Annotated in this window: 49 protein-coding genes, 1 pseudogene and 1 riboswitch (1 of these 51 only partly in view); of the genes and pseudogenes, 35 read left to right on the top strand and 15 right to left on the bottom strand. The window is 37.8% G+C overall.

The window, feature by feature from the left end; genetic code table 11:
- Positions 1 to 109: the beginning of a DoxX family protein gene (locus tag ACQKII_RS01375; RefSeq protein WP_427455605.1), read on the bottom strand. Its footprint begins 284 nt before the window's first position; only the first 109 of its 393 coding nucleotides appear in the window; the start codon lies at positions 107 to 109; its stop codon lies off the left edge, out of view.
- 155 nt (positions 110 to 264) lie between these two features.
- On the opposite strand from ACQKII_RS01375, the gene ACQKII_RS01370 reads away from it, so the two are divergent.
- From ACQKII_RS01370 to ACQKII_RS01345, 6 genes are all read left to right on the top strand, one after another.
- Positions 265 to 582, top strand: a complete 318-nt coding sequence (locus ACQKII_RS01370) for a winged helix-turn-helix transcriptional regulator (RefSeq protein ID WP_427455603.1) — start codon at positions 265 to 267, stop codon at positions 580 to 582.
- Between the two features lie 349 nt (positions 583 to 931).
- Positions 932 to 2,254, top strand: coding sequence for an MFS transporter (locus ACQKII_RS01365; protein ID WP_427455601.1), 1,323 nt, complete (start codon positions 932 to 934; stop codon positions 2,252 to 2,254).
- 68 nt (positions 2,255 to 2,322) lie between these two features.
- Entirely contained in the window at positions 2,323 to 3,225 is a 903-nt protein-coding gene (locus ACQKII_RS01360; RefSeq protein WP_427455599.1) for a chemotaxis protein, read from the top strand.
- A 172-nt stretch (positions 3,226 to 3,397) separates the two neighbouring features.
- The gene (locus ACQKII_RS01355; protein ID WP_427455597.1) at positions 3,398 to 4,999 is read left to right on the top strand and encodes a Ppx/GppA family phosphatase; all 1,602 of its coding nucleotides are present in this window, start codon (positions 3,398 to 3,400) and stop codon (positions 4,997 to 4,999) included.
- Positions 4,941 to 7,097, top strand: coding sequence for an RNA degradosome polyphosphate kinase (locus ACQKII_RS01350; RefSeq protein WP_427455595.1), 2,157 nt, complete (start codon positions 4,941 to 4,943; stop codon positions 7,095 to 7,097). The genes ACQKII_RS01355 and ACQKII_RS01350 overlap by 59 nt, the downstream gene beginning before the upstream one ends.
- Positions 7,098 to 7,149: 52 nt before the next feature.
- The gene (locus tag ACQKII_RS01345; protein ID WP_427455593.1) at positions 7,150 to 9,156 is read left to right on the top strand and encodes an EAL domain-containing protein; all 2,007 of its coding nucleotides are present in this window, start codon (positions 7,150 to 7,152) and stop codon (positions 9,154 to 9,156) included.
- 105 nt (positions 9,157 to 9,261) lie between these two features.
- On the opposite strand, the gene ACQKII_RS01340 is transcribed toward ACQKII_RS01345, so the two are convergent.
- Positions 9,262 to 9,879, bottom strand: a complete 618-nt coding sequence (locus ACQKII_RS01340) for a TetR/AcrR family transcriptional regulator (protein ID WP_427455591.1) — start codon at positions 9,877 to 9,879, stop codon at positions 9,262 to 9,264.
- A gap of 350 nt (positions 9,880 to 10,229) precedes the next feature.
- Here ACQKII_RS01340 and ACQKII_RS01335 point away from each other — a divergent pair, with 350 nt between their 5' ends.
- The 17 genes from ACQKII_RS01335 to ACQKII_RS01255 all read left to right on the top strand — a co-directional run bounded on the left by ACQKII_RS01335 (position 10,230) and on the right by ACQKII_RS01255 (position 29,410).
- Positions 10,230 to 10,352, top strand: a complete 123-nt coding sequence (locus ACQKII_RS01335) for a hypothetical protein (RefSeq protein WP_427455589.1) — start codon at positions 10,230 to 10,232, stop codon at positions 10,350 to 10,352.
- On the top strand, positions 10,330 to 10,590 hold the full coding sequence (locus ACQKII_RS01330; RefSeq protein ID WP_427455588.1) for an NAD-binding protein: 261 nt from the start codon (positions 10,330 to 10,332) through the stop codon (positions 10,588 to 10,590). The genes ACQKII_RS01335 and ACQKII_RS01330 overlap by 23 nt, the downstream gene beginning before the upstream one ends.
- A 14-nt stretch (positions 10,591 to 10,604) precedes the next feature.
- Complete coding sequence (locus tag ACQKII_RS01325; protein ID WP_427455586.1) at positions 10,605 to 12,125, top strand: CoA-acylating methylmalonate-semialdehyde dehydrogenase; 1,521 nt, start codon at positions 10,605 to 10,607, stop codon at positions 12,123 to 12,125.
- 148 nt (positions 12,126 to 12,273) lie between these two features.
- A complete protein-coding gene (locus ACQKII_RS01320; RefSeq protein ID WP_427455584.1) occupies positions 12,274 to 13,035 on the top strand; it encodes a 3-hydroxybutyrate dehydrogenase in 762 nt (253 codons plus the stop codon).
- Between the two features lie 16 nt (positions 13,036 to 13,051).
- A complete protein-coding gene (locus ACQKII_RS01315; RefSeq protein ID WP_427455582.1) occupies positions 13,052 to 14,236 on the top strand; it encodes an iron-containing alcohol dehydrogenase in 1,185 nt (394 codons plus the stop codon).
- A 455-nt stretch (positions 14,237 to 14,691) separates the two neighbouring features.
- Entirely contained in the window at positions 14,692 to 15,459 is a 768-nt protein-coding gene (gene fadH / locus ACQKII_RS01310; RefSeq protein ID WP_427455580.1) for a 2,4-dienoyl-CoA reductase, read from the top strand.
- 70 nt (positions 15,460 to 15,529) lie between these two features.
- On the top strand, positions 15,530 to 15,769 hold the full coding sequence (locus tag ACQKII_RS01305) for a short-chain dehydrogenase (RefSeq protein ID WP_427455578.1): 240 nt from the start codon (positions 15,530 to 15,532) through the stop codon (positions 15,767 to 15,769).
- A gap of 200 nt (positions 15,770 to 15,969) precedes the next feature.
- Complete coding sequence (gene cbpB, locus ACQKII_RS01300) at positions 15,970 to 16,413, top strand: cyclic-di-AMP-binding protein CbpB (RefSeq protein ID WP_427455576.1); 444 nt, start codon at positions 15,970 to 15,972, stop codon at positions 16,411 to 16,413.
- Between the two features lie 66 nt (positions 16,414 to 16,479).
- A complete protein-coding gene (locus tag ACQKII_RS01295; protein ID WP_427455910.1) occupies positions 16,480 to 17,367 on the top strand; it encodes a LysR family transcriptional regulator in 888 nt (295 codons plus the stop codon).
- 191 nt (positions 17,368 to 17,558) lie between these two features.
- Entirely contained in the window at positions 17,559 to 19,952 is a 2,394-nt protein-coding gene (locus ACQKII_RS01290; RefSeq protein ID WP_427455574.1) for a hypothetical protein, read from the top strand.
- Positions 19,949 to 20,884 (top strand): ATP-binding cassette domain-containing protein, encoded by a 936-nt coding sequence (locus ACQKII_RS01285; protein ID WP_427455572.1) that lies wholly within the window; start codon positions 19,949 to 19,951, stop codon positions 20,882 to 20,884. The genes ACQKII_RS01290 and ACQKII_RS01285 overlap by 4 nt, the downstream gene beginning before the upstream one ends.
- Entirely contained in the window at positions 20,881 to 21,726 is an 846-nt protein-coding gene (locus tag ACQKII_RS01280; RefSeq protein ID WP_427455570.1) for an ABC transporter permease, read from the top strand. The genes ACQKII_RS01285 and ACQKII_RS01280 overlap by 4 nt, the downstream gene beginning before the upstream one ends.
- 12 nt (positions 21,727 to 21,738) lie before the next feature.
- On the top strand, positions 21,739 to 23,193 hold the full coding sequence (locus tag ACQKII_RS01275) for a hypothetical protein (RefSeq protein WP_427455568.1): 1,455 nt from the start codon (positions 21,739 to 21,741) through the stop codon (positions 23,191 to 23,193).
- 11 nt (positions 23,194 to 23,204) lie between these two features.
- Entirely contained in the window at positions 23,205 to 24,200 is a 996-nt protein-coding gene (locus ACQKII_RS01270; RefSeq protein ID WP_427455566.1) for an AAA family ATPase, read from the top strand.
- Positions 24,197 to 25,072 (top strand): DUF58 domain-containing protein, encoded by an 876-nt coding sequence (locus ACQKII_RS01265; protein ID WP_427455564.1) that lies wholly within the window; start codon positions 24,197 to 24,199, stop codon positions 25,070 to 25,072. The genes ACQKII_RS01270 and ACQKII_RS01265 overlap by 4 nt, the downstream gene beginning before the upstream one ends.
- A gap of 11 nt (positions 25,073 to 25,083) precedes the next feature.
- On the top strand, positions 25,084 to 26,829 hold the full coding sequence (locus ACQKII_RS01260) for a vWA domain-containing protein (RefSeq protein WP_427455562.1): 1,746 nt from the start codon (positions 25,084 to 25,086) through the stop codon (positions 26,827 to 26,829).
- Positions 26,813 to 29,410 carry a VWA domain-containing protein gene (locus ACQKII_RS01255; RefSeq protein WP_427455560.1) on the top strand — a complete coding sequence of 866 codons (2,598 nt, stop codon included), beginning with the start codon at positions 26,813 to 26,815 and terminating at the stop codon, positions 29,408 to 29,410. The genes ACQKII_RS01260 and ACQKII_RS01255 overlap by 17 nt, the downstream gene beginning before the upstream one ends.
- A gap of 92 nt (positions 29,411 to 29,502) precedes the next feature.
- On the opposite strand, the gene thiW is transcribed toward ACQKII_RS01255, so the two are convergent.
- The 7 genes from thiW to ACQKII_RS01220 all read right to left on the bottom strand — a co-directional run bounded on the left by thiW (position 29,503) and on the right by ACQKII_RS01220 (position 36,140).
- Complete coding sequence (thiW, locus tag ACQKII_RS01250; RefSeq protein WP_427455558.1) at positions 29,503 to 30,003, bottom strand: energy coupling factor transporter S component ThiW; 501 nt, start codon at positions 30,001 to 30,003, stop codon at positions 29,503 to 29,505.
- A 256-nt stretch (positions 30,004 to 30,259) separates the two neighbouring features.
- Positions 30,260 to 30,365, bottom strand: a riboswitch (TPP riboswitch).
- Positions 30,366 to 30,499: 134 nt separating this feature from the next.
- Complete coding sequence (locus ACQKII_RS01245) at positions 30,500 to 31,696, bottom strand: MFS transporter (RefSeq protein ID WP_427455556.1); 1,197 nt, start codon at positions 31,694 to 31,696, stop codon at positions 30,500 to 30,502.
- A 114-nt stretch (positions 31,697 to 31,810) separates the two neighbouring features.
- Complete coding sequence (locus ACQKII_RS01240) at positions 31,811 to 32,884, bottom strand: ABC transporter substrate-binding protein (RefSeq protein ID WP_427455554.1); 1,074 nt, start codon at positions 32,882 to 32,884, stop codon at positions 31,811 to 31,813.
- Positions 32,881 to 33,678 carry an ABC transporter permease gene (locus tag ACQKII_RS01235; RefSeq protein ID WP_427455552.1) on the bottom strand — a complete coding sequence of 266 codons (798 nt, stop codon included), beginning with the start codon at positions 33,676 to 33,678 and terminating at the stop codon, positions 32,881 to 32,883. Before ACQKII_RS01235 ends, ACQKII_RS01240 begins: the two co-directional genes overlap by 4 nt.
- A complete protein-coding gene (locus ACQKII_RS01230) occupies positions 33,675 to 34,484 on the bottom strand; it encodes an ABC transporter permease (RefSeq protein WP_427455550.1) in 810 nt (269 codons plus the stop codon). The genes ACQKII_RS01235 and ACQKII_RS01230 overlap by 4 nt, the downstream gene beginning before the upstream one ends.
- On the bottom strand, positions 34,474 to 35,580 hold the full coding sequence (locus tag ACQKII_RS01225; RefSeq protein WP_427455548.1) for an ABC transporter ATP-binding protein: 1,107 nt from the start codon (positions 35,578 to 35,580) through the stop codon (positions 34,474 to 34,476). The genes ACQKII_RS01230 and ACQKII_RS01225 overlap by 11 nt, the downstream gene beginning before the upstream one ends.
- A 17-nt stretch (positions 35,581 to 35,597) precedes the next feature.
- Entirely contained in the window at positions 35,598 to 36,140 is a 543-nt protein-coding gene (locus tag ACQKII_RS01220; RefSeq protein ID WP_427455546.1) for a helix-turn-helix domain-containing protein, read from the bottom strand.
- A 403-nt stretch (positions 36,141 to 36,543) separates the two neighbouring features.
- Here ACQKII_RS01220 and ACQKII_RS01215 point away from each other — a divergent pair, with 403 nt between their 5' ends.
- From ACQKII_RS01215 to ACQKII_RS01195, 5 genes are all read left to right on the top strand, one after another.
- Positions 36,544 to 37,086 carry a peroxiredoxin gene (locus tag ACQKII_RS01215; protein WP_427455544.1) on the top strand — a complete coding sequence of 181 codons (543 nt, stop codon included), beginning with the start codon at positions 36,544 to 36,546 and terminating at the stop codon, positions 37,084 to 37,086.
- A 250-nt stretch (positions 37,087 to 37,336) separates the two neighbouring features.
- The gene (locus ACQKII_RS01210; RefSeq protein ID WP_427455542.1) at positions 37,337 to 37,789 is read left to right on the top strand and encodes a TlpA family protein disulfide reductase; all 453 of its coding nucleotides are present in this window, start codon (positions 37,337 to 37,339) and stop codon (positions 37,787 to 37,789) included.
- 273 nt (positions 37,790 to 38,062) lie between these two features.
- Positions 38,063 to 38,725 carry a potassium channel family protein gene (locus ACQKII_RS01205; RefSeq protein ID WP_143999299.1) on the top strand — a complete coding sequence of 221 codons (663 nt, stop codon included), beginning with the start codon at positions 38,063 to 38,065 and terminating at the stop codon, positions 38,723 to 38,725.
- Positions 38,726 to 38,927: 202 nt separating this feature from the next.
- Positions 38,928 to 39,446: a GNAT family N-acetyltransferase gene (locus ACQKII_RS01200; RefSeq protein ID WP_427455540.1), complete on the top strand. Its 519-nt coding sequence runs from the start codon at positions 38,928 to 38,930 to the stop codon at positions 39,444 to 39,446.
- 2 nt (positions 39,447 to 39,448) lie between these two features.
- Positions 39,449 to 39,943 (top strand): N-acetyltransferase family protein, encoded by a 495-nt coding sequence (locus tag ACQKII_RS01195; RefSeq protein ID WP_427455538.1) that lies wholly within the window; start codon positions 39,449 to 39,451, stop codon positions 39,941 to 39,943.
- A gap of 107 nt (positions 39,944 to 40,050) precedes the next feature.
- Here ACQKII_RS01195 and ACQKII_RS01190 read toward each other — a convergent pair whose 3' ends face one another.
- Both ACQKII_RS01190 and ACQKII_RS01185 read right to left on the bottom strand, forming a co-directional pair.
- On the bottom strand, positions 40,051 to 40,251 hold the full coding sequence (locus ACQKII_RS01190) for a hypothetical protein (protein WP_427455536.1): 201 nt from the start codon (positions 40,249 to 40,251) through the stop codon (positions 40,051 to 40,053).
- Positions 40,252 to 40,340: 89 nt separating this feature from the next.
- Positions 40,341 to 41,565: pseudogene (locus ACQKII_RS01185) on the bottom strand (MFS transporter).
- A gap of 656 nt (positions 41,566 to 42,221) precedes the next feature.
- On the opposite strand from ACQKII_RS01185, the gene ACQKII_RS01180 reads away from it, so the two are divergent.
- Entirely contained in the window at positions 42,222 to 43,436 is a 1,215-nt protein-coding gene (locus ACQKII_RS01180) for an MFS transporter (RefSeq protein ID WP_427455534.1), read from the top strand.
- 102 nt (positions 43,437 to 43,538) lie between these two features.
- Here ACQKII_RS01180 and ACQKII_RS01175 read toward each other — a convergent pair whose 3' ends face one another.
- Entirely contained in the window at positions 43,539 to 46,628 is a 3,090-nt protein-coding gene (locus tag ACQKII_RS01175; protein WP_427455532.1) for an efflux RND transporter permease subunit, read from the bottom strand.
- 99 nt (positions 46,629 to 46,727) lie between these two features.
- Here ACQKII_RS01175 and ACQKII_RS01170 point away from each other — a divergent pair, with 99 nt between their 5' ends.
- Entirely contained in the window at positions 46,728 to 47,564 is an 837-nt protein-coding gene (locus ACQKII_RS01170; protein WP_427455530.1) for a TetR/AcrR family transcriptional regulator, read from the top strand.
- 332 nt (positions 47,565 to 47,896) lie between these two features.
- Here ACQKII_RS01170 and rnjA read toward each other — a convergent pair whose 3' ends face one another.
- Together rnjA and ACQKII_RS01160 are read right to left on the bottom strand one after the other, a co-directional pair.
- Entirely contained in the window at positions 47,897 to 49,564 is a 1,668-nt protein-coding gene (gene rnjA, locus ACQKII_RS01165) for a ribonuclease J1 (protein ID WP_427455528.1), read from the bottom strand.
- A gap of 5 nt (positions 49,565 to 49,569) precedes the next feature.
- On the bottom strand, positions 49,570 to 49,779 hold the full coding sequence (locus tag ACQKII_RS01160) for a DNA-dependent RNA polymerase subunit epsilon (RefSeq protein WP_427455526.1): 210 nt from the start codon (positions 49,777 to 49,779) through the stop codon (positions 49,570 to 49,572).
- A gap of 437 nt (positions 49,780 to 50,216) precedes the next feature.
- Between ACQKII_RS01160 and ACQKII_RS01155 the strand changes: the two genes are divergently transcribed.
- Positions 50,217 to 50,987, top strand: coding sequence for a Cof-type HAD-IIB family hydrolase (locus ACQKII_RS01155; protein WP_427455524.1), 771 nt, complete (start codon positions 50,217 to 50,219; stop codon positions 50,985 to 50,987).
- 587 nt (positions 50,988 to 51,574) lie between these two features.
- On the opposite strand, the gene def is transcribed toward ACQKII_RS01155, so the two are convergent.
- On the bottom strand, positions 51,575 to 52,132 hold the full coding sequence (gene def / locus ACQKII_RS01150; RefSeq protein ID WP_427455522.1) for a peptide deformylase: 558 nt from the start codon (positions 52,130 to 52,132) through the stop codon (positions 51,575 to 51,577).
- A 568-nt stretch (positions 52,133 to 52,700) separates the two neighbouring features.
- On the opposite strand from def, the gene pdhA reads away from it, so the two are divergent.
- Genes pdhA through lpdA form a run of 4 tightly spaced genes read left to right on the top strand, consistent with a single transcriptional unit; the run spans position 52,701 to position 57,600 of the window.
- Complete coding sequence (gene pdhA / locus ACQKII_RS01145; RefSeq protein WP_427455520.1) at positions 52,701 to 53,816, top strand: pyruvate dehydrogenase (acetyl-transferring) E1 component subunit alpha; 1,116 nt, start codon at positions 52,701 to 52,703, stop codon at positions 53,814 to 53,816.
- A gap of 3 nt (positions 53,817 to 53,819) precedes the next feature.
- Positions 53,820 to 54,797 (top strand): alpha-ketoacid dehydrogenase subunit beta, encoded by a 978-nt coding sequence (locus tag ACQKII_RS01140; RefSeq protein ID WP_143997496.1) that lies wholly within the window; start codon positions 53,820 to 53,822, stop codon positions 54,795 to 54,797.
- A 47-nt stretch (positions 54,798 to 54,844) separates the two neighbouring features.
- Entirely contained in the window at positions 54,845 to 56,179 is a 1,335-nt protein-coding gene (locus ACQKII_RS01135; RefSeq protein ID WP_427455518.1) for a dihydrolipoamide acetyltransferase family protein, read from the top strand.
- Positions 56,180 to 56,184: 5 nt separating this feature from the next.
- Entirely contained in the window at positions 56,185 to 57,600 is a 1,416-nt protein-coding gene (lpdA, locus tag ACQKII_RS01130) for a dihydrolipoyl dehydrogenase (protein WP_427455516.1), read from the top strand.
- Positions 57,601 to 57,671 lie beyond the last annotated feature (71 nt).

Raw genomic sequence — 57,671 nt, 5'->3', positions numbered from 1 at the left:
CAAAATAATCAGCTGTGAACCCAATACCTCCTTGAAACTTTTGAAAACCATGAACTGCAAATATAATGCCAAGTACGACACGTAAAATAGTTGAACCGATAGTTTGCATAGTTTAATAACTCCTTTTTTTTTAACTTACATTTCGTAACTTAGTTTATTTTTAAAAACAACTTTTGTCAAGTAACTAAATTTTGTTTTTGCAAAAGATTTTAGAAAAAATGCTATACTGTTATATAGGAACAAAATATAATGGAGGCAGCTAAATTGGAGCAAAAAAAAATTTGTCCACGATTTGAAAAGGCACTAAAAATATTAAATCATCGTTGGAACACCTTGCTTATTTATCAGTTACTAGAAGGTCCTCAACGATTTTCAATCATTAAAAATCAATTGAATATTAGCAGTCGTGTGTTAACGGAGCGATTGAAAGAATTAGAGATTGAACAAATTGTGACACGAACAGTTATTCCATCAACGCCAGTAGTGATAGAGTATGGGCTTACAGAAAAAGGACATGCACTTGCACCAGTTCTTAAAGCAGTTGAACAATGGTCTTCTTTGTGGGTGGACACGGAAGAATAGCGTAATGGATATCCAAGCAAGAGGGTCTTGGGTATCTTTTTTGTTAAGAAGGCATCATCATTAAATTATTATTCCAATTCTCCTTTGATTATCATGTTGGTGTTCATGCTTCCGTTCCTTTCGCTTACGGTTGAGAGGCCGTTTTTGTCCTGTTTTTTTCTGTAGGAGTGCCTTTTTGCTGTTATTCCAACCATGGAAGAAAAGTATTATTGTATAAGAAGATTGAAAATTTAATTAATTTTAAATTCTTATTAATTGTAAATGATATTAATTTTATTTAAACAAAAGGTATTTTTTAATACAGGATGGAATTAATTTAATATTATAAGAAAAGAAAAGGAGGGGTTTAATGAAGCAAAGGCCAATAGGAGAAGCACAGCACCGAAGTCAACTAGCACTCTATTTATCACTGCCAATACTGTCTTGGGCATTTTATGATTTTGCTAATACAATATTTTCTTCAAATATAAATACAATTTTTTTCCCATTTTATATGGATGAAGTTTTAGGAACGAATGAAGTGATGCAGCAAGTAGCTAGTACATTTATTTCGTATGCAAATGCCATAGCAAGCTTTTTTCTTGTAGTATTTTCACCATTATTTGGGGTATGGATTGATAATACAGGCTATAAAAAAAGATTTATCGTGTGGTTTGCATCTATTTCTATTTTCTTTACCTTTATGATGGGGATTTTTGCTAATTTAGAGTGGACAACGAATTTTTCAGGTGTACCGCTTAGTTTATTTTTAGTAGTAGCCAGTTTTGTCATTGCGAAATTCTTTTTTAATTCAAGTCTCGTATTCTATGATTCCATGATGGGAGATTTAGGGACAAAAGCAGAAATGCCACTTATTTCTGGCTATGGAGTGGCAATAGGTTATTTAGGTACAGTATTTGGGTTACTCGTTTATTTATATGTTGGCAGTAGTGATTTCCATCGTGCATTTATTCCAACAGCGATTTTATACTTATTATTTTCATTGCCATTATTCTTTATTAATAAAGATACACCGATTCCTAAAGCGCAGCGCAAGACTATTAAATTTATTGATGGCTATAAAGAAATTATCCAAACTTTTAAGGATATGAAACAATATAAAGCGATCTTTACCTTTATGATTGCTTACTTCTTTATAAATGATGCCATTGCTACGACTATTGCTATGATGGCTGTTTATGCTACTACGATTGTTGGCTTTACTTCTGGTCAATTTATCATTCTCTATTTAGTATCTACGGTGTCTACAATTATTGGCTCGCTCGCATTTGGCTACATTACGAAAGCCATAGGGGCTAAACGAGCAATTACTATGGTAGCACTATTAATGATTATTGCTTTAGTCTTTGCCGTCTTTGCTACGGAACAATGGATGTTCTGGATTGCCGGTAGTATGTTTGGCATTTCGTTAGGTTCAATGTGGGTAACATCTAGAACCTATATAATTGAGCTGTCACCGAATGAGAAGCGTGGGCAATTTTTTGGTTTGTTTGCTTTTTCGGGTAAAGTATCATCAATAATAGGACCAGCTGTCTATGGAACGGTCACATTATGGATGAAGGATTACGGTACATTAGCAAGCCGTGTTGCATTGTCTACATTAATTTTGATGACCGTAATTGGTCTAGTGGTGCATCTAAAAGTTAATGATAAAAATGGAAATAGCAAGTAGGAGAAATGTATTGCCTATGATACAATTGAATTATAAATAGAAGTTGAACAGAAAGGAGCGGGGTTGCTTTGGAACATAAAGGAATCTTATTAGAAAGTGGCACAAATGAGCTAGAAATCGTTGAATTTGAAGTAGCTAACAATAAATTCGGTATTAATGTTATTAAAGTTAAAGAAATCATTCAACCAATTCAAGTAACATTTATTCCACACGCGCACCCGCATGTAGAAGGAATTATTCAATTACGAGGTGAGGTATTGCCGGTAGTTGATATGCTAAGAGTGTTGGGTATTCAAAATGCAGTACGTAATCCGCAACAAAAATATATTGTTGCCGAATTTAATAAACAACGCGTTGTATTCCATGTAGACAACGTAACGCAAATTCACCGCATTTCATGGAATCAAATCGAGAAACCTTCAGATATGTATCAAGGTGGTACTTCACAGGTTATCGGTGTTATTAAGCAAAATGAACAAATGATTTTATTACTTGATTTTGAGAAAATTATGGTGGATATTAATCCTGATTCAGGGATTAGTGTCGATTCCGTAAAAAAACTTGGGAAACGCGATCGCTCAGAAAAGCGTATTTTAATCGCTGAAGATTCTCCTTTACTACGTAAATTATTATTCGATACGATGAATGAAGCAGGCTATGTGAATGTTGAATTTTTCGAAAATGGTCGTGATGCTTATGATTACTTAGAATCCCTAGCGAAAAGTGGTAATGATGTAACGGAGCATATTCAATTAGTTGTAACGGATATTGAAATGCCACAAATGGATGGTCATCATTTAACACGAAAAATCAAAGAACATCCAGACTTACAAAAGCTACCTGTTATCATCTTTTCAAGTTTAATTACGGATGACCTTCGTCATAAAGGTGACCAAGTAGGAGCAGAGGACCAAATTAGTAAACCAGAAATTGCAGAGCTTATTTTACGCGTAGATCAACTTATCTTATAAAGTTGGAGAAAAAGATACTTCACAATTTTAATAATTGGTATCCTGAAAGAATATTAATAAACAAAAGAAAGTCGGATACCTTTTAGGTTCCGACTTTTTTGTATAGATTAAGGTATTTCTAACACATGATAATAAAACATAGATGATTTTCCGCGTAAAGGAAGTGTATTATTTGGATCATTTGAAAACGGCTATTATTGATATAGGCTCGAATACCATTCGTTTAGTTCTTTATCAGTATGACAAAGAAGAGGGACTTCGTGAGCTTGGGAATATTAAAACGGTTGCTCGTTTGCGTACTTATTTGCAACCATCAGGTGAAATGTCTGAAGAAGGCATTCAGGTACTAACTGAAACTTTATTAACCTTTAAAGCGATGCTCGATGATTTTGAAGTTGTCGATGTAAAGGCTGCTGCCACTGCAGCAATTCGCCAGGCTTCGAATAGAGAGCAGATTATTACTTTCATGCAGGAACGGACAGGCATTAAAATTGAGTTGCTATCTGAGGAAGAAGAGGCATATTACGGCTATGTTGCTGTAGCACATTCCATAGGTACGCGATCTGCAGTGACCATTGATATTGGTGGCGGTAGTACGGAAATAACACTCTTTGAAAATAAGCAGCTAAAAAAAACACATAGTTTTCCATTTGGCACTGTTTCTTTAAAGCAGCGTTTCGTGAAGGGTGACATTTTGAACAGCAGTGAAAAAAAAGAGCTCATTGCGTTTGTGAAGGAGCAGTTCACATCACTTCCTTGGATTCAACATGTAGGTTTACCGATCATTGCTATTGGCGGTAGCGCGCGAAACATTGCTCAAGTCCATCAACAACAGCGTGACTATCCTATCGCAAGTGTACATGGCTACGAAATACCAAAGCAGGATTTAGAGAAGCTAAGTATGTTTCTAGGAAATTTAAGCTTTAATGAATTGAAACAGTTAGATGGACTATCCTCTGACCGTGCCGATATTATTGTGCCGGCATTAGAAGTTTTCCGTGTACTAATGGAGGTTGTAGGTAGTGAAGTGTTCCAGCTAACGAAAAAAGGATTACGTGAAGGGCTTATTATTCACCGTATTTTACAAACTGATGAAAATGCTTTTGATAAGTACAATGTATTTGAGGGAAACGCTAGACGGCTAGCAAGGCAATATGGGCGTACCGAGGCAGAAGTTGATTATTTAATGCATTTGGCAGATCAATTATATCGTGAGTGCTGCCATTTAAGTTATTTGCCATTTGACGTTGCGGATTTGCAATTAGTAAGGAAAGCAGCAAAGGTATTTAATATTGGAGAATATATAGAATTAAGCTCTGCTAGCCAACATACTTTTTATTTAATTGCCAATCAGTCTATTGATGGCTTGAATCATAAAGAACGTGTAAAATTAGCACTTTTAGCTTCGTATAAAAATAAAGATTATTATCAGCGATTCGCTGCACCATTTACGGAATGGATAAGTCGTGAAGAATATCGAAAAATACGTGATCTTGGCGCGCTGTTAAAATTTGTCTATTCATTAAACGTATCAAAACGCAATATTGTCCATGCAATTGAGATGCATAAAAGGGAAGGCTTTGCACAACTTGACGTCTATGTGAAAAATAATGCTGCCGCTGAAAAATATCAAGCAAATCGGCATAAAAAGCATCTAGAGCGCACATTAAAGATACCTATCCAAGTAAATTTTATTGAAGAAGGGTGGAAAAATAATGACAACCGAAATAACGAACGATCGCATATACGAAGAAGAACATTCAGAAACATATAACCGATTACTAGAGGAAATTGCAAAGCCCCAATATTATAATAATCGGGAATTAAGCTGGCTTGCTTTCAATGAACGTGTTTTAGAAGAAGCGGAGGATGTAAATAATCCTCTGCTAGAGCGTTTGAAATTTCTAGCAATTTTTAGTTCGAATCTAGATGAATTTTTCATGGTACGTGTGGCAGGTCTTCAGGATCAGGTACGTGCTGGTTTTCATAAGCCCGAAAATAAATCTGGTTTAACACCGAAAGAGCAATTAGCAAAGATAGCAGAGCGCACGCAAGCTTTAGTACGTCGACAAACGGAAGTGTATCGACATTTAATTTATGACTTGCTACCACAACATAATGTACATATTGCAGACATGAAGGATTTAACAAGTACACAAAAAACGTTCATCAATGAAATGTTTGCTGAAACAATCTTCCCAGTTTTAACACCGGTAGCTGTTGATGCTTATCGTCCTTTTCCAACTCTTCTAGGTAAGACATTAAATTTACTTGTATTATTAGAGCAGGATGAGCCTAATTCAGAAAATCATGAAAGAGTAGCGATTGTTCAAGTACCATCTGTCTTGGATCGTTATATTAAAGTTCCTTCATCGGAAGGAGAAACCGTCGTTGTTTTGCTTGAGGATGTCATTGTAGCGCATATTGAAAAACTATTCTATGGCTATAGTGTTAAGTCAGCACAGGCCTTTCGTTTAACACGTAATGCAGATTTAACGATACACGAAGAAGGCGCACGGGACTTACTGGTGGAAATAGAAAAAGAGCTGAAGAAACGCAAATGGGGTGTAGGAAGTCGTCTAGAAGTGCGTGTAGGGGAAATGAATGAAGAGGTACTGGCTTACTTACTAGAGGAATTTGAAATTGAAGAAACAGATGTTTTTCATATTGATGGACCGCTAGATTTAACCTTTATGTTTTCGTTTGTAAAAGGCATTTCTGTGGGGCGTGAGCATTTAGAATACGAAAGTTTTATCCCACAACCACCATTAGATTTACAATCAGATGAAAATATTTTTGAAAAAGCATTACAGCAGGACATTTTTTTCCATCATCCATACGAGTCATTCGTACCGATTGTAGACTTCATCACGGAGGCTGCAGTCAATCCAAATGTATTGGCGATAAAACAAACATTATACCGTGTAAGTGGCAATTCACCGATTATCCAGGCCTTAAAGTTTGCTGCGGAAAATGGTAAGCAGGTGACTGTTTTAGTAGAGCTAAAAGCACGTTTCGATGAAGAAAATAATGTACATTGGGCGAAGCAACTTGAACAAGCTGGATGTCTGGTCATTTATGGTATGAATAATTTAAAGACGCACTCCAAAATAACACTTGTTGTCAGCCGTCGTAACGGTAAAATAGAACGCTTTGTACATCTCGGTACAGGGAATTATAATGATGCAACCGCAAAAATTTATACGGATATGGGCATCATTACTTCAGATAAGGAATTTGGAATTGATGCAACCAATTTCTTTAACTATTTAAGCGGATATACTGAGAAGCCAATCTTCAATCATTTAGTTGTCGCACCATTCGATATTCGCGATGAATTTATTCGATTAATGGATGAGGAGATTGCTTGCCATAAGAAATACGGAAATGGTTTTATCCGTGCGAAAATGAATTCATTAACGGATAAGGATTTAATGATGAAGCTATATGAGGCATCGATTGCGGGGGTGAAGGTAGAGCTCATTATTCGAGGTATTTGTTGTATTCGACCTGGTATTCCAGGAATTAGTGATAATATAACCGTAACAAGTATTGTTGGGCGTTTCCTTGAGCACTCACGTATTTATTGGTTCCACCATAATGGGGAGAACAAAGTTTATCTATCTTCAGCGGATATGATGACACGTAATATGATTAAGCGTGTTGAAATTTTATTCCCCGTATATGCAAGCGAAGCAAAAGCTCGTATTATTGACAGTATGAACAAGCAATTGGAAGATACGGCCAAAGCACGTATCCAAGACTCAAATGGAAAATATCATTATAAAGAGTTTGACCGAAGTGAAGACCCCATCAATAGTCAGGAGATTTTTTTGAAGGATGCACTCAAGCCAACGCTAGATGAAGAATAACTTACATTTTGGATATTGAATTTAGCAAACACGCTACTTAGTGAGGGATATAATGAAAAAAAATAACGAGAATGTAGCGCAATTTGCAAGCTATCATCAAGTGACACAGCTCAATCCATTTGATGCAGTCGTATGCTTGAGAAAAATTGATACAACAGCGTATGAAATCGTCGATTATAATGACAAACTAGCCTCTTTTATTGAGCTACAGGACGCAAAAGCTACAAAAGCAAATTGTTTTTTTGCAGAGCAAAGCTGGCAGCAATTATTGAATATATTACAACAAGAATTTAATGTTGTGCGAATCGTAGAACTCCATATGCGATACAAATTAAGAACATTTGCAGTTAGTGTACAACAAATAGCGGACAATATTGTCGCGATTATCCTACGTGAAGAACAGAACGATTCTAAGCCGTATCTGCAATTTGTTGAACAGCATATAAGTCCTGTGATAACGACTGATTTACAAGGTCGTATTATACATCAAAATATTGCGGCTACTTCCCTCTTGCCAGATAAACAAAACTGCTTGATAGGCTTAGATATTTTTTCATTATTAGAGAGCAAGTATGTAAACGAATTTAAATTATTATTTTCAAAAACTATTGAGGGTTCCGTATTTGGTATGCCAAAATGTTTATTTCAAGGTGAATTGTTTAGCAATGAACCATTTTATTTACGTACGCATCCAACGTATTATAATGGCGAACTTGTTGGTGTGCATTTATTTGTGAAAGATGCGAATTCGTTTTTGAATGAACAAGAGGCCTTTTATTACCTAGCACTGATGGATGAATTAACGGGTATATGGAATCGCAAGGCGTTTAAAGAACACTGGCTACATCATTTGAACGATAAGAATAATGAAAATAAGCAGGCGGCGCTTATTTTAGTGGATATAGATCGCTTTAAAAAATTCAATGAATCGCTTGGTGAAGGTAAAGGCGATGAGCTAATGCGAAAGTTTAGCCAAAGACTTAATGAGCTTTGCCACTCAAGATGTTCGCTTTATCGATATAATAGTGATGAATTTATTTTCATACTAAAAGATGCGTCGATAAACAAAATTGAGCATATAGCCAATTCAATTCTAGAGGTGTTAAAACAACCATTCATGATTGATGGTCAGGAATACTTTATTAGCGTCTCAATTGGTATTTCACTAAGCCCAGCGGATGGACAAGATATAGAAACGCTTGTCCGTAAAGCCGATCAAGCACTATTTTCAGTGAAAGAGCATGGACGTTCACATTTCCGTTATTATCGAGAAGATATGACAAATGTTTTCCCGAATGAGGCATTGATGGAGGCGCACTTACGCCGCGCTATCGAATTTAATGAGTTAAGTATTCATTTACAGCCTCAAATGGATTTAAACAATAATAGTATAAATAGCTTCGAGGCGTTATTACGGTGGAATAATCGTAAATTCGGCTTTGTATCACCTGCACAGTTTATCCCTATTGCAGAAGCATCAGGCTTAATAATAGAGATTGGAGATTGGATTATTGATGAAGTGTGTCGCTATCAAAAAGAGTGGCATAAGAAAGGCTATCGACCTGTGCGTATTGCCATTAATATTTCGCCTAAGCAATTTAGAAAAGAAAACTTTGCGCGAAAAATTAAAGCAGCTTTAAAGAAATATAATGTGTCACCTGAATTATTAGAAGTGGAGATTACGGAAAGCTCTATGACAAATGTCCATGAAACGTTTTCAATATTAACGGAATTGAAGCAGTTAGGCGTTTTTGTTTCGGTGGATGATTTTGGAACTGGCTATTCGTCACTTAGCTATTTAAAACGTTATCCAATTGACATTATTAAAATAGATCAGTCATTTATTGCCGACATTGAAAAAGACGATAAAAACGAAGCTATAATTAAGGCTATTATTTCCATGTCCCATAATCTAGGGTTAGAGGTTATCGCAGAGGGCATTGAAGAGCCATCACAAGTTGCCTTTTTAAAACGACATCAATGTCAAAAAGGACAGGGCTATTTTTATAACAAGCCATTGCCCGTAGAATCTATAGTAAAAAAATATTTTGTAAGTTAATACGCTTAAATAAAACAGTAGCACTTCACTAGGCATTTTGAGTGAGTGCTACTGTTTTTTTATTTTATTTCACTGCGTTTAATGATAAAAAGATGTTTCTAGGAGCTATTTTGAAGCTTCAACTTGCATTCCGTTTAATACAACTGCTGTAAAATGTGCCATCTCAGCTACTAAATCAAAATCTTCATTATGAATTAACCAATCATACACATTCGCTCGCATGCAACGTTGTATAATGGTTTGCATTTGTGTCGCTTGTAAGTCTTTGCGAAACTCACCAAGTTTAATGCCTTCTTCAATATAAATAGTAAGGATTTGGAATATTTTACGCTGATGGCTAATTAAATAATGGTCTTTTTCCACTTGGTTGGTCATTGCAGCAGTATATACTGTCCGCAATAAATCCTTTCCAACAACATTTGCTAAATATAGCATTTGTTCTCTGTAAAGCAAAAGTATTTTTTCGCTTGCAGGCAAATTGCCATCAATATTTTTCTCCACGGTGCTATAAAAACTATCGAGTTCTTTAAATTTTTCTAAAATAACATCGTATTTAGAAGGAAAGTGTGTATAGAATGTTCCTTTTGATACATTACATGCCTTTGTAATCTGCTCAACTGATACATGCTCAAATCCATGTTTATTAAATAAATCGAGCGATGTTTTTAGTAACTTTTCCCGCGTTTCCAATGCTTTTTTTTGGCGAGTTGTTAATGAATTCATACTCCTTTTCCTCCAAATATAGATATACTATAATAATTTTCATAATATTTTTTCTGAAAATAGAAAATTTTTTAATTGACGAGATAGATTGAGTTTGATTATGATTTAAATGACAGTTGACCGCAGTCAATGACCGCGGTCATCCGATATATCTCGTTATTAATGTTACGACAAAAAAATAAAGTTGGCTAGTGTATCATCCAGCTTAATTTGTGAATTTTTAAGAAACGGGGGAATCTAATGAAAGAGAAATAAGTGGGTCTTAAATATTCGGAATAGTCGGAAAAAATATTTATCACCTTGGTACTTCCCCTAGCGTCGGTACCCGCATTAAATTGCTGAATAATTTAATGATCGGATTCTATACTGAGGCAGTAGCAGAAACAATCGTTTTAGGGGAAACAATGGGTATCAAGGCTGATATGCTTTATGAAGTGTTAAGTAATAGCTATGGTCAAAAGTCGTATTTATAAACGCAATTACTTGGAATATATGAAAAATGAAAACTATCAACCTGGTTTCTCAACAAATCTTTTATTAAAAGATTTGAAGTTAGCCAAAACCATGGCAGATGAAGCAGGTGTTCCACTTCGTATCGGCGAACAATTAATGAATCTTTACAGTGATCTATCTACAGAAGGCTATGGAGAAAATGATATGTCAGCTGCTTATTTAAGTTTAAAAGAAAAATGTAAAATCAAACAACTTTAAAGGGGGACAATAATATGACAACAGCACAAGAAGTTACAACATTAAGTCATTTCATCGGTGGTGAAATGACTGCGGGGAAAAGTGGTCGTTACGGTTTGGTATACAATCCAACAACAGGTGAGGTTATCGCAAAAGTACCACTAGCAAGCGTAGAAGAGACACGTGTGGCCATTGCAAAAGCACAGACAGTATTCCCGAAATGGCGTGATACATCAGTTGCTAAACGTACGGAGATTGTATTAAAATTTCGCAACTTGATCACTGAAAATATGGATGAATTATTACAAATTATTTGTAGAGAAAGCGGTAAAACTGTAGAGGATGCGAAAGGTGAGATTACACGAGGACTTGAATCTGTGGACTTAGCAATCGGGGCACCTCATTTAGTAAAGGGTGAGTACTCTGTAGACGTTGGCGGTCAAATAAACGCCTATTCAGCTAAATATCCACTAGGGGTTGTAGCAGCTATTTCACCATTTAACTTCCCGATTATGGTGCCATTAGCGCAAACAAGTATGGCAATTGCTGTAGGGAATGCTGTTGTTTTAAAAGCTTCTGAACGTGTACCAATGACCTCATTATATGTGAGCGAATTATGGAAAAAGGCTGGCTTACCAGATGGCATTTGGACAGTTGTAAACGGTGATAAAGATGCAGTAAATGAAATTTTAGAAAACCCTTCCGTACAAGCAATTTCTTTTGTAGGATCGACACCGGTTGCTAAGTACATTTATGAAACAGGTTCAAAATACGGTAAACGTGTTACTGCGCTTGGTGGTGGTAAAAACAATATGGTCGTGATGCCCGATGCAGATCTTGAGCAAGTAGCCAACGCATTTATTGGTGCTGCTTACGGTGCAGCGTCTCAACGTTGTATGGCAATATCTACAATTATGCCTGTCGGGCAAGACACTGCAGATCGTCTTGTTGGTATTTTAAAGGATAAAATTTCTGCATTAAAAGTGGGTTCATATACGGAGCCTGATACTGATTTTGGACCAGTGATTTCCCAACAATCCAAAGATGCGGTTTTAGCGGCAATCGATCGCGGAGAGTCCGAAGGTGCAACTGTCGTATGTGACGGTCGTGACTTAGATATTGTCAAAGAATCAAAAGGATTTTTTGTTGGTCCAACATTACTAGATAATGTGAAACCAGGTATGGAGATTTATGAACAAGAAGTATTTGGTCCAGCTCGTAATATTGTACGTGTCGATTCATTAGATGAAGCGATTGAACTAATCAATCAGCATGAACTTGGAAATGGTGTAACAATCTTCACAAACGATGGTTTTGCGGCTCGTCAATTCACTACTCAAATTGATGTTGGAATGGTTGGCGTGAATGTACCAATTCCAATTCCAGTGGGTTATCACAACTTTGCTGGATTTAAAGGGTCTCGTTTTGGCGAAGGTCATATGTTTGGTCCAGACCAAGCACGTTTCTTTACAAAAACGAAAACCGTTTCAGAACGCTGGATGACAAGTAATGCATCCACTTCATCAACATTTGCATTCCCAAGTAATAACGACTAACTACTAGAAGGAGCTGTAACTCTTAAATCAATGAGTACAGCTTTTTTTCAAAGGCTATTTTAAGCTTGGATGTTCCAGCATTATTCCTATCGTTGGTACGATCATTGCAATACTACTATTCTCACTTGGTATATAGGAGGGACAAAATGTGAATGGAAAAACAGTGTTTATTACCGGCGCAGCACGTGGAATTGGGTTATCGTTAGCACAAGCTTTTGCTGAGCAAGGAGCTAATGTTGTGATGACGGATATAAATGAAGAACGCTTGACCGAGGCAGTTGGACAAGATCCTCGGTTAACTGCATATACATGTGATGTAACTGATGAACAGAAGATTCGTGAAGCGATAGACTTCACCATACAAAAATTCGCGACCATAGATATTTTAGTGAATAATGCAGGATTCCAACATGTTTCTTACATCGAGGATTTCTCGACAGATACATTTGAATTAATGCAAAAAGTAATGCTGACTGCCCCATTTGTCACGATGAAATATGCCCTGCCATATATGAAGAAAAACCAGTTTGGCCGCATTATTAATATGGCGTCCATTAACGGCGTTATTGGTTTTGCAGGGAAGGCAGGGTACAATGCAGCCAAACATGGGGTAATAGGTTTAACGAAAGTGGCCGCGCTTGAGGTAGCAAATGAAGGCATTACTGTAAATGCCATTTGTCCGGGGTATGTTGATACAGAATTGGTACGTAATCAGTTTACTGATTTAGCTAAGATAAGAGGGATCAAGGTAGAAGAAGTACTTGAGCAAGTTCTTTATCCACTCGTTCCACAAAAGCGCTTGTTAGATGTTTCTGAAATTACGGGACTAGCGCTCTATTTAGCGAGTGATGTGGCACAAGGTTTAACGGGTCAGGCAGTCATATTGGATGGCGGTTATACAGCACAATAGGTAAGGGGGAGACGTTATGATTCAAACTAAAACAATTTTCACAGTACATTCTCCAGGAACGATGATTTATGGGCGAGATGCTTTTGAAGAAGTAGGGGTATATGCAAAAAAATTAGGGAAGAGAGCATTGATTATCAGTGATCCAATTATGGATAGCTTAGGATTTGTCAATCAATGCAACTCTTTATTAAAAACGCAAGGATTAGAAGCGGTTTCGTATTTAGGGGTATCAACTGAGCCAATTGATTCGTTTGTAACAGAAGGGCTTGAGCTTTTGCAAGCACAGGCATGTGATGTCATCATTTCACTAGGTGGTGGGAGTTGCATTGATACAGCGAAAGCCATTGCAGTAGTCGCAACAAATGGTGGCTATATCGGGGACTATATGAACATGCAAAAGCTTGCTGATAAAACACCGATTCCACATATCGCGATTCCAACAACTGCTGGTACAGGGTCGGAAGCAACGGAAGCAACGGTCATTACAAACACGTCGAATGATGTAAAAATGATGATTAAACAACCAGCATTTATGCCAACTATTGCAATTGTTGATCCCATTTTAACAATCACTTCACCGCCATCAATAACTGCGGCAACTGGCATTGATGCATTGAGTCATGCAATCGAAAGTTATTTATCACGCTTAGCACATCCATACTCTAATGTACTTGCTTTATCAGCGATGGAGTTAATCGTCAATAACATACTGAAAGTTTATGAGCATGGAGACGATATTGATGCCCGAGAAGCAATGTCTCTTGGGTCAATGCAAGCAGGTCTATCGTTCTCCAATGCTTCTGTAGTCTTAGTGCATGGGATGTCTCGTCCTATCGGGGCGCTATTCCACGTTCCGCACGGTATATCTAATGCGATGTTACTACCAGCAGTCTTAGAATATTCAAAAGATGCCTGTGTGGATCGATTAGCAGACCTTGGAAAATTTTTTAATAAAGAAGGACAGTATTTCACGCCAGAAGAACTTGCGGATTTAGCGATTGTTTCGATAAAGGACATGTGTAAAATAATGAATATTGGTAATTTACAACAATGGGGTATTGAAAAAGATGCCTTTTATGAGGCCATTCCAAAAATGGCTGCAGATGCAATTGCAAGTGGTAGCCCCGCTAATAATCCGAAAGTGCCAACGCATGAGGAATTAATAGAGCTCTATAAAATTGCTTACCATTATGAATTTTAGAGGTGGCACTAAAAAATTTTATATCGTTTTACATTGAGAGATATTCGATGATTGAATCATTGAATATCTCGTTTTTTCTTATTGTTTTTTGGTTCATCACCAAAAGATGTGATTGACATTTTAAAATGTAATATAAGTTGGCTGGAGCGACGCCAGTGTGGCTCCTAGGGGATTAAGCGACCAAGATGAGACCCTGAAGCGAGCAACATAGAGGAACGAAGGCTAAAAGCACCACGTCCTGTGATAACGCCTTCGTGACCAACATCCTATTGCCCCAAGCGGCTCATCGGGCGCCCCCAGGAAAGCACACTGGCAGAGCGGAAGTCAACCACAAGTTATGGTGAAGAGCCTGTTTTTTTATTAAAAATGGAATTTTGTAGAATTAATATGACATTTTCGAGAAAATATAGTAGAATTTATGAATGGGTATTCATTTTTACAAAGGGGGAAATAGTATGTTGCAGGGGAAAACAATACTTATTACTGGTGGCTCAAATGGGATGGGGCTTTATATGGCGAAGCAATTCGTTGCAGAAGGGGCAAATGTTATTATTACAGGTCGTAATGAAGAGCGTTTGATAGAAGCTAAAGAATATATATTAACGGCAGGCACAACAATCGAAACATTCCAAATGGATGTACGAGTGCCAGAACATGCAGAAGCAATGGTCGCATTTGCAGTCGAAAAATTTGGACAAATTGATGGGCTTGTGAATAATGCAGCTGGCAATTTTATAGTGCGAGCAGAGGATTTAACGCCTAACGGTTGGAAGGCTGTAGTTGATATCGTATTAAATGGTACATTCTATTGTTCATCAGCAGTTGGTAAGTATTGGATTCAGAACAATATAAAAGGTTCTATTCTTAATATGGTTGCAACCTATGCGTGGAATGCAGGCGCTGGCGTTATCCATTCAGCGGCAGCTAAAGCCGGGGTATTATCAGTGACAAGAACGTTAGCGGTTGAATGGGGCAAACAATATGGAATTCGTGTGAATGCAATCGCTCCAGGTCCAATAGAGCGAACAGGTGGTGCAGGTAAATTGTGGGAATCAGAAGCGGCAGCTGCTCGTACAATTGATTCTGTACCATTGGGGAGAATTGGGACACCTGAAGAAGTGGCCGATCTTGCAACATTTATGATGTCTGATAAGTCACGCTATATGAATGGTGAATGTGTCACACTTGATGGTGGACAATGGCTAAATCAACACCCATTTTAGTCAATAATTTTTTTGCATAATGAAGAGCTGGATTGACGCATACTAAGGGTAAAGAAAGGAGTCTTGCCTTATGGGTATGTGGTTAATACCAGCTTTTATTGCGATTACCATCATTTCTGTCATTTCCTTCGTATCCACTTTACGAATTGCCAAAATGACATCGGAACGAAATTCAGAAAAGGATACACCAATTTCAGAAACTGTGGAAGAATATGCAACAATGCTGAATCCAATTGTTTGGGTTTATGGTATATTCTTACTTTTTTTAGGCATTGTAATTTTTTACTACTGGAGTCAGGCAGGGTATTAAAAGTATGATTTTTAAAGCGACAGTATCAAATTTGCGTGAGCAGATTTGATACTTAGTTTTGTTCAAAATGCTAAAAAAATTCATTGTTCTTTAAAAACTCTTCTCGAGATCTTGTCGTGGTCATATCAGGAAAATTTATGATATGATAAAAGGGAAGCATCCTGTTCTGCAAAGCAAGGACAGAAAAGGAGAAGAAGTTCATGATTTCAACTAACAGCAAAGACTTATTAGCAATGCCAATTAGTGAATTTGTTATTTCATCCGAAAAGGTTGCACATGTACAGATTGGGAATAGTGCCGAACATGCACTCCTTGTACTGACACGTACAGGGTATTCTTCAATACCTGTATTAGATTTGAAATATCGACTTCAAGGGTTACTTAGTATGAAAATGATTACAGAAGCAATTTTAGGGCTCGAACATATTGAATATGAAAAATTACCTGATATAAAAGTTGATACGATAATGGATAAAAATATAGCTGTTATCAAGCTGAAAGATACATTTCAACGTGCATTAGACTTAGTCATAAATCATGCCTTTTTATGTGTAGTGGACGAAGAAGGTACTTTCGCAGGAATTTTAACGAGACGAGTTATATTAAAACAGTTAAAAAAATATATTTATCAAACAGAAAAGTAGTTTAAGAGGGGACTCAGGTGCAAATCGTGAGGCCCCCTTTGCTTGTATTGGAGGTTTAGGTAATTGATGGCAACGGAAGCGGAAATATTGAAAATATTAGCGGAGGAACGCAATATGCGAAAAGCAGCCGAGCGGTTGTTTTTATCGCAGCCAGCGCTTTCTCAACGGTTGCAATCGATTGAAAAAGAGTGGGGTGCACAGCTTTTTATTCGTTCGCAGAAGGGACTTACTGCGACACCTGCAGGAGAACTAGTTATCGCTTATGCGATTGATATGCTCGCTAAAAAAGAAGAAATTTTTGAAACGATTCAATCATTAACAACAAAAGTAAACGGAACACTCAAAATTGCTTGTGCATCAATTGTTGGGCAAAATTGGCTTCCGAAAATATTAAAGGATTTTGTGTCCAAATATCCTGAAGCGAAAATTTCGCTGATGACCGGCTGGAGCTCGGAAATTGTGAAAGCATTGTATGAGGGTGAGGCGCATATTGGCATTGTACGCGGACAGGTTGATTGGAAGGGGGAAAAGATACATCTTTTTCGTGACACCCTTTACTTAGTAGATCAAGAATTGAAAACCATTGAAGATGTGCTTACGACGGATCGACCATTTATTCAATTCAAAAGTGATTCGAATTATTATCAAGAAATTCAACAATGGTGGCAACGACATTTTGCATCTAATCCGAGACGACAAATTTTGGTGGATCAAATTGAGACGTGTAAACAGATGGCGATAAATGGAATTGGCTATGCAATTCTCCCTTCCATAACATTAAATGAGCATGATGGAATCAATAAAATTGCGCTCACTAACAATGAAAAGGAATTTGGTTTAACACGTGACACATGGTTAATAGGCTACGAATCTTCTTTTGAGCTGCGTCAAGTAGAGGCTTTTGTAGAAGTCGTACAAGACCATGCGCGTTGCTTATTTGATTATACAAAATAGGACATAGTTGAGCGGGGCAGCCCCAAGTGATTTATGCATCACTTTTGGGACTGCCCTTTTTCTTGTTGACCTATATAAATCTTAAGAGTTTATGAATATTCATGAAGATATCATAAGAAATGGAACAAAATGCAATTTAAAACGTATAATTATGTAATCATCGATATGTTAAGTAAAAGGGGTTGAGCTTTTTGAAAAAAACGAAAATAACGGCACTTATTCTACTATTTATGCTTGTTATGAGCTTTGTGCTACCTGCTTCACAGGCTAGCGCCGCACCAACATTAGAAGTGCAGGCGAAAGCAGGAATGGTAGGAAAAGCAAAATATCAATCTGTTGTGCCACTACAAGTAACAGTGAAAAATAATGGTGCTGATTTTTCAGGGGACATGGTGATTAATGCCTCGAGTTCCTACGAAGCTGCATCAGCACTTGTACTGCCACTCGATATAGCAGCGGGTGAAGAAAAAACATTTGAGCTATATTTGGATGGACTAGCAGACTATAGCTATTCAGATGCGGACTTGTTTGCCTTTTATGAGGGGAGCATTGAAAAAGGGAAGAAGGTTGCTTATAAAGGAACAAAACGTTTACAAGCAAACTTTTTAGATCCATCAGCAACATTTATCTATACATTAACGGATAAAAGCGACCGCTTATCTGCTTATTTGCGTTTATCGCAATTGATTTCGTCAAGTAATGTTGAAATTTTTAATTTAAATCAACTAAAAGAGTTTACTTTGCCAGAGGATGCGCAGGGTTACGCGATGGCGAATATTATTGCTGTCGATGAAATTTCTATTGCCGATTTATCTCAAAATCAACAAGAGGCTTTATTGAAATGGGTACAGGATGGAGGTACTTTACTGCTTGGAGCGTCTGATCAAGTAGATACAACTGCGGGCATTTTTAAAGATTATTTACCACTTACATTATCACAACAAATGAAGACCGTTTCAGCAGCTAATTTAACAAAATTATCAGGTGGGGGTATTTTTTCAAAGGATATTTCCGTCTATACAGCAACAGATAATGAAGGAAGCGTTCCTGTTTTAAAAGAAAACGATACAACTCTAGCAGCAAAGAAAAAGCTGGGTAGTGGGGAAATTGTGCAAACAACGTTTTCATTAGGAGATCAACCTCTAGCATCAATGGATGGATATGCAGCATTAACTGCAAAAATGTTAAATATCCAATCCTCATCTCAACAAGGGATGAGGCAAGGACAATCAACAATGGATCAAATTTCATATGAACTACGTACAGTTAATGAATTATTTCCATCATTCGAAGTGTCTGTCAGCTATATGTTAATCGTCATCATTTTGTATATTTTAATTATCGGACCTATTCTTTATTTTGTCCTGAAAAAAATGGATAAGCGTGAACATGCGTGGTGGCTAATACCAGCCATTTCAGTTGCACTATCCATTGCGCTCTTTATTTTTGGCGCTAAAGATCGTATTGTACAACCACAAGTACAACAATCAGCCCTCTATAAAGTAAATGAGGATAGTAGTGTAAACGGCTACTATGTTGAATCGCTTTTAACGAATCGTAGCGGTGATTTTGTTGTAGAGGCAGATAAAGATACGACTGCACTGGCATTACGTGGTAATAATAATTTCACAGGTACGATGGGGGATTTACATGAAACATCGTATATTAAGGAACACGCTAATGGCTCTACATTAACATTACGAAACTTAAGCTATTGGTCTGTTCAATCGTTTGCAGGGAAAACAACTGCAAAAAACATCGGTAAGATGGATGTGGATATTACACTAAAAAATGAAAAGCTCTCTGGGACAATTAAGAATAATTTCCCGTTTACGTTAAAGGATGTAACGCTAATTTCAGGTATTAAAGAAGTAAAGCTTGGCGATATCGAGCCGAACGGAACACTGAAGGTGGACAAGGAACTGAAGTCAACGGTTCTGCAAAAGCCATCTTCGTTTAATAGTTACAATTATAATTATCCAGCGAAAAAAGAAGATGTGGACCCTCTTCGTATCGAGCGTATGAAATCACTTGCACTACCTCTTGTAGAAAGTGATAAGCAACCAGTAGTTACGGCTTGGGCAGAACAAGCAATTGTCGGGGTAGAGCTTGAAACAAGTGCTAACATGTCACCAATTTCTTATTTCATACAGCCATTTGAAGGAAAAGTAGAACTATCAGGACCATTTACCATGAAGCGTACCAACTTTACGTATACAGTGAATCCACAATCAGCGAATGCCTATTTTGACAAAATAGACGAGCAACTAAATAACTGGTATCTATCAGATGGTTTATATGAAGTTACAATGGCCATGCCAGATAATTTTATGACATCTGTTCAATCGTTAAATGAGCTTGTTATTTCAAATAAGGACGTGAAGCGCATGCAACTTGCCATTTGGAATAATGAAACAAGCCTTTTTGAGCCGTTAGTTGACACAAAGCAAGTGTTTTCGGAGAATATTGCGCAATACTTAAATGAAAATGGGGAACTACTCGTACAAATCAAATTTGGACCAGATCCAACTGGTGAGCAGACAAGATTACCGGAAGTAGAGCTGAAAGGAGTGGCAAAGGAATGATTGAAATCCGTGATTTAACAAAAAGATATGGCTCCTTTACAGCGTTAGACCATCTAAACCTATCACTTGAGGAAGGGGTTGTGTTTGGCTTTGTTGGTGCCAATGGTGCTGGCAAATCGACAACATTTTCGATTTTAGCAACATTATTATCCCCAACTTCTGGCGATGCCCTTATCAATGGAAAAAGCGTTATCAAGGAACCAAAGGAAGTACGCAAGCAAATCGGCTATATGCCAGATTTCTTTGGTGTATATGACCAACTAAAAGTCGATGAATATTTAGATTTCTATGGTGCAAGTTATGGCATTGACGCAACACAACGTAAAGTCTTAATTCCACAGCTATTAGAGCTTGTGAATTTAACGAATAAGCGTTATGACTATGTAGATTTACTATCACGAGGAATGAAGCAACGATTATGTCTTGCACGCGCCTTAATCCATGATCCCAAAGTATTGATATTGGATGAGCCAGCATCAGGTCTTGATCCAAGGGCTCGCGTAGAAATGCGTGATATTTTAAGAAATTTAAAATCAATGGGGAAAACCATTCTAATCTCCTCACATATTTTGCCTGAACTTGCAGAAATGTGTGATGAAATCGGGGTTATTGATAATGGCAAACTCATCGCCCATGGCAATGTTGCAACAATTCAAGCGCAATTACAGGGAGAAAAGCGCATTGTCATCAAGGTCGCGGAACGTTTAAGCGAGGTGCGTGCATTTTTAGAAGAAGATCCTCTTATCTCATCCATTGATGTTATGGACAATCGCTTAGAGATAGCCTTTAATTACCGAGGAACAGATACAGAACAAGTGTCACTACTGAAAAAAGCAATACTTGCAGATTTACCAATTTACGCATTAAGTGAAGTAGAAAAGGATTTAGAAGATGTCTTTATGGCGATTACGAAGGGAGCGGACAATCAATGATGGAGCGATTTTATAATCCGGTACTCGTAAAAGAATTGAAGTTACGCTTCCGTTCTTTTAAAAGCTTTTCAGGTTTGATGTTTTATTTAGCGATTATTTGTATTTTTATCGCAGGTTTTTTACTACTGACAACAGAATTTACAGGCAAGGGTTTCTTTAGACCAGAAACAAGTTTTATGATGTTTGCTGTATTAACGATTTTGCAAATGGCATTGGTTCTCTTTATCACACCAAGTTTGACAGCTGGTGCAATCAGTAGTGAACGTGAAAAACAAACATTAAATATTTTACTGACAACAACACAAAGTTCCACACAAATTGTGATTGGAAAATTATTTTCGTCTGTGGCATTTTTAGTATTAATGCTAATCGCCGGGCTACCATTGTATAGTTTAGTGTTTTTATTTGGTGGGGTATCACCTTCCCAATTAGTCTCTATCTTTTTATTTTATTTAGTGACGGTCATTGCTATAGGGAGTATCGGGGTTATGTTCTCAACAATTACGAAGAAAACAATAGTTGCGATGATTGCTACGTACGGCTCGATTATTTTTTTAGGTGGGATCACAGCATTTTTCTTCTTTTTAACAATGGCCTTCCATCAAATGGGGAATGCCATAGGGACGGGGACTTCCTATATGACTTATTTCTGGGCTTCTATAAACCCAGGTGCATTAATGTTGACACTTATTTCTCCAGAGATGGGGGATGCTTTAGCAGAGCTTTCAGGTGTTGAATTACCAGTGTGGATTACTTATTTACTCGTTTATATAGTCATTATTGTACTTAGTTTAACAATTGCCATTAAAAAATTACGTGCCAACATGAAAAGTAATCGATGAGGAGGAAACCTTATGGAGCGTCGTAAGCAATTACAAAAATATATACAGCGTGCAAAAACGAGTTTAACATTCGAAAGAAGTATTCCTATTGCACAGTACGGCTTGTTTTTGGCATTGCTTTCGAGTGCTTCACTCATGCTCGTCTCAAGGCTATTTGTCTGGCCGTATTACCGTCAAACTGCATTAGCTGTCTTTCTAGTTGGGATAATTGCAACAATCGTCTTGATGTGGTGGAAGCGTGCGAGAGCAAAAGAGTCATTACACACACTCGATCATTATTTCTCGCATAATGAACTGGTTACAGCTTTGTCATTTAAAGAAGATGAAGATCCATTAGTTCAATCACTACTTGTAAAAGCAGTTCAAAAGGCAGAAAAGGCGTTTTCTGAATTTAAAGCAAGAAAGAAAGCTTTGTTTCGACCTAAAGCATGCATAGGATTATTTGTAACAGGTGTTGTGTTAGCGGCGCTCTATTTATTCCCAGCTACTACGCAGATTGAAGCTATAGAGGTAGAACAAGAAAAGGCAGTCATCGAGGACATAAAAAAAGAAGTTGCGAAGTTAGAAAAAAAAGCAGAAACAAAAGAAGTAAAAGAGCAGTTAAAAGAATTGCAAAACACATTAAAAGAGGCAAATACAGCTGAAGAAGCGCTTCGTGAAGTTGTGAAGAAGCAAAAAGAACTTGCGTTAAAGGAACAACAATTAAAGGATAAACAAACGGCTAGTGAAGATGGTGCATCTGAGGGCCAAGGCTTATCTAAAGAGGAAATTGAACAATTGAAGGAACTTGCTCACATGCAACAGGGTTTAACGCAAAATGCGAATAATACTCAAACGGCAATGAGTAAGCTTGGGAAGCCAGCAAGTAATTCATTACAAAATGCCATTGCGAGTGCTAATAATGCAAATAACAATCAACAAAACAGTTCCAATTCGAATACGGGCCAAAAACCTGCTGGAAATGCGCAGTCTAACAATCAGCAAAGTCAAACGGGCCAAGGACAGGGACAAAATAATTCACAAAGTGGCAATCAGCAGGCGCAAGGGTCTAGTCAAAGTAATCAACAGGGACAGGGACAGGGCCAAGGACAGGGACAAGGTCAAGGTCAAGGTCAAGGACAAGGCCAAGGTCAAGGTCAAGGTCAAGGACAGGGACAAGGTAGTGGTCAGGGTTCTGGTTTAGGAAATGGTGCAGGGTCCGGACAAGGTGGTCGAAATCTATTAACGATGCCTGATCGGTTGGGCGGTTCAAGTGAAACCTCTGTAGATGGAGGAGCATTAGGAGACGGCTCTCATGTTTCGGAGCAGCAAGGAAATGGCCCCATTACAAAAGGTTCGATCCGTCCATATGATGAAGTTATAGGCTCATATAAAGACAGCTATTTAGAAAGCTCTGAGCGTTTACAATTACCGAAAGATTTACAAAATGTCGTGCAATCTTATTTCACGTCAATTGAGTCGCAGTAGGAGGAAAAGAAATGGCATTTACAGAACAACAGTATGTTGAAATGAGTACGAAATTACAACAAGTAAAAGAAGAAATCCATCGTTTTATAGTTGGTCAAGAGGAAGCGATTGATTATACATTATATGCAGTTCTGGCAGATGGTCATGCGCTGTTAGAGGGACTACCAGGCTTAGGGAAAACAATGCTAATTCGCACCATTTCTGAAGTGCTTGATTTATCCTTCTCACGTATCCAATTTACGCCAGATTTAATGCCTGCGGATATTACGGGGACGAGTATGATTGAGCGAACAGCAGATGGCAAGCAACAGTTCATTTTCCAGCCAGGGCCAATTTTTAGTCAAATGGTATTAGCAGATGAAATTAACCGAGCAACCCCGAAAACACAAAGTGCTCTGCTTGAGGCAATGGGTGAAAAAACAGTAACAATTTTAGGAGATACGAAAAAAATGGCCAAACCATTCTTCGTCCTAGCTACTCAAAATCCCATTGAAATGGAGGGGACATATCCATTACCAGAGGCACAAATGGACCGTTTTCTTTGTAAAATTCTCGTTCCATATCCAGAGAAAAGTGAACTAATGGAGATTATGAAGCGCACAACTGGCGCACAGGAAATCACCTTACAAAAAATAATGGACACAGAAGGACTCCTGCTAGCACAACAAATGGTGAAAGAAGTACTTGTAGCAGATGAAATGCTTGAATTTGCAGCAGACCTTGTTGTAGCAACACATCCTGAAAGAGCAGAAGCGATAGATGAGGTAAAGCAATATGCCATGTATGGTAGTGGTCCTCGTGGCTTACAAAGTTTAATAAAGCTAGCAAAAGCAAGAGCACTGATGAATGGACGCTTCCATGTATCAGTTGCGGATATTAAATCCGTAGCGAAGCCTGTACTACGTCATCGTATGCTACTGAACTATGAAGGGGAGGCTTCAGGTAAAACAGCAGATGATGTGATTGACGTTATTTTAGAAAAAGTTCAGCAAGGTGTTAGCAGGTGACGCAGAAAATATTATTGCCCGAAGATTGGCTAGCGAAAATTAGTCGCTTCCAAGTGGCGACGGCCTCCAAATTGCGTGGGCAACATAAAGGCTCACACCGTTCGCAACGTTTCGGGGCATCGCTCGATTTCTCGGATTTTCGTGAATATCACCTAGGCGATGATGTAAGACAGGTGGATTGGAACGTCTTTGCGCGAACTGATAAATATTTCATTAAACGTTTTTTAGATGAGCAAGAGATGCGCGTGCACATTTTATTAGACACTACAAAATCAATGGGTGAGCAAGCAAAATGGACTTTTGCACGGCAAATTGTTGCTTCACTTGGCTTAATGGTACTTGGTCGTGATGATCGATTATCATTTTCGTTTGTACAAGATGACATATTGCCGCCGTTTCGTCGCAAAGGTGCTATGTATCGTCGCGCCTTCATACAAGTAGTGACTGATCTTGAGGAGGCAACCTATACAAATAGCTTTGCGCAGGGAGCATTAAAAGCAATGCCTAAAGATAGTACGGTGCTATTTATAGTGACAGACGGTCTAGAACCAATCGAAGAATGGGAAAAGCTATTGAAAAGGATGCCACGTTTTGCAGGGGATGTACGCATTATACAAATCGTCACGCAAGAAGAACTATCTCCAAATTATAGCGGTGATGTTCGTTTACTTGACCGTGAAACGGGCAGTGATGTGAACGTTACGATATCATCAAAGGTACTTGATACGTATGAGGTAAGAAGACGTCTACATGATGAAGAGTTAGAGGCAATTTGTCGACGCTTCGGTGTTCGAAAATTACAACTCAAGGTGGAAGATGGGCTTCAATATGCTGTCTTTCAACAATTATTAAAAGCACATTGGATTAGGTGAGGTGAGCCGTATTGGGCTTTAGTCAAATACTTTTTAGCTGGACGGCCATCATCCCGGTCATTGTCCTATTATATTATTTCTTTCGAAAAAAATATACCGATCAAACCGTGTCCTCAACACTCTTTTGGTCGGAAATTATGCAGGAGACACGTGTATCTCCATACTTAAAGCATTTACAAAAAAATGCGCTTCTCTATTTGCAACTGTTAGCACTTCTTCTACTAGTACTCGCGCTGATGAATCCATATGTAAAAAAGTCAACGATTGCAGGAGCACAAACAATTTTCATTGTTGATACGTCTGCGACAATGCTAGCAGGGAAAGAGCAGTCAACATTTGATGCACATAAAAAGGAAATGTTGTCGTTAGTCAATCAGCTTGATGGAAGACCCGTGACACTTATTACGACAGGTAATACTCCGCAGGCCGTTTTACAGCAAGAAACAAACCTTAAAGATATTGAGAAAGCAGTCCTGGATTTGCAAGTGACATATGAAACCGCACAAATGAATAAAGCACTTGATGTGGCGCAAGCTTTTGTCGGTGAGACTCCGACATCGATTTATGTCTTTACAGATACACTCGACAAGAAGCAATTACCGATGGAAAAGGATTCGGTGAAATGGATTGTCCAAGGATCAGCGAAGGATTTAACCAATATAGCCATTACAAAGTTTGCTGCTACAACAGACGGAAAAGCAACGATGGCACTTGTACAGTTGCAAAATGATACAGGCAAAGAGCATAATCTGACTCTTACGCTAGAAAATGCTAAGGGTGAGGAAGTTATAACAGAGAAAATAACATTGCCTGCAAACGAAGCTGTGACTAAAACGTTTAAAGACTTACCGTTGGTGGATTCGATGACTGCGACCATTGATGTACAGGACGATTATGCCATCGATAATAGTCAATCGGTATTGTTACAAACAGCCACTTCTAAAGTAATTGTAGATCAAAATATGCATCAACTTATACAAAAGGGATTCCAAACAATAAACAGCGGCGTGAAAATTGTTCCGTCCTTACAGTTGGTAAATAATCAAGATGCTACTGTGGTGACAAATCAAACAACTTTGCTGAAAGAAATGACCAAGCCGATTGTATTATTTGGACGAGATGATATTGGAAAAATTGAAATGAATGGTGTTGTGAAAACAACGAATGACGCTTTATTTGCGTTCAGTGAATTAAATGATATTTATGTAAGTGCAATTTATCCTGCGTTTGATGGCTATAAAACAATTGCCACTGTTGGAGATAAACCGTTTATCCAACGCTCAACAGAAGGGGATATTATCGTACTAGCCGATATTGCCGATACAGATTGGCCATTACACCCCTCATTCCCGCTATTTTTATGGAGTGCCCAACAACAATTATCTGAATCGATAGATTCACTTGGGATTTTCACACCCAATGAGCAGCGTTCAGTTGCTTTAGCGCAAGGAGAGTGGAGTGTTTATTCGCAGGATGATGAGTTTTTATCAACAATCACCAACGGGTTATTAACGGCGCCCATGAAACCAGGCGTTTACACAGCACGCTCAAATAGTGAGGAAAAACGCCTCATCGTGCAGCTCCAGGCACAGGAGCGTGTGATAGAAAAAGGCACGAGTTACACCCTTGGAGAATTACAAGAACATGGCAAGGAAGAAGTATCGAATGCTTCATTTGTACCTTGGCTCATACTCATTATCTTAGTATTACTTGTGTCAGAGTGGGAGGTGCAACGACGTCGTGGATTTACGAATTGATACGCCATTAGCCTTATTGTTATTACTGCCATTGTTTGCGTATTTTGTATGGACCTATTGGCGCGAACGTCAACGTCTAAAAAAGAACCATCTCACTGTACTTGGTATTCGTATGATAGCAATATGTTGTTTAGTCTTTGCGCTTGCAGCACCCTATATTTTATTGCCGATTAAGGAAGAACAGGTACTGTTTTTAGTCGACCGCTCTGCTTCGATGAAGGGGACAGAAGTGGAAATGGCTAGTTTTATAGAGGAAAGTTTACAGTCGAAAAAAGATGAACAACTTGCAGGGATTTATTCTTTCTCTTCGACACTACAAACAGAAACCATTTTATCTAGATCATTGAAGGAAGTATCGAAATTTACAGCTATGAAGGAAACTGATCAAACAAATATTGAGCAAAGCCTTCAATTAGCAACTGGTATTGTCAATCCGAAAAAAGCTACAAGGCTAGTTTTATTAACGGACGCGAATGAAACAAAAGGTGATGCATTGGCGTTTGCTACCAAATTAAAAGGCGCCAATATTAGCGTAGATGTTGTGCCATTCAGTCAGTCCGTTGCCAATGATGTATCGCTTAAAAGCTTTGTGACACCACAGGTTGCTTATGTAGGGGAACAACAGCAACTTGTCACTGAAGTGAATGCGACCGCAGCAGGGCATGGAGAGCTATTGCTGTACGAAAATGATGAACTTATTCATCGAGAGGCAGTGGAACTTGCAGAAGGATCGAATGTATTTACGTATAAGCATACGGCCACTGCAGAGGGACTAGTCAAATACGAGGCACTTGTACAAGTTGGACAAGATGCAATATTTGAAAATAATAAATTAACGAGTGTCACGATGGTACAAAGTGAGCCTCACTTACTGATAGTGAACGGTTATGACACAGCATCACCAATTGCTGCGGCACTGGGGACGAAGTCAATTTCCTATGATGTAGTAGATGCAAAAAGTTTGCCGAATGAACTATCAAGTTATTTACAATATAATGCGATAATTTTTGATAATGTACCAGGGCATTTAGTTGGTGAGGCAAAAATGAGTGTTATCGAGCAGGCAGTGAAAAATTTTGGTGTCGGTTTTACAATGGTTGGCGGTGAAAATAGCTTTGGCTTGGGCGGCTATTTTAAAACACCAATCGAAACATTGTTACCGGTTGAAATGGAGATTAAAGGCAAAGAACAATTGCCATCTTTAGGTCTCGTTATCGTGCTCGACCGTTCGGGAAGTATGCATGGCACTAAGTTAGAGCTTGCCAAGGAAGCGGCAGCACGTTCTGTTGAAATGTTGCGTGATGAGGATACGCTTGGCTTTATCGCCTTTGATGATCGTCCTTGGGAAATTATTGAAACTGGACCGCTTGGCAATAAGGAAGAAGCAGTCGATACGATTTTATCGGTGACTCCTGGTGGCGGTACGGAAATATATAGTTCACTTGAAAAGGCTTATGAAAATTTGGCCGATCTAAAACTGCAACGAAAGCACATTATTTTATTAACTGACGGACAGTCACAAGCAGGGAATTATGAGGATTTAATAGCAACTGGTAAAGACAACGGGGTTACACTATCTACGGTTGCGATTGGGCAAGATGCAGATGGCAATTTACTGGAATCATTAAGTGAAATGGGTAGTGGACGTTACTACGATGTTATTGATGAACAGATGATTCCTTCTATATTATCACGTGAGACAGCGATGATTTCACGTACGTATATTGAAGACAATCCTTTTTATCCAGCAATTTATCATGCGTCGGGCTGGAATTCGTTATTTGCCAATGGTGTGCCACAAATGAATGCTTATATAGGTACAACCGCGAAGCAGGGTGCTTCTGTAATCGCGCAAAGCGAGAAGGAAGATCCAGTGATAGCACAGTGGCAATATGGTCTTGGGAAGACTTTCGCTTTCACATCGGACTCCACAGGAAAATGGACAGGAGACTGGGCAAGATGGCAGGAATGGGGCACGTTTTGGCAAACGATCATTTCGCAAATGCTACCAAGCTATAACGATGTGGCCTATGACGTACGTCTAGATACGGATGGCTCTTTTGTTATTACCGACCCGACAAACGAAGCTGCATTTTTAGATATCGTCGCTGTCAATGAAGCGGGTGAAGAGCTAGAGATGCAACTAGAAACAATATCTGCCTCGCAAGTTCGTGCAACGGTACAAGCAGAACCAGGTCTTATCTTCTTCCGCATTGCCGATGAAGAACAGGCGATTTACCAGGCAGGTCTAAGTGTTCCGTATAGTGCCGAATATGAATTAAGACCTGTAAATGAAAAACTAGTGGAAGAACTTACAAAGCAAACTGGTGGCAATGTGTTAGAGGAACCGCAGGAAGTCTTCCGCGATTTCACACAAAAAGGAGCAGAGCGCCAAAATATTGCAACCTGGCTTCTTTTAGCAGGGATGTTACTATTCTTCATCGATATTACAATCCGTCGTTTTGGATGGAGTTTCTTAACAAAAGTCAAACAACAAGAGAAAATGGTAGAGGATACACTAGAGCAAGTAGAAGATACAAACGTAGCGCAGCTGTTAAAAGGCATGAAGAAACGACATTAACGATTTAATACGCTAAATTTAAAACGCAGGGCAAAATTTAAAATCATTTTGCCCTGCGTTTTTGTGTTTAAACAATAGACAAGTACAGTCAGCTAATAAAGTGTCATGTTAAAACTTTTGACAAGTACGGTTTTGCGTAGACTGCTGGCAACGACAATTCCTAAGATTGCCCCAATAACACTTGATGTTAAAAAAGCAGGCATGAAAAATAATGCCGCAACAGATGTACCCATTAAAAAATGTGCGTAGGGAACTGCTACGAGAGATGCAAGGATACCTGTCCCAAGCATTTCACCAACAGCTGCTAACCAAATCTTACCACTGTATTTATAGAAAAGCGCTGCGCACAATGCGCCGATGACACTACCTGGAATAGCTAAAAGAGATCCTGTTCCTGTAAGAATACGAATAATAGCTGTGACAAGGGCAACCATGATGGTAGGTACTGGACCTAGTAAAATGGCGCCGATGACATTAATGGCATGTTGTACAGGATAGGCTCGCGCAATCCCTGTTGGAATCGAGACAAAGGCAGAGCCTGCTACAGCAATTGAGACTAATAAAGCCATGATTGTTAATTTTCGAACCGACATATTTTTCACTCCTTTTATAGAACATCGCTGATAGGGCAAGAGAAATCGCTGATAGATTACAGAACATCGCTGATAGGGCAAGAGAAATCGCTGATAGACTGTAGAATATCGCTGATAGGGTAAGAGAAATCGCTGATAGACTGCAGAGTATAGCTGATAGACCACAGAATATAACTGCTAGCACTCTCAATCGAAAATAATCAAAAAACCGCTTCCTCACAACATAAGGAAGCGGCCTTGCATTTACATATTAAAAAAGCAAGTGTCGTCACTTCCCTACGCTAGTGTGAACTAGATCAGGTTCAAAGGGTTCATGTATACATACACATCTCAGTCTTAGAAAGACGCCCCTAGTGGTTTGGAAACGATTTAATTTTTTAAAGTATAAATACTTTCATCATCTAGTCATTCAATCACATGCGCTTCGTCACTTCGCGAAAGCGCTTTTTACCTAATAATGTACCATGCTACTAAAAATAGTCAATAACTATTCAGACTATTTCAAATCAGGTTGCATAAGATGTGGTGCTTTTTTCAATGTCCAGATAAGGGCAAGGAAGAAGCAAGCCAATAAAATAATTGCCCCAAAAATATAAGGGCTATTCATATTCCAATCGAATAATACACCTGCTAGTGCAGGGCCAATCATATTACCAAGACTCATATATGCATTATTAAGACCAGCGGCAAAGCCTTGTTCAGTATCAGCAAGTTTAGAAATTAGCGTGTTGACAGCTGGTCGAATCAAAGTTGTTGCCGTTGAGAAAATTGTTGCTACGAGTAAAATAAGTGCAAAGCCAGATGCAAATAAAATTAAATAGATTGAAACGGATGCAATAAATAAATTGACTAACACAACCTTCATCTCACCGTAGCGATTAAAAAGAGGTGTAATAATGAACATTTGTACAACAACACCGAAAGCACCGCCTACCACTAATAGTATGGCAATATCTCCAGGAGTGTAATTGAATTTTTCCGTAACAAATAGTGATAATGTCGTTTGGAAATTAGCGATTCCGAACGAGAATACAAGCATAATAATAAGCATTACAAAGTAAGGCATTTTGACGGAACGTACCATTTGTTTCGCAAGATTATCTTGTTTTTGCGCCTTTTGAGATGTGCTTGGTTTTGTTGAAGGTAAAAGAAAGAATGAGAGAATAGCTGCTATAATAGCTGCAGCACCAGCCGTATAGAATGGGAAGTGCAGACTAACCTTCGATAAAAAGCCCCCTATACCAGGTCCAATCATAAAGCCAAGAGACATAGCCGCCCCTAACATACCCATCCCCTTGCCTCGTTCTTCATAGGTTGTAACATCAGCTACAAAAGCCATAATAGGAGGTGCGATGAAGGCAGAACCTAAACCTCCAAAAAAACGCGCGAGAAAGAGCATCCAAATATCCGTTGAAAGCCCAAACGAAATTTGTGCAAGTCCAGTTACGATGAGGCCAAAAATAATTAGATTTTTTCGCCCATACTGGTCAGAAAGATTCCCAGCAATTGGAGAAAATACAAACTGTGCCAAGGCGAACGTTGCAATAAGCATGCCAAGAATTTGTCCTGCAGCACCAAATATTTTTAAATACTCAGGCATAACAGGAATAATAATACCAATACTCCCCATTGCGATAAACATATTAAACATTAAAATATACAAAGCCGCCTTATTCGACTTCTGCTGGGTCATCCATTAGCCCCCCTTTTTCAATTCAAATATACTACAGTCTACCATAAAGGCTAGTAAGATTCTATCAACCTAATGACTGAAAAAACCGTTCGCTTATAGCAAACGGTTTTCAAATTATCGAATACTCATTTTGAATTCTAAAAACAATTCATTGTATTTGCCTAGATAATCAGGCCCTAGGTTTTTATATACTTCTAACGTGTCACGTTGTTCTTCGGAAGGGTAGTAGCGTTCATCCGTTACCACTTCTTCATCCATTAAATCCATCGCTGCAATATTAGGCGTAGAATACCCTACATAATCGGCATTGGCAGCGGAGGCATCAGCATCCAACATAAAGTTAATAAAAGCATGGGCGCCATCAATATTTTTTGAAGTTTTTGGGATAACCATATTATCAAACCATAAGTTAGAGCCTTCTTCAGGTACAGCAAAGTCTAACTCTTCATTTTCGTACATCATATCCGCTGCTTGACCAGACCAAGTAAGGGCAACAGCCGCTTCATTATTAATCATGAGTGGCGTAATTTCATCGCCAATAATTGCTTTCACATTTGGCGCAAGCGTTATCAGCTTATCAGTAGCCTGACGGAGTTCACTATCTTCCAAAGAGTTTAAAGAGTAGCCGAGGCTGTTTAAGCCCATACCAATTACCTCGCGTGCACCGTCTACTAAAAAGACTTTACGTTTTAATGAAGAATCCCATAAATCTTCCCAAGAGGAAAAGTCTAAATTGCCGACAAGACTTGGATTATAGACAATACCAACTGTTCCCCAGAAATATGGAACAGAATATTTATTGTCATCATCAAAGGGTAAATCTAAAAAATAGGGGTCGATATTTTTAATATTAGGGATTTTCGTTTTATCTAAAGGTATGAGTAAATTTTCTTCTTTCATCTTTTCAATCATGTATTCGGAAGGTACCGCAATATCGTAAGCTGTACCACCTTGCTGAATTTTTGTCATCATGGCTTCATTCGAGTCAAAAGTTTCATAAATGACATGGATGCCTGTTTCTTTTTCAAATTGCTTCAACAAATCAGGGTCAATATATTCACCCCAGTTAAAAATGGTTAATGTATCTTTCCCACTTTTCCCGCCACCAGCACTCATGACATCAGCGGCATACATTAACAGGGCGGAAACGACAAGGATCGCGATAGTAGCTTGAATTAATTGCTTCATTGTTGTCCCTCCGTTCTTTTGCTAGCACGGCTTGTGATGAAATAATAGCCGATAACGACGAAAACAGTGACGAAGAACACTAATCCTGAAATAGCGTTTACTGTTAAGGAGATGCCAGCACGTGCCATCGAATAAATTTCAACAGATAATGTACTGAAGCCGTTACCTGTCACGAAAAATGTCACCGCAAAGTCGTCAAGTGAATACGTTAAAGCGAGGAAGAATCCTGCAAAAATACCAGGTTGAATATACGGTAAAATAACACGCATCATGATATCTTTTTTCGTTGCGCCAAGATCTAATGCGGCATCCATTAACGATTTATTCATCTCTAACAATTTTGGCAGGACCATCAGTACAACGATAGGTACACTAAACGCTACATGTGCCAATAACACAGAAGCAAAGCCTAATTTAATGCCAACCAATGTGAATAATATTAAAAAGCTTGCACCGATAATAACATCTGGGCTGACGATCAATACATTATTTAAAGAAAGTAATGTATTACGCATTTTTGCATCTTTAACTGTAACAATGCCAATTGCACCTAATGTGCCGATAATTGTAGAGATCAACGCAGAAAGCAGAGCCACAATCACTGTATTAATTAAAATGACAAGAAGTCTTGAATCCTCAAAGACTGCTTTATAATGCTCTAAAGTAAAGGATTCAAAGTTATTCATCGAGCCGCCACTATTGAACGAGTAAAAGACCAAGTAAAAAATAGGTGCGTACAAGACGATAAAAACCATTGCTAAATAGACCTTTGCTGATGTAGATAGTTTTGTCATCGTACGCGACCTCCTTTATCTTTTTGACCTGTAATTAACATAATGATGACCATGAATAAAATTAAAAATACGGCTATTGTTGAACCCATACCCCAGTTTTGCGTCACAAGGAATTGCTGTTCAATCGCTGTACCAAGTGTAATCACGCGGTTCCCTGCGATTAAGCGTGTAATCATGAAAAGCGATAATGCTGGGATAAAGACAACTTGAATACCCGATTTAACGCCATCCAATGTAAGGGGTAACACGACACGACGGAAAGTTGTAAAGGCAGAAGCCCCCAAATCACGTGCCGCATAAATCAATGTTGGATTTAAACGATCCAAAGAATTGAAAATCGGTAATATCATAAATGGGATGAAAATATAAACGGATACGAACACAAAGCTAATGTCAGTGAAAAGCATCTGTTGTGGATCAAAACCTAAAACCTCTATAAATGCATTAAGGGGACCATATAATCCGAAAATCCCGATAAATGCATATGTTTTTAACAAAAGATTAATCCATGAAGGAATAATAATCAGTAATAGCCAAAGTTGTTTATGCTTTGTTTTCGTTAAAAAATAAGCTGTCGGATAAGAAATTAATAATGTAAAGAATGTAATTAAAAATGCATACCAAAACGAGCTAAGTGTCATTTTTAAATAGACAGAAGTAAAGAATGCTTTATAGTTTTCAAGCGTGAAATTGCCATGTAAATCGAGTAGGGAATAGTAAACGACGAGGGCAATCGGCGCAATAACGAATAATGCTATCCATAAGACATATGGAAATAACGCAGATTTTGATGTCTTAGTTTGCATCTTCGTCGTCTCCATATGCTTCTAAACGTTTATCGAATTCTTCCTCAGTCTCATTTAAGCGCATAACATGGATTGCCTCCGGATCAAAGTCCAAGCCGATTTCTGTCCCTACTTCAGCTTTTTTCAGTGAATGCACGAGCCACTCATTACCATCTTTATCGTAAGTAGATAATTCATAATGCACCCCGCGGAATAGTTGTGTATCTACTTTAACGATTAATTTCCCTTTATCGACTGTTGTCATTTCCAAATCCTCTGGACGGATGACAATATCGATTTTTTCATTTGGTTTCATACCTTGGTCAACACATTCAAAAACCTTGCCAGTAAATTCAACCTTAAAATCTTCAATCATTACACCAGGAACGATGTTTGATTCTCCAATAAAGTCAGCAACAAAGCGGTTAATTGGCTCGTCATAAATGTCTACAGGTGTACCAGATTGTTGAATTTGACCTTCACTTAGCACGAAAATTTCATCACTCATTGCTAAAGCTTCCTCTTGATCGTGTGTGACGAACACAAAAGTTTTACCAAGACGTTGCTGTAACTCACGTAGCTCATACTGCATTTCTGTACGTAGTTTTAAATCTAATGCAGACAGAGGCTCGTCGAGTAAAATAACTTCTGGATCATTGACAATGGCACGGGCAATTGCGACACGTTGACGTTGTCCACCTGACATCTCAGAGATTTCACGGTTCCCATAGCCCGCTAAATTGACGAACTTTAGGGCTTCTGTGACACGTTCTTTAATGTCTTTTTCAGGTAGCTTTTTTATACGTAAACCGAATGCTACATTTTCAAAAACATTCAAATGTGGGAACAACGCATAATCTTGAAATACTGTATTAACTTGGCGTTTGTTTGCTGGTACGGCATTGATTTTTTTATCGTGAAAGAACACATCACCTGTTGTTGGTTCTGTGAATCCAGCAATGATACGTAAAATGGTTGTTTTACCACAACCAGATGGACCAAGTAATGTATAGAACTTTCCTTTTTCAAGCTCTAGGTTAATATTTTTTAAGACGACAGTGCCGTCATTATAGGATTTAGAAACATCTTTAAAGCGGATAATTGAATTCGTTGTCATTGATGCGCCTCCTTAAGCTATAAGTATGAATCCGTTGCGACGAGTAAAATTTTCGTTTCATCGTCATGTGCGTTAAAAATTTGATGATGGTCTGCTGCGTCAAAATACAGCGCATTACCTTCACTAGCTATATATTGCTCTTTCCCTAAAACGAGACGAATACGCCCCTTGACAATATAAATAAATGTTTCCGCTAACGAGGGTTCGAATTGTTTGAATTCACCGCCGGCTGCTAGTGTTAGGAAAATAGGCTCCATTTCTTTTTCGTTTGATGTTGGAATAAGCCATTGAATTTCATACTTTTTTTCTTCGTCAGTATAAATGGATTGATCTTCTTCGGTAAATACAACTTTTTGCTCAGGTGCTTCATCATCGAAAAATTCCTTAGGAGTTGAACCTAAAACTTCTAATAATGAAAATAGCGTTTCAATAGAAGGTGAGTTTAAATCACGCTCCAATTGTGAAATATAGCCTTTACTTAAATCTGTACGTTCTCCAAGTTCTTCTTGGGTGAGACCTTTTTTCAAACGAAGTGCTTTAATTTTTCCTCCAATTTGCATCTTTTCCCTCCTAGAAGAAGTTTAGCAATCATAAACTTTCAGAAAATGAAGTTTACTTTAACGAAACTTTTAGTTTACTAAAAACATTACTATTATACATAATAATAAAAAATTTGCAATCATTTTTGGTGAAAAAAATAGGGTGATTTTCATAAATAAAATGCATAAGATTTCTGTCTAATATTTTTGTTTATTCCAGTATAAATTTGTAAAAAGTAGAGAATAAATAAGATGTGGCATGATTTTGTTTGGGTATTTGACAAATATTTGTCTACATACTTGAAACGATTAGCATGGCGAAGTGCACTTCGTTGAAAAACTACGATTTCTTTGCTATCGTAGAAGACGAGTTCGCATGTGCGAATGGAATAGTTAACTACATATTTATTCGGAGGGATTAACAATGGCAGAACGTATGGTAGGCAAACAAGCACCAAACTTCACAATGGAAGCAGTACTTCCAGACAAATCTTTTGGTAAAGTATCTTTAGAAGAAATTAAAGCACAAGACAAATGGACTGTACTTTTCTTCTATCCAATGGACTTCACATTTGTATGTCCGACAGAAATTACTGCAATGAGTGATCGTTATGATGAGTTCGAAGACTTAGATGCAGAAGTTATCGGTGTTTCTACTGATACAATTCACACACACTTAGCATGGATTAACACTGACCGCACTCAAAATGGTCTTGGCGATTTAAAATATCCATTAGCTGCAGATACAAACCACACAATTTCAAAAGAATATGGTGTGTTAATTGAAGAAGAAGGTATCGCACTACGTGGTTTATTTATCATCAGTCCAGAAGGCGAGTTAAAATACCAAACAGTATTCGATAATAACATCGGCCGTGACGTAGATGAAACTTTACGTGTACTTCAAGCATTACAAACTGGTGGTCTTTGCCCAGCAAACTGGCGCCCAGGTCAAGCTACTCTTTAATCTTAAAGTTAATAGTAGGTCCCCACGACATGTTTGTGGGGATATTTATTCTTTATTTAGTCGAAATCTCGTCTCTTTGGCAGAGTCAAGGATTGCTATTATAAAGAGGGAATCTAACGTATCCCTAAGGAATAAAGCTAAACCTCCGGCGGATGTTGCGAATTTTTTTAGAATTTATCGAGTAAAATCTTAAAAGATCCAGACGCAATTACGCCGAGACCGTAATTGATACAAAAGGGGAGGATTTTTGATGAAACTTCGTGAACAAATGCCTGAACTTGCAGGTGCAACAACTTGGTTAAATGGAGAAGTGACAAAAGCAGATTTAGTAGGCGAAAAACCAACGTTGATTCACTTCTGGTCAGTTAGTTGCCATTTATGTAAAGAAGCTATGCCAGATGTGAACATTTTCCGTGATCAGTACAAAGATGAACTAAACGTTGTCGCTGTGCATATGCCACGTTCTGAGGAAGACACTGATTTAGAATCAATCAAAGCAGTAGCTGCTGAATATGACATCGTGCAACCAATCTTTGTCGATAACGAAATGAAACTTACAGATGTATTCGAAAACCAATACGTACCAGCGTATTTCGTTTTCGATAAAGACGGTCAGCTTCGTCATATGCAGGCTGGTGGAAGCGGCATGAAAATGCTAGAAAAACGCGTAAATCGTGTTCTAGATGAAATGCGTAACGCTTAAGCATCATATTTATGAAGGCGGGGATATTAAAATCCTCGTCTTTTTTAGTTAGATAAAATGATACAATTAACTATTAATGGAACTTTGAAGACGTCCTCATATACGATAAACGTCTGGCCAATTCTATATTTTGAATTGAGGTCTTCTAACTAGAATGTCGAAAAGATCAGTTAGAAAACTTAGATTGACGAATAGTCTCTTGTTTTGACGATACATATGATAAAGAATACGTTAAACTATAAGTAATTGTAGTTTTCGGAGGGATTTTTAATGATGAAAAAAGAGTTTGCTGTCATTGGACTGGGCCGTTTCGGTGGTAGCATTGTTCGTGAATTAATGAGTCAGGGTGCACAAGTAATGGCGATTGACAACTCCTCAGAGCGTGTGGACGAATTTGCTTCGATTGCCACTCAAGCTGTCATTGCAGATTCAACGGATGAGTCCGTATTAAATTCATTAGGCATTCGTAATTTTGAACATGTCATAGTGGCTATTGGCGAGAATATCCAAGCAAGTATATTGACGACCATTATATTAAAAGAGCTAGGTGTAGAACAGATTACAGTAAAAGCTCAAAATGACTATCACGAAAAAGTATTGCGAAAAATTGGGGCAGATTTTGTGGTCCACCCTGAGCGTGACATGGGTATTCGTATTGCTAATAACATGTTATCAAATACGGTACTCGATTATTTAGAGCTTTCTGATGAGCATTCCATCATGGAGTTAAAAGCGAATGATGCAATTGCAGGCTATTCCATTATGGATCTTGATATTCGTGCAAAGTATGGCATTAACATTGTTGGCATTAAGCGTGGTTCAGATATCATTGTTTCACCACAAGCGAGCGATAAAATTTTGTTAGGCGATATTATGCTTCTAATAGGTGCGGACGTTGATATTAATCGTTTTGTGAAAAAGGCGATGAGAGAGTAAAAAGAAAATTGAATATTGTAGTTTGTATTTTATGCATGCTCAACAATAATTTCTTAAGAAGAAGTGTCATCTTTCCCGTGGCGGCTTCTTCTTTTTTATTTAAGTTAATTCCAAAATGTATAATACAAAAATTGTAAATATAAATTTGATTTTCCATAATGGCTTTGTGATAATAAAGAAAATTAACAATGTGAGGTTAACAATGATACTTTCTAAGAACTGCAGGATTGAGCCATTGAAGCATGAGCATTATGACGATATTTACTCGCTTTATTCTAATAAAAGTGTCAGAACTTTCCTTGGTGGAGTTCCAGAAAAGAACGATTTAGACGCTTCATTTAACAGAATGCTAGCTTCTCCATTTCCTAATACATTCTTCTATATTACGTTAAAGGAAACGAAAGAATTTATAGGGCTAGTGTCAATTGATGAATATCATGAGGCAGAAGTATATGAGCTATCTTATCAATTTTTACCTCAGTATTGGGGCAAGGGATATGCTTTTGAAGTTCTTTCTGAAGTAAGGGACTATGGGATTTATTGTTTAAAATTAGCACACTTGGTGGCAGAAACGCAGACGGCAAATATCGCTTCCTGCTGTTTACTTGAAAAATTGGGGATGCAAAAAATAAAGGAGTTAGAAAGATTCGGTCATAAACAAGCCGTTTATGAATTAAGGGGAAATCTCTTTTATAAAGTTTTAGAACGAAAGGAGACTTAAATATGCTAATTAGAGAAGCGAGACCAGAAGACGCTGAAGAAATAATTACTGTGATGAAAAATGCCGAAGAATCTAATTTCATGTTATTCAGTCCTGGCGAACGAAAGCTAGAACCCAAACAACTTGTTGTATTCATAGAAAAAATTAGTAAAAAGTTCAATTCGGCAATATTCATTGCTGAAATAGAAACTAAAATTGTAGGTTATTTAATTGTTCAAGGAGATACGCCGTCTAGAGTTGCCCATCGAGCATATATTGTAATTGGTATCCACAGTGATTTTAGGGGTAGAGGAATAGGTACAGCATTATTTAGCAAATTAGATGACTGGGCAAAAGGCAAGAGCATGCATCGTCTGGAACTTACGGTTATGGTAGCTAATACAGTAGGCGTTGCATTATATAAAAAAATGGGCTTTGAGATAGAAGGGACAAAGCGGCAATCCTTACATGTAAATGGTAGTTATGTTGATGAATATTATATGTCAAAGTTACTGTAAAACTAAGCGTAATACTATTATAACAAAATCTGTAAGTTGTAGTTTAAGAAATTACCCCATCGAGCTCTGTAGATACAGACTTTATGGGGCAATTTTTTATTCACGATTTAATAACGCTTATCTGTGGCAGATTTATCTTTTGTTTTTGTTTTATTTTTCTCATCCTTCACCTTGTCATTTAATTCTTCAACAGGTATCGGATCCACCGTTTTCATATCTTCATGTTTGTCAAAAATACTTTCTTTATCTGTATCTAACACATCTGGATTGTTCGTACGGCGTGTTTTGGCTTGTTTCTTCTCATCCATCTTCGATCACCTCTTACCTATCACATTCACTTATTTCATAGAGTTTAAACATGCTAGATTAAGTAAATGGCAAGAAAAGAAACAACCTTTTAGTCGTTTATATTATTTGAAGTTGGTTTGCCAGCTGCGAGTAATACCTTACTACCAAGTAAGAAAAACCCTAGTATGAATAATAGTGCACCTGTACCTATAAGTAACCATTCAATAGCAATCACATCAGCGATTGGTCCAAAAATAAGCATCCCTAAAGGCATCATAGATGTAGAAATCATTCCAAGTACACCAAAAACTCTGCCTAAATAATCACCTTCAACCTTCTCTTGTAGCAAAACTGTAGCAGGAGTATTGAAGATGGGCATTGATATACCTGTTATTGCCATAAAAACCAGGTACAATGAAAAAACTGGAACGATACCCAGTGCAACAGTGCAGGCACCAAATAATAATGTCGCAAAAGTCATTGTTTGTACTTTGTTTTTAAAGCCACCCCATGAAGCCATTAATATCCCGCCAATCAGCATACCCAAGGCAAATGTTATTTCGATAGCTGTTAAACGCCAAATATCATTACCAAAGCTACGTGTCACCTGTAATGGAGTCAAGAATGCGGCAGGTGCTGCAAGTATCATGGAATGCAAAAAATATAAAGAATTTTTTCAAGAAATTATGTTCTTTAATATACGTAAACCCTTGTTTCATATCACTAAAATAGCCTGTCGTTTGCTTTTGTGCTGCTTTGGCATGGACTGGAATATGCAAAAATAACAGTAAAGTACTAATTGCAATTGCAGCTGTAATGACATCGATAAAGAAAATCGATTCGAGCGAAGCTTGCGTCAATAATGCGCCACTAGCCATTGGAGAAATAATCATCACAAACGCTTGAATACTACCATTCGTACCATTTACTTTCATTAGTTTATCTTCTGGTACAATTTGTGGAAGAATTGCACCGACTGCAGGTGTTTGAATACCAGCACCTATTGCGCGAATGGCAGATATGGAAAATAACAACCAAAGAGAATCATAGCCCAGTAAAAATAAAATAGCTAACAGTAGTGTGGACAGGGCAATCATACCATCAGCCAAAATAATTAACCATTTGCGATTATAACGATCCGCCCAGACACCAGCAATCGGTGACAGGAAGAATGTAGGTAAGAAACCGCAAATGATAGAAATTGTCATCATGACACCTGATTGTGTGCTTAATGTGATGTACCACGTGATGGCATATTGTACAAGGGAAGAACCAAAAAGTGAGATGGTTTGGCTTCCTAAAAAAAGGATAATGTTCCTTTTCCAATTTTTCATTGCATTTGTTTGCGTCATTCAAAAATCATTCCTTTCAGTTCAATAAAAAAACACAGGGTATCTGCCTGTGCTAAGAGTAAGTGGGGGAGGGTGCATAAATGTACCTAAAAATGCTTGTAACTTCAAAATAATCGGTCACTCAAATAAAAAATTACATCTGAAATAAATTTGATTGAACTTTTGTTGTTCAATCAAAAAATAGCCAGATAAATTTTTTAACATCCATTTTAAATTTAAAGACAACAAAAAAGAGGGTGATAGTAACCCTCTTTTCACATAAACGCAAAACGAAAATTCTCCTAAAAATAGGCAGACCAATCCCATTTACTCTGCACAGTAGGCAAAGCTTTGAACGTATTCAATTAACGGTTCAAATTACGGAATCGAAATCTACTTGGCATCATTAGGAAAACCTCCATTTCTTTAAAATTATAATAATAGTAGCATGGTCCATAATTGTTGGCAAATAAAAACAAAAGAATGTTCAGGCAAATGTAGAGAAATCGTTTAGTAAAATATATTACTTTTGCGAGTGATTGATCTGGTTATAAATAATATATTTTACTAAATCTGTCATATTTAACGTTGTTATAGTGTTTTCAAAATTCGTATAATTACCTTAAGTAGATTATTCATACTTCAAAGGAGAATAATATATGTTAAACAAATATAGGCTGTTACTTGGTGGTTTTGGTTTTTCTTATTTTGGAAATTGGATTTATTTAATTGCTTTGAACTTGCTTGTTTTTGATTTAACAGGGTCTGCTACAGCTGTTGCGGGTATTTTTATAGTTGGGCCAGTGGCACGTATTTTTACAAATATCTTTGCTGGTTCTATTATTGATCGTGCGAATAAGCGAACATTAATGATGACTGCAGATATACTACGTGGTTTACTTGTTTGTCTTGTACCTTTTATGCATTCCATTTGGATTATTTATCTCATCTTATTTATATCAAACATGGCAGGAGCTTTCTTTGGACCTAGTTCTACATACTATATTACAAAATATGTAGATGACGAAGATAGAAGAAAATTTAATGCTTGGCTAGGAATGATGAATTCAGGCTCCTTTTTAGTGGGACCTGCTCTTGCGGGCGTGTTAATTTTGATGATGGGGACACATTGGACAATTATCATTAATGGTTTGACATTTTTCAGTTGTGCATTTGCAATCTATTTACTACCGGATGTTGATGCTAATGCAAGGAAGGTAAAGGCAGTACGTGAAATTATTACTCTCCGTACGATTTCGAAAGATTTCCAAGTAGTTAAACGTTTTATTTTAACAGATCGTATTTTTTTAAAAATATATGTAGCTTTTCAAGTGGCATTAATGATTGCCTTTGCCCTTGATTCACAGGAAGTAACCTTTTTAAAACAAGATCTAGCATTGTCTGATCAGACTTATGGATTTATGGTTAGTGTGGCTGGAGTAGGTTCGCTGATTGGGGCTACTGTGGCAGCAAACTTGACGAAACGATTGTCATTAAAATCTTACGTTACGCTTGGCTTATTGTTAACAATGGTAAGCTACACGGCTTTCTACGCTTCATTTAACTTTTGGTCTGCGCTATTAGCATTTATTTGTTTAGGATTCTTTGGGGCGTTTAGCAATGCAGGATACGAGACCTTTTATCAAAAAAATGTGCCGACCGATTTAATGGGACGGTTCGGCAGTCTAGCTTCAATGTTCCAAAGCATTCTTCAAATTATGTTTACATTTTTGTTGGGCGTAAGTGCAGAACTGTTCACATTACAACACAGTGCGATTGTTTTTGGTTGTATCAGCATAGCCTGTACGCTTGTATTACTGTTTGTGGTATATGCAAATAAAAGCACGAATCATTTTAAAGAAACACCAATATAAAGGTTGTAGAAGCCATTCGTTTGCTGCATATTTGGTCATAACTAAAATGAGGTCATTCCATTTACGGAATGACCTCATTTTTATGTTGTAGTCTGGATTTTATTAATTTTCTTCCATATCTTTACGATTTTTCTTTAACATTTTTGATAGCATTTCATATACGATTGGTACAACTACCAATGTTAATAATGTTGAAGATAATAAACCACCGATTACAGTGATGGCAAGGTCTTTTGAAATCAGACCACTACCGCCGCTTCCGAATGCCATTGGAAGCATAGCGCCAATTGTAGCAATGGCTGTCATTAAGATTGGACGTAAACGAGTAGCGCCCGCTTCTAAAATCGCTTCACGCATTTGTAGTCCATCACGTTCCATGTGGATGATGCGGTCTACTAGGACAATCGCATTTGTGACAACTATACCAATTAACATTAAGAGACCCATCATAACTGAAACAGAAATTGTTTGACCTGACACATATAGGCCAACAAATGCCCCAATCACAGCGAATGGTAATGAGAATAGGATTGCGAATGGTGCTAAACCTTCACCAAATGTTACAACAAGAATGAAGTAGACAATGGCGATTGCTGCTAGCATCGCTATACCAAGTTGCGTAAATGTTTCTGCCATATCAGCAGCAACACCAGCTACGCCAGTTGTTACACCTTTAGGTAAGTCTAATTCATCGACTTTTTTATCTGCAGCAGATGAAGCCTTTGAAATATCGTCGCCGATAATAGTACCGGAAACCGTTGCAAAGTATTCACCTTTTGAGCGAGATAATGAATTTAGTGTCGTACCTTCTTCAACTTCCACTAATTCACCGATTGTCATTGTAGTGCCTAAAGCTGTTTTTATTTCAGTTGCTAAGACATCATCTAGTGATAATGCTGCTGCTTTTGCTTCACGTTGCACGATTACATTAATGTCCTCGCCATCGTGTTCAACCGTTGTTAAAACTTCTTGTGATGACGTAGTATTTAAAGCCATTACAATTTGGGCAGTTGTTAAACCATATTGTAAGACATTTTTTTGATCTACTTTTAAAATGTGCTCTACATATGGATCTTCGTTATCAGATTTAATATCTTCTAAACCATCAACTTCTTTTAGTGCGCCTTCCACTTCTATTACTGCTTTACGAAGATTATCTAGATTTTCACTATATAATGTGTAGCTCACTTCGTTTGAAGACATAGACATAGATGAGAAGTTTTGAGTTTTCCATTCACCTGATTGACCAATGTTAAATACATACTCTTCAACGTCTTCACGTGCGTCAGGGAAATCCTTCATATCTGGGTCGAAGATCAGGTACATTAAAGCACCACCAGCACCGCCACCCATCATCATTGTGGCTGGATCTGCGTTTGTAGCATCGGTAATTGATACCTGTAAAATATCAATGTCTTTACGTTTCATTAATTCTTTTTCGACTGCTGCAACATTTGTTTCTGTTTCATCCATTAGCTCACCAGTAGCAGGCGTATATGTTAAATACATAACCTTTTCTTCCTGAGAACCCATGAAACTAAAGCCGATTAATGGCGTTAAAGCAAGAGATCCAACGAGCATTAAAATCGCAATAGCAGAAGTAATGAACTTATGATTTAATGCTTTTTCTAATACCCCTCTATACCAAGTGGCTAGTTTACCAACTTCTTTATGCTGGCTTTCTTTTTTCTCACCGTATAGTTTCTTACGGAATAAGAAGTGAGATAGCGCTGGTACAATCGTAATCGCGACTAATAATGATGCGCCTAGAGCGAATGACATGGTTAATGCGAATGGCATGAATAATTCACCAACCATACCACCTACAAAAATAAGTGGAGCAAATACTGCAATTGTTACTAATGTAGAAGAAAGGATTGGTTTGAACATTTCAATCGTCGCTTCACGAACAAGTGCGCGACCAGTCATTTTTTCTTGTTTTAAATGGAGGCGTCGATAAATATTTTCTACAACAACAATGGAGTCATCGATTACACGGCCAATGGCAACTGTAATCGCCCCGAGTGTCATAATATTTAGCGTAATATCCATCCAGTTCAGTAATAGTAGTGCCATAAATACAGAAACTGGGATTGAAATAATAGAAATGATTGTTGATTTAAAATCACGTAAGAATAGTAAAATGATCAATACGGCAATGGCACCACCGAACACCGCTTTTTCAATCATTGTAAACACTGAATCTTCAATCGGAGCACCTTGGTCCAGTGAGATGTCAATTTTTAAACCATCAATTGTTTTTTCTTCATCTTTAATAAGATCTTTTACTGCATTGACAACTGTTACGGTATTGGCATCTTGACCTTTCACGATTTGAATCGCAATCGCATCTTTACCGTTCGTACGAGAAACAGATTGTACTTTACCTTCGACTTCAATCGTTGCAATATCACCTAAACGAACAAATGGGGAAGGTTGTGTTGCCGAAGGTGTCACTGGGATTAAAAACTCTTTCAATTCTTCTATAGATTTAACTTTACCATCTACAGAAACTGCTTGTTCACCGACAGTAAACTCATATAGACCAAGTGATAACGCCATATCACTTGCTTGAATCATTTGTTGTACAGATTCCTCTGTAAGGCCAAGTGTAGCCATTTTTTCTTCATCGTATTTAAATGATACTTGCTCAATATGCTGACCTGTAATGGTTGCTGAAGCAACACCATCAATTTTTTCGATTTTAGGAAGTAATATATCTTCTACTGTTGATGTTAGTCCAACAATATCTTCATCAGAGCTACTTGCTGATAATGCGATAACTGGCATCATGTTCATGCTAATTGCCATGATGGTAGGTTCTTGTGCACCTTCAGGAAGTGTCACATTATCCAAAGCAGATTCTAGCTGACGTTTTTTCTCATCCATATCGATGCCGTAGTCATATTCAACTTGTACTTGTGCAACGTTTGATGAGGAGGTTGAATAAACTGCCTTTACATCTTCTAAACTTTCAATGGATTTTTCAAATGGTATGGACAGTTCGTTCATGACTTGTTCAGGAGTTGCGCCAGGATACACGCCCATAACAATTAAGTAAGGAATCGAAATATCAGGAATGGATTCCATTTTCATACGTGTGCCTGAATAAATACCTGAGACAGTGATGATAATTGTTAATAACCATACTGCGAGTTTGTTTTTTAATACAAAATTAACTAAACCTTTCACTTTCACACCTACCCTTTATTGACTTACTAGATTCAATTATTTATAATAATGACTACTGGGTCATTTGTCAATGAAATACGCTAGGAGAGAATTAAAAATATGTTAAAAAAGCAACTTATTATGGAGAAGGCATTAGAACTGTTTTCTGAACAAGGCTTTGAATCTACATCTGTTCAGCAAATCACGGAACGTTGTGGTATTTCAAAAGGTGCATTTTATTTGTCCTTTAAAACAAAAGATGAACTTGTTTTCTCGATGTTGGACTACTTTTTACAGCAGTTTATTACCGATGTTGACCAAGTAGTCAGAAGTTCGTTCAGTAAAGATGTTTTACTAGTTGAATTCTATAAAAGTATTTTTCAAGCGTTCAAAAAGCATTCTGCATCTGCTCGCGTCTTTTTTAATGAAAAAGTATTTGTTAAAAAGAAAGAATTGTTTCATAAAGTGAATGCCTACGAATTAGACATGTCGAAGTCAATTGTCTATATGCTTGAACAGCTATATGGTGACGCACTACAAAAGAATAAATATGATGTGATGTATTGTATAAAAGGGTTTATGAAAAGCTATGCACAACTTTTTATTTTTTCTAATATTCCGCTAGACATGGATCAATTAGCTAAATCCTTAGCGGAAAAGACCGATATTATAGCGCGGCATACAACTATTCCTTTTATTACAGAAGAGCTTATTCAATTAGTAACTAAACCTTGTGAACAGGAATTAATTACAAAGGAGTCATTGTACCATTTAATTGAACAGAGTATAGAAATGTTAGAAGAGTCCATTGAACGTGAATCACTTGAGCTATTAAAGGATCAAGTAGAGCGCACAACATACAGCAGACCAATAATTAAAGGATTGATTGAAAATATTCGGTTAAGCCAAGATTGTCAATGGGTTGCTTATGTATTAAATAAATACTTCGAGTTTTAAATGTTGGGATAGAATTGCTCACTGAAGATGGTGAACGATTCTATTTTTTTTTTTTTTTTTGGACAAATAATGATGGTGGTGATTTGGAATACATTTAATAAAAAAGTCTTATCTTTGATGGGGTATTACTATATACGTAAAATTAATAAAGAGGTTTCGGAATTTTAGAAAAAAATGAAATATTTATTTAATATGACTCAAGCGTCTGTACGTAATGAAAGTCTAACTATATTCAGTGTATAAGAAAAAAGCCTATAGACAACTCGAAATACTTCGAGTTTGTCTATAGGCTGAAGCTATGCTTATTTTGCGTAGCTTTTTAACATGATAGATTATACTTCCATAATGATTGGTAATATCATTGGACGACGTTTTGTTTTTTCGAATAGATAAGGGCCTAAAACGTCTGTAATATCATTTTTTAGCTCTGTCCATTGTGGCGTTTTACCTTGGATGGTTTCATTAAGATGGCGATTTAGCATTTTTTGTGCTTCGTTAATCATCGTACCCGACTCACGCATGTAAACAAAACCTCGTGAAATAATATCAGGACCAGAAACAATTTTTTGATGCGTCATATCAACACTCACAACAACAATTACTAAGCCTTCTTCTGAAAGAATTCGTCGATCGCGTAGTACGATATTGCCGATGTCTCCAATACCATTGCCGTCAATATAGACATCGCCAGAAGGGATACGGCCTGCTACATGTGCTTCGTTTGCACTTAGCGCTAGAACATCGCCATTTTCCATAACGAAAGTATTTTCAAGCGGTACATCACAGTTTTCAGCTAAATGCGTATGCATTTTTAACATACGGAATTCACCGTGAATCGGCATGAAGAACTTAGGTTTCATTAAACGTAACATCAGTTTTTGTTCTTCTTGAGAACCATGACCAGATGTATGGATATTATTAAGTGCACCATGAATAACTTCAGCACCTGCACGGAAAAGTAAATTGATGATTTTATTTACACTCACCGTATTACCTGGTACTGGTGAAGAAGAGAATATCACTGTATCGCCTGGTTGAATCTGAATTTGGCGATGCGTACCATTTGCAATACGAGAAAGGGCAGCCATAGGTTCACCCTGAGAGCCTGTACATAAAATCATTACTTCGTTTGCCGGTAAGCGGTTAATGCTTTGGGCATCGATAAATGTGTCCTTTGGTGCATTAATATAGCCTAATTCACGACCTATTGTAATGGCATTATCCATTGATCGACCAAAGACAGCGATTTTTCTTCCGTATTTTATGGCAGCATCAGTTGCTTGCTGTAAACGGTGTATATTGGATGCAAATGTTGCAAAAATTATTCGACTATCGACCTTACGGAAGATTTCATCGATACTTTTTCCAACTGTACGTTCAGACATTGTAAAGTTCGGTTTTTCAGCATTTGTGCTGTCAGATAGTAGACAAAGTACACCATCACGTCCGATTTCAGCCATTTTTGTTAAGTTTGCAGGTTCACCTACAGGTGTAAAGTCGAATTTAAAGTCACCTGTATGCACGATGTTGCCAGGTGGTGTTTTTACGACAATACCGTAGGCATCTGGAATACTATGCGTTGTTCTAAAGAAACTAACAGATGTTTTTCGGAATTTAATAACATCTTCTTCTTTAATTTCAATCAGTTTTGTCGTACGTAGTAAGCCGTGTTCTTCAAGTTTGTTACGTAATAAGCCAAGTGCAAGCTTACCACCGTAAACAGGAACATTTACTTGACGTAGTAAGTAGGGAATACCGCCAATGTGATCTTCGTGTCCGTGCGTAATAAATAACCCTTTGATCTTATCGACGTTACGTACTAAATACGTATAATCTGGAATAACATAGTCAATGCCGAGTAGATCATCTTCTGGGAATTTAATACCAGCATCAATTAAGATTATTTCATCCTGAAATTGAACGCCGTAAGTGTTTTTGCCGATTTCGCCCAGTCCGCCGAGCGCGAAAACAGCTGCTTGGTCATTTTTAACAAACTTCATGTTTGTTAAATTTCCTCCAAGATGAAGTTCGGACTTGCTTGTTCATAGGCTAAATAATTACCTTCAAGCAGTTGAACGAACTCAATGTTGTAATGTCGGTCTTGCAACTTTTGACGTACTTCACGTTCTGAAGCAGCTTCAAGGTATAGACTATTTGTGTTTTCGCGAACTGGAATCTCATTTGCATTTTCTTGATAATAAACTTTGTAAATCATAGTTTGCTCTCCTTTGATTGCGTACATTATTATTGCACCTTTGTCTATTACCACACACGTACTACAAGAAAAAATCGCAAATTTCTAGTATACTAATGAAGAAATGGGCGTTTGACTTTCTTGTATCTCAAACTTCAATCTTGCACTATTCATGAAAAGCAGTGAGACAGTGGTTGCGCATAGCCAAATAAATGCATTTCCTTTATATTATCACGCAGCTACTTTAAAATAAAGAAAAGCCCTTCAAATAATGAAGGGCAAATGTTAGGCAATTGATTTTTTTCCTTTTCCGAGTAGGCCGCGAAGTTGCTTCAACAATTTTTGCTTTAGTTTCTTCAGCATGGCACATCACTCCTTAGGATCATTATAGTAAAAAAAGTTGCTTGTGTAAAGTACTTAACCTTTGCATGACCATATATAATGAAAGGAATTATATAATGAAAAAAATTTTATTTTTTGATGTAGATGGTACGCTTTACAACAGTGATAAGTTGTTGCCAGCTTCTGCGAAAGAAGCATTATTAGAAGCGCGGCGGAAAGGTTATGAGATTGCTATTGCGACTGGACGCGCACCATTTATGATTCAACCATTGCTAGAAGAGCTTGATATTAACACGTATGTGACGTTTAACGGACAATATGTTGTCTATCGTGGTGAGGTTGTCTATGCAAATGGTATTGAGAAAGAAGAGCTTGCGAATATTATTGCCTTTGGTGAAGCACGCAATGAACCAGTTGTTTTTTTAGATGACAAGCAAATGATTGCTTCGGTCGGAAATAATGACATGGTAGCGGCGAGCTTACATACATTAAAATATCCGTACCCAGCATTAGACGCATCTTATTATATGCAGCACAACGTATATCAAACACTCATCTTTATGGAAGCAAAAGATGAACCTTTGTATTGTGAGACATTCCCTAACGTACAATTTGTACGCTGGCATCCATATTCGTGTGATATTTTGCCAAAAGGTGGGTCAAAGGCTGCTGGAATTGAACATATACTCATGAAAATGGGACTAACATTAGATGATGCCATTGCTTTTGGAGATGGCATAAATGATATAGAAATGTTACAGGCTGTTGGTACGAGTGTAGCGATGGGGAATGGGCATGAAAAAGCAAAGGCAGTCGCAACGCATATTGCTGAGCATGTAGATGAAGATGGACTTGCAAAAATGATGCGACTTTTAAAAATAATTTAATGATGCGTAGATAGGGTGCAGTTTTCTAACGTGGAAAAGCAACTAGTCGAAAAAATTCTTCGAGCTAAGTTGGTTGGTTTTTTAGGGTTTATTTATATGTTAGTATTTACAATTTTCAGTTGCACCCCTGCATTAGCGTAATGATGGATCATGTTTTGATGGGGTGCATTATCCGTAATAATCATGTCTACCTGATCCACTGGACAGACTTGAATCACCACGTCTTTATTAAATTTTGAAGAAACTGTTGCTACATAGACCTGTTAAAAAATATTGATAATTTGTTTTCTTGTCATAGCTTCTTCTATATTATAATCTGAAATCCCATTTTCGATATAATTAGCAAAAGAATTAGTGATGTCATAAAATAAGACGCCCATGAAAAAGTCTTTCCAGGTTGTGTAGTGCATACCTATGAAGGCTTTTTTTATTGTCGGCAAATACTTCTTGTGATTTGGGGTATGTAGATATTAGACGGATAGAACATGCAAAGTGACGGATAGAAATCAGAAAGTGATGGATAGAAGTCGGAAAGTGATGGATAGAAATCAAAAAAGCAGCCTACAAAAGTAGACTGCATAGCGCTTTTAGTCACGCTCGTATGGTACAGAATTTGGAATATCAGCAAATGGATCTTTTTCGTTAATACGGTCGTAAAACATAACGCCATTTAAATGATCTAATTCGTGTTGGAATGCAATAGCAGTCAGACCTTTAAGGCGCAATTTTTTTTCTTCGCCGTCAATTGTTTTGAATTTCACTGTAATACGGGCATGACGTGGCACATAACCAGGTACATTACGATCAACAGATAGGCAACCCTCACCAGCAGTCATATATGTACTTTCTACTGAGTGGCTGACAATTTTCGGGTTAATCGCTGTGAAGCTCAATTGTTCGCCATTATCAGCTTTCACATGAAGGGCAAACATACGATGTAAACTATTTACTTGATTGGCGGCAAGTCCAATGCCGCCACGTAAATTATATTTTTCTGCAATTTCTGGATCTTGGCTGTTTTTTAGGTATTGAAGCATGTCTTCGGCAAGCTTTTTTGTTTCATCAGATAAAGGGAATTTAACTTCCTCAGCTTTTGTGCGTAAAGTGGGATGGCCTTCGCGAATAATATCATCCATTAAAATCATGTGTGAATCTTCCTTTCAATCACTTTGTATAGCTCTATTTACAAGTATACATCACGTTTCAGTACATTCACATGAAAAAACCATCATTTTGAATAAAGTGAAACTTCAATCAGTGGGAGTTTCTTCATCATAAACCAATTGGGCTTTTACGGTCAGTTGATTGCCCACCTCGTTAACTTGTTTTTCTCTTTCTGCTGGAAGTGGGCGTCTTGTACCTGACGCTTCGCTTTCGGAACAGATAAATTACTGACCGTTAATGCGGGGTAAACTTAAAATTATTTTTTGTTGCTATTAGATTGTTATGATCTGGGGTATTCTACTATTGATAATTATGTAGGAGAACGTTATATTAGTGCACTTAATATAAGTTGTTGTAATACAGTGATGAATTACAATAGATACAGTATAGCACAGGGCGATTATTGCTTTATGTTAGGAAAAATCTTTGTTTATAGCCGTAATATGTGATTGACCGACGATATTTTATTCAGTATACTGAGTCCTAAGGATAAGTTGTACTAGTTAAAAAGTGATTTATTTTAATACAGTTGAAAGGGAGATGTGACAAATGGGTAAAAAAAACAATAATATTTTTGATCCAAAACAAACGCTAACTGAAATCGAAGATAAGTTTGAAATGTTCCAAATTCTGAATGAAGAAGGCGAAATTGTTAATGAAGAGGCGGATCCAAAGTTATCAGATGAGGAGCTAGTAGAGTTAATGACGCGTATGGTATATACACGTATTTTAGACCAACGCTCTATTTCACTTAACCGTCAAGGTCGCTTAGGCTTCTACGCACCGACTGCTGGTCAAGAAGCGTCACAACTTGCTTCTCACTTTGCGTTAGAAAAAGAGGATTGGATTTTACCAGGTTACCGTGATGTACCACAAATTGTATGGCATGGTTTACCTTTAGATAAAGCATTTTTATTCTCACGTGGGCACTTTGCAGGGAATCAGGTTCCTGAAGGAGTAAATGTATTAGCGCCACAAATTATTATTGGGGCACAATACATTCAAGCTGCTGGGGTAGCACTTGGTCTTAAAAAACGTGGTAAAAAAGCTGTTGCTGTAACATATACAGGTGATGGAGGATCATCACAAGGCGATTTCTATGAAGGAATTAACTTCGCTGGCGCATTTAAATCACCAGCAATTTTCATTGTACAAAATAACCAGTTCGCAATTTCTACACCTCGTGAATTACAAACTGCAGCAAAAACGATTGCTCAGAAAGGTGTAGCGGCAGGCGTGCCAAGTATTTTAGTAGATGGTATGGATGCTCTTGCAGTGTATGTAGCTACACGTGATGCACGTGAGCGCGCAGTCAATGGCGAAGGTCCAACATTTATTGAAACAATGTGTTATCGCTATGGTCCACATACAATGGCAGGGGATGATCCTACGCGTTACCGTACATCTGATACAGATAGCGAATGGGCACAAAAGGATCCTCTTGTACGTTTCCGTAAATACTTAGAGGCTAAAGGGCTATGGGATGAGAAAAAAGAGGAAGCTGTTATTGAGCGTGCAAAAGAAGAAATTAAAGACGCTATCAAAAAAGCTGATGCAGCGCCAAAACAAAAAGTTACACAGTTAATGGAAAACATGTATAAAGGCGAAATGCCATCGAATTTAAAAGAACAGTATGAAATCTACAAAGAGAAGGAGTCGAAATAACCTATGGCACAAATGACGATGATTCAAGCAATTACAGATGCACTTCGCACAGAATTGAAGAACGATGAAAACGTTCTTGTATTCGGGGAAGATGTAGGTGTCAACGGTGGGGTGTTCCGCGCAACTGAAGGCCTACAAAAAGAATTTGGTGTTGACCGAGTATTCGATACACCATTAGCGGAGTCAGGTATTGGTGGCTTAGCGATTGGTCTTTCTCTGGAAGGTTTCCGACCAGTTCCTGAAATTCAATTTTTCGGCTTCGTCTATGAAGTTATGGATTCAATCAGCGGTCAATTAGCACGTATGAGCTACCGTAGTGGTGGTGTATACAATGCACCTGTAACAATTCGTTCACCATTTGGTGGTGGCGTACATACGCCAGAAATGCACTCAGATAGCTTAGAAAGTCTTATGACGGCGCAACCAGGATTAACTGTTGTCGTACCATCAACACCATACGATGCAAAAGGCTTACTGATTTCATCTATTCGTAACGATAATCCAGTTATTTTCTTAGAGCATTTAAAATTATATCGTTCGTTCCGTGAAGAGGTACCGGAGGAAGCATACACAATTCCACTAGGAAAAGCGGATGTAAAACGTGAAGGTAAAGATTTAACAATCATTGCATATGGTCTAATGGTACATGAAAGCTTGAAGGCAGCAGAAGAACTAGAAAAAGAAGGTCACTCTGTTGAAGTGATTGATTTACGTACAATTCAACCAATCGATATTGAAACAATCATTGCTTCAGTTGAAAAAACAGGTCGTGCAATTGTTGTTCAAGAAGCACAAAAACAAGCAGGTATTGCTGCGAATGTTGTAGCTGAAATTACAGAGCGTGCAATATTAAGCTTAGAAGCACCAGTTCTTCGTGTAGCAGCACCAGATACAGTGTACCCATTCCCGCAAGCTGAAGGTGTTTGGTTACCGAACTACAAAGATGTAATGGAAACAGCGAAAAAAGTTTTAACATTCTAATGTAGCTTGCAAATTTGATGAAAAGCAAAGAGAAAGGATGGGTACACATGGCATTTGAATTCAGATTACCTGATATTGGAGAGGGTATTCACGAAGGAGAAATCGTAAAATGGTTCGTTAAAGCTGGGGATACAGTGAAAGAAGACGATATTCTTTGTGAAGTACAAAATGATAAAGCGGTTGTAGAGATTCCGTCACCAGTGGAAGGAAAAGTAGAGGAAGTATTAGTAGAAGAAGGTACGGTAGCTGTTGTTGGCGATGTATTAATTCGTTTAGATGCTCCTGGCTACGAAGATTTAAAATTAAAAGGTGACGACCATGCAGAAGCAAAAACTGAAGCTCAAGTACAGGCAACTGCAGAAGCTGGTCAGGATGTAGCAAAAGCTCCTGCTAAGGGAGAAATTCCGGTAACAGAAGAGGCGACAGTAAAAGAAGAAACTCCTGATAGTACAAAACGTATCATTGCTATGCCTTCAGTACGAAAATTTGCTCGAGACAATGATGTAAATATTCGTGAAGTTGTAGGTACTGGCAAAAATGGTCGTATTCTAAAAGAAGATATCGAGAATTTCTTAAATGGCGGTGGAGCAGTTCGGGCTGAGGAAGCACCAGCTGTGGCAGAAGATGCTACTGAGAAACAAGAGACAGCGCAAGCAGCTCCTGTGGTTCTTGAAGGTGAATTCCCAGAGACTCGTGAAAAAATGTCTGGTATTCGAAAAGCGATTGCAAAAGCAATGGTACACTCGAAACAAACGGCTCCTCATGTTACACTAATGGATGAAGTTGATGTGACAGCACTTGTAGCACATCGCAAAAAATTCAAAGATATCGCTGCTGAAAAAGGTGTGAAATTAACGTACTTACCATACGTAGTAAAAGCGCTTATTTCAACTTTACGTGAATTCCCAGAATTTAACCGCTCATTAGATGATGCAACACAAGAAATTATTCAAAAGCATTACTACAATATTGGTATTGCCGCAGATACCGAAAAAGGCTTACTTGTACCAGTTATTAAACATGCTGATCGTAAATCAGTATTTGCAGTATCAAATGAAATTAATGAATTAGCGACAAAAGCCCGCGATGGCAAGCTTGCTCAACATGAAATGAAAGGTGCATCCATGTCTATCACGAATATCGGCTCGGCAGGAGGACAATGGTTCACACCGGTTATTAATCATCCTGAAGTCGCAATTTTAGGTATTGGTCGAATTTCAGAGAAACCTGTAATAAAAAATGGTGAAATTGTAGCTGCACCTGTGTTAGCATTATCATTGAGCTTTGATCATCGCATGATCGATGGAGCCACTGCGCAAAATGCTTTAAATCACTTAAAGCGTTTGTTAAGTGAGCCAGAATTATTATTAATGGAGGCGTAACAAAAATGGTAGTAGGAGATTTCCCAATCGAAACAGATACTCTTGTCATTGGTTCAGGTCCTGGAGGATATGTAGCAGCAATTCGTGCAGCACAAACTGGCCAAAAAGTAACAATCGTTGAAAAAAATGTAATTGGTGGTGTGTGCTTAAACGTAGGTTGTATTCCATCAAAAGCATTAATTTCAGTAGGTCACCGTTTTGAACAAGCTAAGCATTCAGATGACATGGGTATCGTCGCTTCTGACGTAAAATTAGACTTCTCAAAAGCACAAGCTTTTAAAGACAGCGTTGTTAAAAAATTAACTGGCGGTGTTGAAGGCTTACTTAAAGGCAATAAAGTTGAAATTGTACAAGGTGAAGCTTATTTCGTAGACGCTCATTCAGTGCGTATCATCAATGGTGAATCTGCTCAAACTTACACATTTAACAATGTGATTTTAGCAACAGGTTCTCGCCCAGTTGAAATTCCAACATTTAAATTCACTGATCGTGTACTAAACTCTACTGGCGCACTTTCTTTACAAGAAGTACCTGGTAAATTAGTCGTTATCGGTGGAGGTTATATTGGTACAGAGCTAGGCTCAGCTTTTGCTAACCTTGGTTCACAAGTAACAATTATTGAAGGTGGCAAAGATATTTTAGCTGGCTTCGAAAAACAAATGACACAAATCGTGAAAAAAGGCCTTAAAAAGAAAGGCGTTGAAATTGAAGTAAACGCATCTGCAAAAGGCGTTGAAGAAACAGAAAACGGCGTAGTGGTAACATATGAAGTAGGCGGAGAAGAGAAAAAAGTTGAAGCTGATTATGTATTAGTTACCGTTGGTCGTCGTCCAAATACAGATGAAATGGGTCTTGCTGAAATCGGTGTTGAATTCGGTGAACGCGGTCTTATTAATGTCGATAAACAATGCCGTACAAATATCTCAAATATCTATGCAATCGGTGATATCGTAGCGGGTCCTCAGCTTGCACATAAAGCTTCTTATGAAGGTAAAGTTGCTGCTGAAGCAATCGCTGGTGAAAAATCAATTGTTGATTATTTAGCTGTTCCTGCAGTATGCTTCACAGATCCAGAAATGGCTACTGTTGGTTACAATGAAGATCAAGCTAAAGCAGAAGGTATCGAATATACTTCAGCGAAATTCCCATTCGCAGCAAATGGTCGTGCTCTTGCATTGAACCAATCAGAAGGTTTCGTGAAACTAGTAGCTCGTAAAGAAGACGGCTTATTAATTGGTGCTCAAATTGTTGGTGCTGGTGCATCAGATATGATCGCTGAAATGGGCTTAGCAATTGAAGGCGGCATGACTGCTGAAGATATTTCATTAACGATTCATGCTCACCCAACATTAGGTGAAATCACTATGGAAGCTGCTGAAGTTTTACTAGGCAACCCAATCCATATTTTAGCCAAAAAATAATTTGAAACATTTGACGACTATAAAGCATGCCTGCTTTATAGTCGTTTTTTTGTATAATACTTGTAATTTTG

Origin of the sequence: Lysinibacillus sp. NPDC048646, from assembly GCF_050272295.1 — a bacterium.
In the GTDB taxonomy this organism is placed as follows: domain Bacteria; phylum Bacillota; class Bacilli; order Bacillales_A; family Planococcaceae; genus Lysinibacillus.
This window is presented reverse-complemented; position numbering and strand designations above follow the sequence as displayed.

Coding starts and splice junctions, on each gene's coding strand:
- ACQKII_RS01325 (WP_427455586.1), top strand. CDS start 10,605: ATGACAACAGCACAAGAAGTTACAACATTAAGTCATTTCATCGGTGGT.
- ACQKII_RS01330 (WP_427455588.1), top strand. CDS start 10,330: ATGGTCAAAAGTCGTATTTATAAACGCAATTACTTGGAATATATGAAA.
- ACQKII_RS01315 (WP_427455582.1), top strand. CDS start 13,052: ATGATTCAAACTAAAACAATTTTCACAGTACATTCTCCAGGAACGATG.
- cbpB (WP_427455576.1), top strand. CDS start 15,970: ATGATTTCAACTAACAGCAAAGACTTATTAGCAATGCCAATTAGTGAA.
- def (WP_427455522.1), bottom strand. CDS start 52,132: ATGATTTTAATGGATGATATTATTCGCGAAGGCCATCCCACTTTACGC.
- ACQKII_RS01225 (WP_427455548.1), bottom strand. CDS start 35,580: ATGACAACGAATTCAATTATCCGCTTTAAAGATGTTTCTAAATCCTAT.
- lpdA (WP_427455516.1), top strand. CDS start 56,185: ATGGTAGTAGGAGATTTCCCAATCGAAACAGATACTCTTGTCATTGGT.
- ACQKII_RS01270 (WP_427455566.1), top strand. CDS start 23,205: ATGGCATTTACAGAACAACAGTATGTTGAAATGAGTACGAAATTACAA.
- ACQKII_RS01155 (WP_427455524.1), top strand. CDS start 50,217: ATGAAAAAAATTTTATTTTTTGATGTAGATGGTACGCTTTACAACAGT.
- ACQKII_RS01205 (WP_143999299.1), top strand. CDS start 38,063: ATGAAAAAAGAGTTTGCTGTCATTGGACTGGGCCGTTTCGGTGGTAGC.
- ACQKII_RS01240 (WP_427455554.1), bottom strand. CDS start 32,884: ATGAAGCAATTAATTCAAGCTACTATCGCGATCCTTGTCGTTTCCGCC.
- ACQKII_RS01195 (WP_427455538.1), top strand. CDS start 39,449: ATGCTAATTAGAGAAGCGAGACCAGAAGACGCTGAAGAAATAATTACT.
- fadH (WP_427455580.1), top strand. CDS start 14,692: ATGTTGCAGGGGAAAACAATACTTATTACTGGTGGCTCAAATGGGATG.
- ACQKII_RS01295 (WP_427455910.1), top strand. CDS start 16,480: ATGGCAACGGAAGCGGAAATATTGAAAATATTAGCGGAGGAACGCAAT.
- ACQKII_RS01285 (WP_427455572.1), top strand. CDS start 19,949: ATGATTGAAATCCGTGATTTAACAAAAAGATATGGCTCCTTTACAGCG.
- ACQKII_RS01350 (WP_427455595.1), top strand. CDS start 4,941: ATGACAACCGAAATAACGAACGATCGCATATACGAAGAAGAACATTCA.
- thiW (WP_427455558.1), bottom strand. CDS start 30,003: ATGTCGGTTCGAAAATTAACAATCATGGCTTTATTAGTCTCAATTGCT.
- ACQKII_RS01230 (WP_427455550.1), bottom strand. CDS start 34,484: ATGCAAACTAAGACATCAAAATCTGCGTTATTTCCATATGTCTTATGG.
- ACQKII_RS01340 (WP_427455591.1), bottom strand. CDS start 9,879: ATGAATTCATTAACAACTCGCCAAAAAAAAGCATTGGAAACGCGGGAA.
- ACQKII_RS01245 (WP_427455556.1), bottom strand. CDS start 31,696: ATGACCCAGCAGAAGTCGAATAAGGCGGCTTTGTATATTTTAATGTTT.
- ACQKII_RS01275 (WP_427455568.1), top strand. CDS start 21,739: ATGGAGCGTCGTAAGCAATTACAAAAATATATACAGCGTGCAAAAACG.
- ACQKII_RS01180 (WP_427455534.1), top strand. CDS start 42,222: ATGTTAAACAAATATAGGCTGTTACTTGGTGGTTTTGGTTTTTCTTAT.
- pdhA (WP_427455520.1), top strand. CDS start 52,701: ATGGGTAAAAAAAACAATAATATTTTTGATCCAAAACAAACGCTAACT.
- ACQKII_RS01140 (WP_143997496.1), top strand. CDS start 53,820: ATGGCACAAATGACGATGATTCAAGCAATTACAGATGCACTTCGCACA.
- ACQKII_RS01305 (WP_427455578.1), top strand. CDS start 15,530: ATGGGTATGTGGTTAATACCAGCTTTTATTGCGATTACCATCATTTCT.
- ACQKII_RS01335 (WP_427455589.1), top strand. CDS start 10,230: ATGATCGGATTCTATACTGAGGCAGTAGCAGAAACAATCGTTTTAGGG.
- ACQKII_RS01345 (WP_427455593.1), top strand. CDS start 7,150: ATGAAAAAAAATAACGAGAATGTAGCGCAATTTGCAAGCTATCATCAA.
- ACQKII_RS01365 (WP_427455601.1), top strand. CDS start 932: ATGAAGCAAAGGCCAATAGGAGAAGCACAGCACCGAAGTCAACTAGCA.
- rnjA (WP_427455528.1), bottom strand. CDS start 49,564: ATGAAGTTTGTTAAAAATGACCAAGCAGCTGTTTTCGCGCTCGGCGGA.
- ACQKII_RS01220 (WP_427455546.1), bottom strand. CDS start 36,140: ATGCAAATTGGAGGAAAAATTAAAGCACTTCGTTTGAAAAAAGGTCTC.
- ACQKII_RS01235 (WP_427455552.1), bottom strand. CDS start 33,678: ATGACAAAACTATCTACATCAGCAAAGGTCTATTTAGCAATGGTTTTT.
- ACQKII_RS01160 (WP_427455526.1), bottom strand. CDS start 49,779: ATGATTTACAAAGTTTATTATCAAGAAAATGCAAATGAGATTCCAGTT.
- ACQKII_RS01215 (WP_427455544.1), top strand. CDS start 36,544: ATGGCAGAACGTATGGTAGGCAAACAAGCACCAAACTTCACAATGGAA.
- ACQKII_RS01190 (WP_427455536.1), bottom strand. CDS start 40,251: ATGGATGAGAAGAAACAAGCCAAAACACGCCGTACGAACAATCCAGAT.
- ACQKII_RS01135 (WP_427455518.1), top strand. CDS start 54,845: ATGGCATTTGAATTCAGATTACCTGATATTGGAGAGGGTATTCACGAA.
- ACQKII_RS01200 (WP_427455540.1), top strand. CDS start 38,928: ATGATACTTTCTAAGAACTGCAGGATTGAGCCATTGAAGCATGAGCAT.
- ACQKII_RS01280 (WP_427455570.1), top strand. CDS start 20,881: ATGATGGAGCGATTTTATAATCCGGTACTCGTAAAAGAATTGAAGTTA.
- ACQKII_RS01210 (WP_427455542.1), top strand. CDS start 37,337: ATGAAACTTCGTGAACAAATGCCTGAACTTGCAGGTGCAACAACTTGG.
- ACQKII_RS01170 (WP_427455530.1), top strand. CDS start 46,728: ATGTTAAAAAAGCAACTTATTATGGAGAAGGCATTAGAACTGTTTTCT.